55 protein-coding genes and 2 pseudogenes (2 of these 57 running past the window's edge) are annotated in these 55,706 nt (G+C 68.1%); 28 read left to right on the forward strand and 29 right to left on the reverse strand.

Annotated features, from left to right (window positions below; translation table 11 throughout):
• Positions 1–1,076, reverse strand: the 5' portion of a protein-coding gene (locus CSW59_RS19705) for a patatin-like phospholipase family protein (protein WP_099445668.1). Its footprint begins 142 nt before the window's first position; 1,076 of the gene's 1,218 nt are visible here — the first part of the coding sequence; the start codon lies at positions 1,074–1,076; the stop codon falls past the left edge of the window.
• Positions 1,077–1,197: 121 nt separating this feature from the next.
• On the opposite strand from CSW59_RS19705, the gene CSW59_RS21025 reads away from it, so the two are divergent.
• Both CSW59_RS21025 and CSW59_RS19710 read left to right on the forward strand, forming a co-directional pair.
• Entirely contained in the window at positions 1,198–1,368 is a 171-nt protein-coding gene (locus CSW59_RS21025; protein ID WP_201722867.1) for a hypothetical protein, read from the forward strand.
• Positions 1,369–1,520: 152 nt separating this feature from the next.
• Positions 1,521–3,326: a HAMP domain-containing methyl-accepting chemotaxis protein gene (locus CSW59_RS19710; protein ID WP_099445669.1), complete on the forward strand. Its 1,806-nt coding sequence runs from the start codon at positions 1,521–1,523 to the stop codon at positions 3,324–3,326.
• A gap of 149 nt (positions 3,327–3,475) precedes the next feature.
• On the opposite strand, the gene CSW59_RS19715 is transcribed toward CSW59_RS19710, so the two are convergent.
• Positions 3,476–3,685, reverse strand: a complete 210-nt coding sequence (locus tag CSW59_RS19715) for a cold-shock protein (RefSeq protein WP_013078114.1) — start codon at positions 3,683–3,685, stop codon at positions 3,476–3,478.
• A gap of 283 nt (positions 3,686–3,968) precedes the next feature.
• On the opposite strand from CSW59_RS19715, the gene CSW59_RS19720 reads away from it, so the two are divergent.
• Positions 3,969–4,148: a hypothetical protein gene (locus tag CSW59_RS19720; RefSeq protein ID WP_099445670.1), complete on the forward strand. Its 180-nt coding sequence runs from the start codon at positions 3,969–3,971 to the stop codon at positions 4,146–4,148.
• Positions 4,149–4,167: 19 nt separating this feature from the next.
• On the opposite strand, the gene pgsA is transcribed toward CSW59_RS19720, so the two are convergent.
• A complete protein-coding gene (pgsA, locus tag CSW59_RS19725) occupies positions 4,168–4,785 on the reverse strand; it encodes a CDP-diacylglycerol--glycerol-3-phosphate 3-phosphatidyltransferase (RefSeq protein ID WP_099445671.1) in 618 nt (205 codons plus the stop codon).
• A gap of 158 nt (positions 4,786–4,943) precedes the next feature.
• Here pgsA and CSW59_RS19730 point away from each other — a divergent pair, with 158 nt between their 5' ends.
• The 3 genes from CSW59_RS19730 (at position 4,944) to CSW59_RS19740 (ending at position 8,113) form a co-directional block, all read left to right on the forward strand.
• Entirely contained in the window at positions 4,944–6,614 is a 1,671-nt protein-coding gene (locus CSW59_RS19730; RefSeq protein ID WP_099445672.1) for a sensor histidine kinase, read from the forward strand.
• Positions 6,614–7,501: a kinase gene (locus CSW59_RS19735; protein WP_099445673.1), complete on the forward strand. Its 888-nt coding sequence runs from the start codon at positions 6,614–6,616 to the stop codon at positions 7,499–7,501. Before CSW59_RS19730 ends, CSW59_RS19735 begins: the two co-directional genes overlap by 1 nt.
• Positions 7,502–7,669: 168 nt before the next feature.
• On the forward strand, positions 7,670–8,113 hold the full coding sequence (locus CSW59_RS19740; protein WP_099445674.1) for a hypothetical protein: 444 nt from the start codon (positions 7,670–7,672) through the stop codon (positions 8,111–8,113).
• A 107-nt stretch (positions 8,114–8,220) separates the two neighbouring features.
• On the opposite strand, the gene CSW59_RS19745 is transcribed toward CSW59_RS19740, so the two are convergent.
• From CSW59_RS19745 to CSW59_RS19760, 4 genes are all read right to left on the reverse strand, one after another.
• On the reverse strand, positions 8,221–9,330 hold the full coding sequence (locus CSW59_RS19745; protein WP_236632278.1) for a mitochondrial fission ELM1 family protein: 1,110 nt from the start codon (positions 9,328–9,330) through the stop codon (positions 8,221–8,223).
• A gap of 109 nt (positions 9,331–9,439) precedes the next feature.
• A complete protein-coding gene (gene greA, locus CSW59_RS19750; protein WP_099445675.1) occupies positions 9,440–9,913 on the reverse strand; it encodes a transcription elongation factor GreA in 474 nt (157 codons plus the stop codon).
• A 280-nt stretch (positions 9,914–10,193) separates the two neighbouring features.
• A complete protein-coding gene (locus tag CSW59_RS19755; protein WP_143755026.1) occupies positions 10,194–11,807 on the reverse strand; it encodes a methyl-accepting chemotaxis protein in 1,614 nt (537 codons plus the stop codon).
• A gap of 147 nt (positions 11,808–11,954) precedes the next feature.
• Complete coding sequence (locus CSW59_RS19760) at positions 11,955–12,617, reverse strand: glutathione S-transferase family protein (protein WP_099445676.1); 663 nt, start codon at positions 12,615–12,617, stop codon at positions 11,955–11,957.
• A 97-nt stretch (positions 12,618–12,714) separates the two neighbouring features.
• Here CSW59_RS19760 and CSW59_RS19765 point away from each other — a divergent pair, with 97 nt between their 5' ends.
• From CSW59_RS19765 to CSW59_RS19785, 4 genes and pseudogenes are all read left to right on the forward strand, one after another.
• Complete coding sequence (locus CSW59_RS19765) at positions 12,715–14,928, forward strand: methyl-accepting chemotaxis protein (RefSeq protein ID WP_201722876.1); 2,214 nt, start codon at positions 12,715–12,717, stop codon at positions 14,926–14,928.
• Positions 14,929–14,970: 42 nt separating this feature from the next.
• Entirely contained in the window at positions 14,971–15,684 is a 714-nt protein-coding gene (locus tag CSW59_RS19770; RefSeq protein WP_099445678.1) for a cytidylyltransferase domain-containing protein, read from the forward strand.
• Positions 15,681–16,667: a UDP-2,4-diacetamido-2,4,6-trideoxy-beta-L-altropyranose hydrolase gene (gene pseG / locus CSW59_RS19775; RefSeq protein WP_099445679.1), complete on the forward strand. Its 987-nt coding sequence runs from the start codon at positions 15,681–15,683 to the stop codon at positions 16,665–16,667. The genes CSW59_RS19770 and pseG overlap by 4 nt, the downstream gene beginning before the upstream one ends.
• 345 nt (positions 16,668–17,012) lie before the next feature.
• Positions 17,013–17,540: pseudogene (locus tag CSW59_RS19785) on the forward strand (MBL fold metallo-hydrolase); the annotation flags it as partial.
• A 9-nt stretch (positions 17,541–17,549) separates the two neighbouring features.
• Here CSW59_RS19785 and CSW59_RS19790 read toward each other — a convergent pair.
• Positions 17,550–19,934, reverse strand: a complete 2,385-nt coding sequence (locus CSW59_RS19790; protein WP_099445680.1) for a PAS domain-containing sensor histidine kinase — start codon at positions 19,932–19,934, stop codon at positions 17,550–17,552.
• A 73-nt stretch (positions 19,935–20,007) separates the two neighbouring features.
• Between CSW59_RS19790 and CSW59_RS19795 the strand changes: the two genes are divergently transcribed.
• Positions 20,008–20,487, forward strand: coding sequence for a Dps family protein (locus tag CSW59_RS19795; protein ID WP_201722868.1), 480 nt, complete (start codon positions 20,008–20,010; stop codon positions 20,485–20,487).
• Between the two features lie 15 nt (positions 20,488–20,502).
• Positions 20,503–21,729, forward strand: a complete 1,227-nt coding sequence (locus CSW59_RS19800) for a cell wall hydrolase (protein WP_099445681.1) — start codon at positions 20,503–20,505, stop codon at positions 21,727–21,729.
• Between the two features lie 28 nt (positions 21,730–21,757).
• Here the strand turns inward: CSW59_RS19800 and trxB are convergent, their stop codons facing one another.
• On the reverse strand, positions 21,758–22,765 hold the full coding sequence (gene trxB, locus CSW59_RS19805; RefSeq protein ID WP_099445682.1) for a thioredoxin-disulfide reductase: 1,008 nt from the start codon (positions 22,763–22,765) through the stop codon (positions 21,758–21,760).
• Positions 22,766–22,910: 145 nt separating this feature from the next.
• On the opposite strand from trxB, the gene CSW59_RS19810 reads away from it, so the two are divergent.
• From CSW59_RS19810 to pseI, 3 genes are all read left to right on the forward strand, one after another.
• Entirely contained in the window at positions 22,911–23,120 is a 210-nt protein-coding gene (locus CSW59_RS19810; RefSeq protein WP_099445683.1) for a hypothetical protein, read from the forward strand.
• Between the two features lie 61 nt (positions 23,121–23,181).
• Entirely contained in the window at positions 23,182–23,436 is a 255-nt protein-coding gene (locus CSW59_RS19815; RefSeq protein ID WP_099445684.1) for a hypothetical protein, read from the forward strand.
• A gap of 59 nt (positions 23,437–23,495) precedes the next feature.
• Positions 23,496–24,548: a pseudaminic acid synthase gene (gene pseI / locus CSW59_RS19820; protein WP_099445685.1), complete on the forward strand. Its 1,053-nt coding sequence runs from the start codon at positions 23,496–23,498 to the stop codon at positions 24,546–24,548.
• A 93-nt stretch (positions 24,549–24,641) separates the two neighbouring features.
• Here pseI and CSW59_RS19825 read toward each other — a convergent pair whose 3' ends face one another.
• Entirely contained in the window at positions 24,642–26,855 is a 2,214-nt protein-coding gene (locus tag CSW59_RS19825; protein WP_099445686.1) for a bifunctional diguanylate cyclase/phosphodiesterase, read from the reverse strand.
• Positions 26,856–27,075: 220 nt separating this feature from the next.
• Here CSW59_RS19825 and prfA point away from each other — a divergent pair, with 220 nt between their 5' ends.
• Entirely contained in the window at positions 27,076–28,146 is a 1,071-nt protein-coding gene (gene prfA, locus CSW59_RS19830) for a peptide chain release factor 1 (protein ID WP_099445687.1), read from the forward strand.
• A 58-nt stretch (positions 28,147–28,204) separates the two neighbouring features.
• Positions 28,205–28,972: a pseudouridine synthase gene (locus tag CSW59_RS19835; RefSeq protein WP_099445688.1), complete on the forward strand. Its 768-nt coding sequence runs from the start codon at positions 28,205–28,207 to the stop codon at positions 28,970–28,972.
• Here the strand turns inward: CSW59_RS19835 and CSW59_RS21030 are convergent.
• From CSW59_RS21030 to CSW59_RS19880, 8 genes are all read right to left on the reverse strand, one after another.
• Positions 28,969–29,133: a hypothetical protein gene (locus tag CSW59_RS21030; RefSeq protein WP_099445689.1), complete on the reverse strand. Its 165-nt coding sequence runs from the start codon at positions 29,131–29,133 to the stop codon at positions 28,969–28,971. The genes CSW59_RS19835 and CSW59_RS21030 overlap by 4 nt on opposite strands.
• A gap of 735 nt (positions 29,134–29,868) precedes the next feature.
• Complete coding sequence (locus CSW59_RS19850) at positions 29,869–30,387, reverse strand: glycine cleavage system protein R (RefSeq protein WP_099445691.1); 519 nt, start codon at positions 30,385–30,387, stop codon at positions 29,869–29,871.
• Between the two features lie 143 nt (positions 30,388–30,530).
• Positions 30,531–32,711, reverse strand: coding sequence for a catalase/peroxidase HPI (gene katG / locus CSW59_RS19855; protein WP_099445692.1), 2,181 nt, complete (start codon positions 32,709–32,711; stop codon positions 30,531–30,533).
• A 133-nt stretch (positions 32,712–32,844) separates the two neighbouring features.
• Positions 32,845–33,984, reverse strand: coding sequence for a flavodoxin-dependent (E)-4-hydroxy-3-methylbut-2-enyl-diphosphate synthase (gene ispG, locus CSW59_RS19860; protein ID WP_099445693.1), 1,140 nt, complete (start codon positions 33,982–33,984; stop codon positions 32,845–32,847).
• 85 nt (positions 33,985–34,069) lie between these two features.
• Positions 34,070–35,158 (reverse strand): RodZ family helix-turn-helix domain-containing protein, encoded by a 1,089-nt coding sequence (locus CSW59_RS19865; RefSeq protein ID WP_099445694.1) that lies wholly within the window; start codon positions 35,156–35,158, stop codon positions 34,070–34,072.
• Positions 35,159–35,343: 185 nt separating this feature from the next.
• A complete protein-coding gene (ptsP, locus tag CSW59_RS19870; protein ID WP_099445695.1) occupies positions 35,344–37,608 on the reverse strand; it encodes a phosphoenolpyruvate--protein phosphotransferase in 2,265 nt (754 codons plus the stop codon).
• 232 nt (positions 37,609–37,840) lie between these two features.
• A complete protein-coding gene (locus CSW59_RS19875; RefSeq protein ID WP_099445696.1) occupies positions 37,841–38,224 on the reverse strand; it encodes a hypothetical protein in 384 nt (127 codons plus the stop codon).
• A 234-nt stretch (positions 38,225–38,458) separates the two neighbouring features.
• On the reverse strand, positions 38,459–39,406 hold the full coding sequence (locus CSW59_RS19880) for a DMT family transporter (protein WP_099445697.1): 948 nt from the start codon (positions 39,404–39,406) through the stop codon (positions 38,459–38,461).
• 122 nt (positions 39,407–39,528) lie between these two features.
• On the opposite strand from CSW59_RS19880, the gene CSW59_RS19885 reads away from it, so the two are divergent.
• The gene (locus CSW59_RS19885; protein ID WP_099445698.1) at positions 39,529–40,449 is read left to right on the forward strand and encodes a PHB depolymerase family esterase; all 921 of its coding nucleotides are present in this window, start codon (positions 39,529–39,531) and stop codon (positions 40,447–40,449) included.
• A gap of 2 nt (positions 40,450–40,451) precedes the next feature.
• On the opposite strand, the gene CSW59_RS19890 is transcribed toward CSW59_RS19885, so the two are convergent.
• The 3 genes and pseudogenes from CSW59_RS19890 to CSW59_RS19900 form a co-directional block, all read right to left on the reverse strand.
• On the reverse strand, positions 40,452–40,916 hold the full coding sequence (locus tag CSW59_RS19890; RefSeq protein WP_099445699.1) for a hypothetical protein: 465 nt from the start codon (positions 40,914–40,916) through the stop codon (positions 40,452–40,454).
• Between the two features lie 34 nt (positions 40,917–40,950).
• Positions 40,951–41,124 (reverse strand): annotated as a pseudogene (locus CSW59_RS21970) (hypothetical protein); the annotation flags it as partial.
• Positions 41,125–41,147: 23 nt separating this feature from the next.
• Positions 41,148–42,395 (reverse strand): aspartate kinase, encoded by a 1,248-nt coding sequence (locus CSW59_RS19900; protein WP_099445701.1) that lies wholly within the window; start codon positions 42,393–42,395, stop codon positions 41,148–41,150.
• A 204-nt stretch (positions 42,396–42,599) separates the two neighbouring features.
• Between CSW59_RS19900 and CSW59_RS19905 the strand changes: the two genes are divergently transcribed.
• The 8 genes from CSW59_RS19905 to CSW59_RS19940 all read left to right on the forward strand — a co-directional run bounded on the left by CSW59_RS19905 (position 42,600) and on the right by CSW59_RS19940 (position 49,342).
• Positions 42,600–43,118, forward strand: a complete 519-nt coding sequence (locus CSW59_RS19905; protein ID WP_099445802.1) for an AbrB/MazE/SpoVT family DNA-binding domain-containing protein — start codon at positions 42,600–42,602, stop codon at positions 43,116–43,118.
• Positions 43,108–43,494 (forward strand): type II toxin-antitoxin system VapC family toxin, encoded by a 387-nt coding sequence (locus CSW59_RS19910; protein ID WP_099445702.1) that lies wholly within the window; start codon positions 43,108–43,110, stop codon positions 43,492–43,494. The genes CSW59_RS19905 and CSW59_RS19910 overlap by 11 nt, the downstream gene beginning before the upstream one ends.
• A gap of 1 nt (position 43,495) precedes the next feature.
• On the forward strand, positions 43,496–44,257 hold the full coding sequence (gene ubiG / locus CSW59_RS19915) for a bifunctional 2-polyprenyl-6-hydroxyphenol methylase/3-demethylubiquinol 3-O-methyltransferase UbiG (protein ID WP_099445703.1): 762 nt from the start codon (positions 43,496–43,498) through the stop codon (positions 44,255–44,257).
• A gap of 37 nt (positions 44,258–44,294) precedes the next feature.
• Positions 44,295–44,684: a hypothetical protein gene (locus CSW59_RS19920; RefSeq protein WP_099445704.1), complete on the forward strand. Its 390-nt coding sequence runs from the start codon at positions 44,295–44,297 to the stop codon at positions 44,682–44,684.
• A gap of 109 nt (positions 44,685–44,793) precedes the next feature.
• Entirely contained in the window at positions 44,794–45,813 is a 1,020-nt protein-coding gene (locus CSW59_RS19925) for a glycine zipper 2TM domain-containing protein (RefSeq protein WP_099445705.1), read from the forward strand.
• A 115-nt stretch (positions 45,814–45,928) separates the two neighbouring features.
• Positions 45,929–46,246, forward strand: coding sequence for a glycine zipper 2TM domain-containing protein (locus tag CSW59_RS19930; RefSeq protein ID WP_099445706.1), 318 nt, complete (start codon positions 45,929–45,931; stop codon positions 46,244–46,246).
• 126 nt (positions 46,247–46,372) lie between these two features.
• Positions 46,373–46,894, forward strand: a complete 522-nt coding sequence (locus tag CSW59_RS19935; protein ID WP_099445707.1) for a lipocalin family protein — start codon at positions 46,373–46,375, stop codon at positions 46,892–46,894.
• A gap of 132 nt (positions 46,895–47,026) precedes the next feature.
• Positions 47,027–49,342 (forward strand): glycoside hydrolase family 31 protein, encoded by a 2,316-nt coding sequence (locus tag CSW59_RS19940; protein ID WP_099445708.1) that lies wholly within the window; start codon positions 47,027–47,029, stop codon positions 49,340–49,342.
• Positions 49,343–49,420: 78 nt separating this feature from the next.
• Here CSW59_RS19940 and CSW59_RS19945 read toward each other — a convergent pair whose 3' ends face one another.
• The 5 genes from CSW59_RS19945 to CSW59_RS19965 all read right to left on the reverse strand — a co-directional run bounded on the left by CSW59_RS19945 (position 49,421) and on the right by CSW59_RS19965 (position 52,636).
• On the reverse strand, positions 49,421–50,197 hold the full coding sequence (locus CSW59_RS19945) for a DUF4019 domain-containing protein (protein WP_099445709.1): 777 nt from the start codon (positions 50,195–50,197) through the stop codon (positions 49,421–49,423).
• A 75-nt stretch (positions 50,198–50,272) separates the two neighbouring features.
• Positions 50,273–50,707, reverse strand: a complete 435-nt coding sequence (locus tag CSW59_RS19950) for a DUF1178 family protein (protein ID WP_099445710.1) — start codon at positions 50,705–50,707, stop codon at positions 50,273–50,275.
• A 19-nt stretch (positions 50,708–50,726) separates the two neighbouring features.
• Entirely contained in the window at positions 50,727–51,560 is an 834-nt protein-coding gene (locus tag CSW59_RS19955) for a carbon-nitrogen hydrolase family protein (RefSeq protein WP_099445711.1), read from the reverse strand.
• Positions 51,557–51,814, reverse strand: a complete 258-nt coding sequence (gene grxC, locus CSW59_RS19960; RefSeq protein ID WP_099445712.1) for a glutaredoxin 3 — start codon at positions 51,812–51,814, stop codon at positions 51,557–51,559. Before grxC ends, CSW59_RS19955 begins: the two co-directional genes overlap by 4 nt.
• 30 nt (positions 51,815–51,844) lie before the next feature.
• Positions 51,845–52,636 (reverse strand): ComF family protein, encoded by a 792-nt coding sequence (locus tag CSW59_RS19965; protein ID WP_099445713.1) that lies wholly within the window; start codon positions 52,634–52,636, stop codon positions 51,845–51,847.
• On the opposite strand from CSW59_RS19965, the gene CSW59_RS19970 reads away from it, so the two are divergent.
• On the forward strand, positions 52,635–53,537 hold the full coding sequence (locus CSW59_RS19970) for a methyltransferase domain-containing protein (RefSeq protein ID WP_099445714.1): 903 nt from the start codon (positions 52,635–52,637) through the stop codon (positions 53,535–53,537). The genes CSW59_RS19965 and CSW59_RS19970 overlap by 2 nt on opposite strands.
• A 107-nt stretch (positions 53,538–53,644) precedes the next feature.
• Here CSW59_RS19970 and CSW59_RS20685 read toward each other — a convergent pair whose 3' ends face one another.
• The 3 genes from CSW59_RS20685 to mutT form a co-directional block, all read right to left on the reverse strand.
• Positions 53,645–54,163, reverse strand: coding sequence for a hypothetical protein (locus CSW59_RS20685; protein WP_143755024.1), 519 nt, complete (start codon positions 54,161–54,163; stop codon positions 53,645–53,647).
• Positions 54,164–54,496: 333 nt separating this feature from the next.
• On the reverse strand, positions 54,497–54,748 hold the full coding sequence (locus CSW59_RS21555; protein WP_099445715.1) for a Flp family type IVb pilin: 252 nt from the start codon (positions 54,746–54,748) through the stop codon (positions 54,497–54,499).
• Positions 54,664–55,068: an 8-oxo-dGTP diphosphatase MutT gene (gene mutT / locus CSW59_RS19980; RefSeq protein WP_099445716.1), complete on the reverse strand. Its 405-nt coding sequence runs from the start codon at positions 55,066–55,068 to the stop codon at positions 54,664–54,666. Before mutT ends, CSW59_RS21555 begins: the two co-directional genes overlap by 85 nt.
• 292 nt (positions 55,069–55,360) lie before the next feature.
• Between mutT and CSW59_RS19985 the strand changes: the two genes are divergently transcribed.
• Positions 55,361–55,706, forward strand: the 5' portion of a protein-coding gene (locus CSW59_RS19985) for a DEAD/DEAH box helicase (RefSeq protein WP_099445717.1). 1,100 nt of this gene lie beyond the right edge of the window; only the first 346 of its 1,446 coding nucleotides appear in the window; it begins with the start codon at positions 55,361–55,363; its stop codon lies off the right edge, out of view.

Genomic DNA, 55,706 nt, shown 5'->3' on the forward strand with positions numbered 1-55,706 from the left:
AGCGCCCGACGGTTCGGCCCAGCGAAGTCCAGCCCCGAGAAGTCGCCCTGGGCGTCGTCGGGGATGGCGGTGTAGCGGAACAGCCCGCCATTGCGCCGGGTGAAGGCGGCGTTGGCGGTCAGGTGGGTGCGTAGCTGGGCCTTGTTCATGGCGATCCAGGAGCGGCCCACGATCGACAGGGCGTCCCCCTTGGTGAAGCCAAAGCCGCCGCCGATCTGGCCGTTGACGATCACCGACACCTCACCGGGCCCGGTCTGGTCGCGGCCGGGCAGGATCGACAGCAGCAGCGTCTCGGGCGCGACGAAGAACGGCGTGGTGACGCTGCCGTCGACATGCATCTCCGAGAGCTTGCGGTTGGCGCCCTGGACCTCGATCAGGCTGGGCGGGAAGACGCCGGGGATGCTGGCCGAGGCGACCAGCACATCGCGAAACAGCTGCAGGGACGTCGCGTCGCCGCGCGAGGCGATCGCGCCCATGTCCCAGATCATCGTCTGCTCGGTGTCGAGATTGGTGGTGGCGATCATCAGCCGCCGCCCCTTGGCGTGCTCGACCGCCACCGCGTATAGCAACGGCGGATCGACATACTTGGCCACCAGGTCGCGCAGGGCGTGGTTGCGGAAGAGGCTGGGCGCGAAGAACAGATCCAGGCCCCGCTTTTGCAGAATCCGGTCAGCTGCGTTGCTGGTGTAGGCCTCGCTCAGGCGCCGGTCCCAGTCCTTGCCTAGATAGGCGAACGGCGCGGTCAGGGCGCCGGTCGAGACACCGGTGACGATGTCGAAGTCGGGCCGGTCGCCCGCCTCCGTCCAGCCGACCAGCACGCCGGCGCCATAGGCCCCGTTCGAGCCGCCGCCCGAGATGGCCAACACATTGACCTTTCGTCCGGCGGTGTGGGTGTGGACGTCCTCCGCGAACTTCAGGCTGGCGGCGGGATCGGCGGCGCTGAACCGCACGTCGGCCAGCCCCTGCGGCGCGACCGAGCCGAGGTCCGAGGCCGTGAAGGCGTCCCGTGACACGGTCCCGCAGGCGGAAAGGACGAGCGTGAGCGCCAGGGCGGCGAGGACGCGAAGGCCGCGCATCGGAAGCGTCTCCCAAGATCGAGCTGGATGATTAGCGCCGAAGACCCCTTAGGGGAATTGTCCGCCTTGCCATCGCCTAGATTTGCGAGTCATTCTCAATATCAAACGAGAGGAGTCAGCGATGGTCTACAGAACCACGGGCGCGAGCGTGCTGGCCTGGATGATGCGCGCCGAGCGGGCCAAGCGGGCGGCGCTGGAGCAGGATCTTTCGTGGCTGTTGCATGGCCCGACTGATCCGGAGGTCGTCGAGGCCCTTCAAGAAGAGTCCGCGCCCCTCCTCGCGGCAGAGTAGAGTGACAATCCATCAAAATACAAATACGACACTCATTCAGTATCGGATCAGAAAGCTGCCTGAATAGACAGTACCCGAATCGAGCTTTCGGGACGAAATCGTAAGAAGGCCATTAAGCTAAACGCGTCATCGTCCAGAACGCTGGAGGACCCATGACGCTGACTATTCGCCACCGCCTGTTTGCTTGCCTGGTCGCGCTAGGCGTCGCCTTGGCCGTCACGGCGGCCGAGGGGACGCTGGCCCTGCGGAGCGCCAACATCCGGATGAACTCGGTGATCGTCGATCGCGTCCAGCCGCTCCGCCAGCTGAAGATCGTGTCCGATATGTACGCGGTGAACATCGTCGACACCGCCCACAAGGCGCACGCCGGGACGATCACGAACAAGGCTGCCCTGGACAACATTGCGGCGGCCGAGAAGGCGGTGAACGAGAACTGGACCGCCTATATCGGCACGACCCTGACCCCCCACGAAAAAGAACTGGTCACTGAAACCCTTGCGCGGTTTCCCGCCGCCAACGCGACCGTCGCCCGCCTGAAGCAGATCCTTCAGGCCAACGACCAGGCGGCCCTGGCCGCCTTTACGGCCAATGAACTCTATCCGACGATCGACCCGCTGACCGGCCAGATCAACCTGTTGATCGACCTCCAGATCCAGGTCTCGCTTGAGGAGGGCCAGGCTTCGGCCAAGGCCTACGCCACGACGCTGTGGATCATGGCCGGCATCGCGCTGGCCGCCGCGGCGGTGCTGGCCGCCAGCGTCAACATCATCGCCCGCAAGGTCACCACGCCGCTCAGCCGCATGACCGACGTCATGCGCCAGCTGGCCGCCGGCCGCCTGGAAACCGCCGTGCCCGAACTGGGCCGCGCCGACGAGATCGGCGCGATGGCCGGCGCCGTGCAGGTCTTCAAGGAGGCGGGCCTGGAGAAACGGCGACTAGAGGCCGAGGCCGCCGAGGCCCGCGCCACCATCGAAGCCGAAAAAGCCCGCGAGGAAGCCCATCGACGCGAAGAGGCTCGCAAACAGGCGCAGGTCGTGCACGCCCTGGCCGAGGGCCTGGACAAGCTGTCGGCCGGCGATCTCGCCTTCCGGGTCGAAGACAGCTTCGCGCCCGAATACGACAAGCTGCGCGTGGACTTCAACGCGGCCATGGGATCGCTGGAAGACGCTATGCTGGTGGTCAACCAGGCTGCGGCCGGCATCCGGGGCGGCTCGATGGAGCTCAGCAAGGCCGCCGACGACATGGCCCGCCGCACCGAGCAGCAGGCCGCCAGCCTGGAGGAGACCGCCGCAGCCCTCGACCAGATCACCGCCACGATCCAGCGCTCGGTCAGCAGCATCGGCCAAGCCAACAAGGCCGTGGCCGGCGCCAAGTCAGACGCCGAGCGCTCGGAACGGATCGTGTCGCGCGCGGTCGAGGCGATGGGCGGTATAGAAGGCTCGTCGCGGCAAATCAGCCAGATCATTGGGGTGATCGACGAGATCGCCTTCCAGACCAACCTGCTGGCCCTCAACGCCGGGGTCGAGGCCGCCCGGGCCGGCGAAAGCGGCAGGGGCTTTGCCGTGGTCGCTCAGGAGGTCCGAGCCCTGGCCCAGCGCTCGGCCGAGGCCGCCAAGGAGATCAAGGGCCTGATCACCAGCTCGGCCAGCCAAGTCGATCTGGGCGTCGAGTTGGTGCGCGAGACCGGTCAGGCGCTGGAGACGATCATCAGCCGCATCGACGGCATCGCCGCCCAGGTTACGGACGTCGCCGCCTCCGCCCAGGAGCAGTCGACCGGCCTGAACCAGATCAACGCCGCCGTGAACCAGATGGATCAGGCAACCCAGCAAAACGCAGCCATGGTCGAACAATCGGCGACGGCCAGCGGCAGCCTGGCCCGGGAGGCCGACTCCCTTGCGGTGCTGATGGGTCGCTTCCGCTTCGCCGACCCCTCGGGCGCGAGCCGCAAGGCGGCCTAGACGGAAAGAGGCCGACGCAAGCGCCGGCCACAGAACCGCAGAAACAAAACAGGCCGGCGCGAGCGCCGGCCGGAACCCCAAATGCAAACAGGCCGGCGCAAGCGCCGGCCTGTCGGTGCGAACCCGAAGGTCCGCGAAACCTGGGTCGATTAGACCGCTTGCAGCTGACCAGCCGAAGTCTTGCCGCTGCGGCGATCGACTTCAGGCTCGAACGACAGCTTTTGGCCTTCGTTCAGGCCGTTCAGGCCAGCGCGCTCAACGGCCGAGATGTGGACGAAGATGTCCTGGCCGCCGTTGTCCGGCTGGATGAAGCCGAAGCCCTTGGCGGAATTGAACCACTTCACGGTTCCAGTAGCCATGGTGAGTATCCTTGTAGACATGGGTGTTCGTCGTCCGAAAACGTCTCGGGCGACGATCAAATTTCGTTGGAAGTTCGGAAGGCGCGTCCGGCGCTCCGGCACGCGGAGCAAGGAATAGCAGGCCGAGCGGCAGCGAATTCGATGACCTTATCTTGAAGCACTTCTAGGAAATAACAAGAAAAATATTTTCGGACGACTTTAGCCACGCCGCCGGAGCCAAGCTGCGCCTCAAGCGTTTTCATGGAGATGCGTCGATTTCTCCGACGTCGAACAAGAGCTTTCCATGACCCTTCTCGAAAAGATTCCGACGCTTGGCGATGCTGAACTGAAGGTCCTGCTGGCCAACGCCCGTCGCCTGGACGTCACCGGCACGCCCGAGCAACGCCGCGCCGTCGCCGAGGTGATCACGCCCCTGGAACGCGAGGCATCGCGCCGTCGCTCGGTCGCGCGCGGGGGGCGGTAGAAGAAGCGCCAGCCTCCCCTCAGGCCAGCGCTTTACGCGCCGCTTCCCAGTACTGAGCCCCAGTGATCAGGGTGATCAACGTCGCCAGCCACAGCAGGCCGTGGGCCACCACCGTAAAGCCGCCGATCACCGACGGATCCTGCGACAGCCCAAAGGCGCCCCACGAGGCCAGGATCATCTCGGCGCCGATCGACACCAGTTGCAGGGTCGTCTTCCACTTGGCCAGCAGGGTGACCGGCAGTTTGACGCCCTTGCCGGCGCCGACCTCGCGCAAAGCGCTGACCGTGAACTCGCGAAACAGGATCAGGCCAGCCGGCAGCACGACCATCGGGTTCGGCCCCAGAGCCATCAGGCCCAGCAGCGCGCCGCAGACCAGGATCTTGTCGCCGATCGGATCGAGGATCGCGCCCCAAACGCTGACGGCGTCCAGCTTGCGCGCCAGCCAGCCGTCGAAGAAGTCGGTCACCGCCGCGACGACGAAGGCGTAGAACGCCCAGCGCTCCAACCGCAGCTGGCTCTCCGCCGTCAGTTGGTCGCTGACCCACGGGACCGCGCCCGCCGCCGCCGCCAAGGCCACGAACATGAACAGCGCCATCACGAGGCGCGAGCTGGTGAGAATGTTGGGCAGTGATTTCATAGGCGTCTCATACCCACAAACCCGCATCGGCGATACGGTTCCGCTGTACGCCGGTGCCTCTCAAAAACAGTGATTTTTGAGAGGCCGTCGACGACTCGCTCCGATATACAAGTCATGAGGGCGAAGCTGGGCCCTCGTCGAGGCGGGCGCGCCGACGAATGACGGGACAGGATCGCGGCGATTTGAACGGCCGCCGCCGCGTCAGCACGGTGCGCGGGCGGCTGGTTCTGCTGACGGTCAGCCTGCTGATCCCTGCCGTTGTATCCATGGTGCTGCTGCTGGCGAGCGCGGATCGCGAGTCGCGCGGCCAGCTCTATCAGCAGCTGGTCACCACCGCCCGCGCCCTCTCCGGCGCCGTCGACCGCCAGGCCGCCGTTGGTGTGGCCGTGGTCGAGACACTGGCCAGCGACCAGGCGCTGATCAACGGCGACTGGGCCGACTTCCACGCCCGCGCCCAGCGCGTCGTCCAGCGCCGCCCCGGCTGGATCGTGGTTTCCGACATCAACGGCCAGCAGATCGTCAACACGCTCAAGTCCTACGGCTCGCCCCTGCCCCGCTCGCCTCGCGCGAACGAGCTGACCAGCGCCCTGCTGGCCGGGCGCAGCAAGATCTCGGACCTGCGCATGGGCAAGGTCGCGGGCAAGCCAGTGATCACCGTGGCCACGCCGATCCTGGTCAAGGGCCAAGCCTACATCCTGTCCTATGTCGTGGAGTCGGCCTCGTTCACCTCGGTGTTCCGCCAGCAGCGCGTGCCCGACCGCTGGGCGGCCACCCTGCTGGACAATAATCGCCGGGTCATCGCCCGCTCGCGGATGAATGAGCAGTTCACCGGCGCCCTGGCCTCCAAGGACATGGAGGAGAACCTGCGCCACTCCACCGAGGGCGTGAACAAGAGCGTGTCGCTGGAAGGCGTGCCGACCATGGTCGCCTACACCCGGTCTCCCCAGACGGGTTGGACGCTGGTGGTGGCGATCCCAAGGGACGAGCTGGCCAGCACGGTCAACCGCTCGGTCGCGATCGCCGGCGCGGTGTTCCTGCTGCTGCTGATCCTGGGCATTGGCTTGTCGCTGATCTACGCCCGCCGGATCAATGGCGAGATGCGGCGGCTGGTCAGCGACGCCGCCGCCATCGGCCGCGGCGAGACCTTGCCGCCGTCGGGTCCGGATGACCTGGAGGAGATCGCCGCCGTCCACTCGGCCCTGCGCCAGGCCTCCCGCGAGCTGAAGGCCCGCGAGGAGCGGCAGGTCGTGATGATCAACGAGCTGAACCACCGGGTTAAGAACACCCTGGCCACCGTCCAGGCCCTGGCCCGCCAGACCTTCCTGAAGACCGACGGCGCGCCGGTCGACGTGTTCACCGAACGACTGATCGCCCTGTCCGGCGCCCACGACCTTCTGACCAAGACAGGCTGGCGCGAGGCCGATATGGACCAGCTGGTTCAGAAGGCCCTTGGCGCGCACGTGGGCCGGGTGCATCGCGAGGGGCCGACGGTCGCCCTGGCGCCGCATACGGCGGTCGGGCTGTCGATGGTGTTCCACGAACTGGCCACCAACAGCGCCAAGTACGGCGCCTTGTCGGTCCCCGGCGGGACGGTCGAAGTCTCTTGGCGCCTCGATCCGGTGACGGGAAACCTGGCCTTCACCTGGCGCGACGTCGGCGGGCCGCCGGTCTCGCCGCCCCAGACCCGGGGCTTTGGCACCCGGCTGATCGAAAGCTCGATCCGTCGCGAACAGAAGGGCCACGCTCGCTTCGATTTCCGCCCCGGCGGCCTGGTGTTCGAGGCCAGCCTGCCGCTGCCCGAGACGGTGCGCTGGAGCAATCCCTACTGATGGACGCCGAGGCTGGGATCATCGCGGCCTTCGTCCGCGACGAGGGCCTGCCGGAAGATTTCGAGACCCTCGCCGAACGCCTGCACCGGCCGCTGGCGGCGCGGCTCGCGAGCTGGGCGGTCGAGCACCACTCGCCGCTGGTCGTCGGGATTTGCGGGCCCCAGGGCTCGGGCAAGTCGACCCTGGTCGCCCTGGTCGAGCAGCTGCTGGCCGCGCGGGACCTGAAGGTCGCGACGCTGTCGATCGACGACCTCTACCTGATCCGCGCCGAGCGGACGCGGTTGGCGCACGAGGTCCATCCGCTGCTGGCCACGCGCGGGGTCCCTGGCACGCACGATCCGGCCCTGGGCCTCGCTGTCCTCGACGCCTTGGGACGCCAGGGGGCCACCGCTCTGCCCCGCTTCGACAAGGCCGCCGACGACCGCGCGCCGCAAGGCCGCTGGCCGCGCGTCGAGGGGCCCGTCGATGTCGTGCTGCTGGAAGGCTGGTGTGTCGGCGCGCGCCCGCAGCCGACGGCGCTACTGGCCGCGCCGATCAACGCCCTGGAACGCGACGAGGACCCCGACGGCGCCTGGCGCGGCTTCGCCAACGCGGCGCTGACGGGGCCCTACGCGCCGCTGTTCGCGCGACTCGACCACCTGGTGCTGATGACCGCGCCGGACTTCGCGACGGTCCGCGCCTGGCGGGGCCAGCAGGAGGCCCGCCTGCGCCAGCGCCTCGCCGCCGAGGGCCGCGATCCGAGCCTGGCGATGGACGACGCCGCTCTCGACCGCTTCGTCGCCCACTACGAGCGCCTGACCCGCTGGATCGCGGCGGACCTCCCGGGCGTGGCGGACGTGGTGGTGAGGTTGGATGAACGGCGGTGGCCGGGAGAAGCGCTCGCTTAGCGCCCCCCTCCGTCACGAGGCTTCGCCTCGCGCCACCTCCCCCGTTTCACGGGTGAGGTGGAACGGCTCATCCTTCCCCGCGTGCGGGGGAGGTGGATCGTCGCGGATACGCGGCGAGACGGAGGGAGCGCTCTGGCTCCACCCGCCCCCATCGGCTAACACCGTTCCATGAGCTACTCGAGCGAAGACATCGCCGCCCTCGCCGAGGGCCTGGTGAGCCACACGCTGCCCAAGGAACAGTGGACGCACGCCGCGCACCTGGCCGCCACACTGCGCCTGGTCCGCACCCGCGACGCGGGGCTGGAGCGCGACCTGCCGGAGATCATCCGGACCTACAACGTCTCGGTCGGCGGGGTGAACGACGACCAGGGCGGCTATCACGAGACCATCACCCAGGCCTATCTGGCCGCCATCCGCGCCTTCGTCGCGGCCCTGCCGCCAGGGGCCAGCGACGCCCAGGCCGTCACGCGCCTGCTGGCGAGCCCGATGGGCGACAAGGCCTGGCCGCTGACCTACTGGTCGCGCGAGCGGCTGTTTTCGGTCGAGGCGAGACGCGGCTGGGTGGAGCCGGACCTGAAGGCGCTGGAGCATCCCAAAATCCCTCTCTCTTAGAGAGATGGCGGGGCCCGCCGCGAAGCTTGGGAGGGTGAGGGGTTTCACCCTGTCAGAATTGAATGCGGTCTTATTCTAGAGGGGCCTGACGGTGAGGTCGAAACCCCTCACCCTCCCATCCCGCCTGCGTCGGGATGGGCCCCGCCCTCTCCCTCTGGGAGAGGGGTCTTAGAAGCGCGCTTGCGCTTGGGCTTAGGCGCCTCGACCGGAACTTCCACGCCCATCCGCGCCAGCACCTCGCGCGCCGCGCGGTCGGTCTCGTTGACGGGATCGTAGGTCCAGCCGTGGAAAGCGCCGCCATAGGGACGCGCCGCCCCCATGCGCTCCAGCTCCTCGTGGAACAGGCGGAACTTCAGGCTTGAGCCGTCCATCTTCAGGACGAAGACCGGCTTGCCGGTCGAGGCCGCCTCCGTGGCCATGTTGGTGGAATCCTCGGTGACTAGGATGTAGTCGGCGGCCGCCAGGAACGCGAAGTAGGGGTTGGCCCCCTCACCGTTCCAGATCACGCCCGGCAGATGCCGCAGCCGCGCGGTGATCAGGGCTCGTGCCGGCTCGGGCGTACGGCGCGAGAAGGTCATCATCAGCGAGCCGCCCTCCTGCTCCAGCGGGATCTGGATGGAGTGGGCGATCTGGGCGGCGCGCTGGCTGGAAAGGTCGAAGGCCTTGGACTTGCCGCCGATCAGCACCGCCACGCGCGGACGCGGCAGGGGGTCGATCAGGCGCTTGAAGACCTTGGCCTCGCTCGCCAGGCGCTCAGGCGTCACGCGGTGCGGTGAGCCGGTGATCGGCAGAACGTTGTCGCCCGAGAGCCGGTCGTGCTTGGGCGGGATCACCAGGTCGAACATGGAGGCCGGGACACGCGGGTCCTGGATCTGCGCGACATAGGTCCTGCCGCCCGACCAGCGCTTGGCGCGGATCGACAGGGGCAAGGTGGCGCGGCCGGCGGCCAGCCAGACGTCGGGCCAAGCCTCGCCGTCCTTGGGACCAGGGATATCACTCTCGGGCGTCAGCCAGCGGCGGGGAAAGAGGTTCAGCCACCAGGGCAGCCGGCCGGTGCGCCCCTTCCAAGCGACGCGTTTGACCGTGACCTCGCAGGGAACCAGGCGCGACAGAGCATCGGCCAGGCCCACGACCTGGGCCTCGATGCCGGCGCGACCGTCGGACACCGCCCAGACCTTGAGCGGAAGGGCGGGCGGAGATTTGGGCGTTTCGGCCAAGTCATCACCCCGGGGCAAGAAAACGAAACAAGGCCGTCCCCTGGCAGATGCGCCCGGAACGGCCTTGTCTTGTTCAATCAGACTTGTGGCGCGGCTAAGGCGAGACGCCCTACAGCCACTCCACCTTGGTGATCTCGTAGGCCTTCACGCCGCCGGGCGTGTTGACCTCGACCACCTCGCCGACTTCCTTGCCGATCATCGCGCGCGACAGCGGCGAGGACACGGAAATACGGCCCGACTTCACGTCGGCCTCGTGCTCGCCCACGATCTGGTAGCGGGCCTCGTCCTCGGTGTCCTCGTCGACCACGCTGACCGTGGCGCCGAACTTGACCTGCTTGCCAGACAGCTTCGAGACGTCAATGACCTGGGCGCGAGCGATCTTGTCCTCGATCTCGGCGATCTGCCCTTCGATCCAGCCCTGACGCTCCTTGGCGGCGTGGTACTCGGCGTTTTCCGACAGGTCGCCGTGCGAGCGCGCTTCGGCGATCGCGGCGATCACCGACGGACGTTCGATGGTCTTCAAACGCTTCAGTTCTTCGTCGAGGGTCTGATAACCCCCGACGGTCATCGGCACTTTTTCCATTGCGGATTTTAGCTCGGACGCCTTGAGAGGAAAGACTTCCGGTCGCGGGCGCTCGTGACCGGGGGCTGGGAGGATAGGCGCCCCATTCCCGATAAGCAAGGGGGCCGGGTCAAGGTGAAGCTTGGTCCGGCGACTTCAGTCCGGCCTCCCTGGCGAATGCCGAGGCGCGGATTTCATCTGCGGCGCCTAAGGTTGATGCGCCCTAACGCGGCGCCGGCGGCGGCGGTTCCGTGGCGGTCCGATCTGGACGCCCGGCCAGGTCAGGGCGCCGGGCGCTTCCCTAGGCGCGCAGCCGTTCGATGGTCGGCGGGCCATGCGGCAGGTCGAACTGGTCGACGAGATCGGCCAGCAGGGCCGCGTCGGCGTTCAGGGTCTGAGTCGCCTCGGAGGTCTCCTCGACCATGCCGGCGTTCTCTCGCAGCCCCTGGTCCATCTCGGCGACGGCCGTGTTGACCTGCCCCAGGCCCTGGGCCTGGGCCTGGGCCGAGCCGGCGATCTCCGAGACCAGAGCGTCGATCTCCGAGATCTGGGTCACCATGCGCTGCAGCGCCTCGCCCGTGCGGCCGACCAAACCGACGCCCGTCTCGACGTGCTGGGTTGAGGTCGAGATCAGTTGCTTGACCTCCTTGGCGGCCTCGGCCGAGCGCTGGGCCAGGGCCCGGACCTCCATGGCCACGACCGCGAAGCCCTTGCCGCTCTCGCCGGCGCGGGCGGCCTCGATCCCGGCGTTCAGGGCCAGGAGGTTGGTCTGGAAGGCGATCTCGTCGATCACCCCGATGATGTTGGTGATTTCCTGGGACGAGCTTTCGATGGCGGTCATGGCCGCGACGGTCTGCTCGACCACCTCGCCCGAGCGCTCGGCGTCGTCGCGGGTGCGGGCCACCACGTCGGCGGCCTTCTTGGCGCCGGAGGCGGTCTGACTGACCGTCAGGGTGATATCGCCCATAGTCGAGGCGGTCGCCTGCAGGCTGGCGGCCTGACGCTCGGTGCGGCGGGCCAGCGACTGCACGGCCTCGGCGATCTGGTCGGAGCCGGAGCGAACGCCATCAACCCGGCTCTCGATCACGGTCAGGGCGTCGGCCAGGCGGTCGGCGGCGGTGTTGTAGTCGGAGCGCAGGGCCTCATAGGCCTCGGCGAACTGGGTGTGCAGCCGCGCGGTCAGGTCGCCGCGCGCCAGGTGCGACAGCGCCTGGCCCAGGGCGGCGATGGCGGCGTCGCGCTGGACTTCAGCCCGTTCGTACGCCTCGGTGTGACGCTTGCGGTTGTCTTCCTCGGAGCGCCGAGCCTCGATTGCGGAGTCCTGAGCGGCGCGGGCCTCGCCCACCGCCTCCTCTGCCTGGGCGCGAGCCTGCTGGGCCAGGGCGAAGCGGTGATTGACGCTGGCGGCTACGGCGATCAGCGCGCTGGCCTCGACCAGCACCACCACCGCCTGGACGATCTGACGTCCCCAGGCCGCCGCGCCCTCGAACAGCGTCTGGGGCGCGAAGAACGACAAGCCCACCTGCGATACTAGGATCGCTGCGGCAGCGGCGGCGATCACGGCCCAATCGCAGTAGATGACCAGCAGACCCAGGGCCGCGAAATAGGTCACGTGCATCTCGGCCTGCCACGGATGACCGGCGAGCGCGGCGATCAGCAGCGACAGTTGCGCCATCAGCGCTGCGCCGATCAACATCCGGCCGATCGAGCCGTCGCCGGCGCGCAGCAGGATCACGGTCGAGATCAGGGCCAGGGTGATGGTCGCCGCGGCCAAAGCGATGGACGCGCCGTGCGTGGCCAGGCGCGCGATCAGCAGCATCGGCACGATGCTCCAGATCAGGGCGACGACCAGCCGTCCCCCGGCCTGACGCTGGGTCTCCAGGGTCGAAAAGACCAGCCCCAAGGGCGCTCTCATCTTCGCGGCGACGCTCAAGGCGGGCGTGCTCCCTCTCCACGTCGCGGATGGAAGCCGGGACGCTAGGCTCACGATTGCGCGGGCGCCGGTTTGCCAAGTCTTAACTTTAACGCCCCGGCGACGCTTGGTCGCAGGCCGTCGAACCCACTATGCGTAAGCGTATGGCCCGCCGCGTTCCAGCGCCCGCTGGTAGGCAGGCCGGGCGTGGATCTTCTCCAGGAACGCCTTCACGTGCGGACGGCTGGCCGCCCCCGCGCGATCGGCGCCGGCCTCCAGCGGGAAGCTCATGGCGATGTCGGCGGCGGTGAATTCGGCGCCCGCGAACCAGGGCGACTTGGAAAGCTCGGCTTCCCAATAGTCGATGTGGGTCTTCAGCTGCGGATCGACGAAGCCGGCTTGGGCCTTGGCGGCGATCGACTTTACGATCGGCTTCATCAGCCCCGGCGCGCGGTTAGGCAGAGCCGAGAACACCAGCTTCAGGAGCAGCGGCGTCATGGCCGAGCCCTCGGCGTAGTGCAGCCAGTAGGTATAGCGCAGACGCTCGGGCGCACCCGATGCGGGGACAAGCTTTCCGCCGCCGTAAACCCCGATGATGTACTCGATGATCGCACCCGTCTCGGCTATCACCGTGTCGCCGTCGCTGATCACCGGCGACTTGCCTAGCGGGTGGATCGCCTTCAGCTCCGGCGGGGCCAGCATGGTCTGCGGGTCGCGCTGATAGGGCTTGATCTCATAGGGAACCCCCAGCTCCTCAAGCAGCCAAAGGACGCGCTGGCTCCGAGAATTGTTCAGGTGGTGGACGACGATCATGCCGCACTTCTCCCTTGTCTATGCCTAACCAATGACCAGCCGTTCAGCGTTCTGCAAGGTTTACCAAGTCTTGTGCCGCCCCAGTAGAGTTGGGGGAATTGGGATGACCGGAGCGTTCAAGCGGCTTTCGCTCGCCGGAAAGCTGATGGCCGCTGGCGGCGCCGCGCTTGGCGTCTTGCTGATCGTGGCCTCGCTGCTGATCAGCATCAGCAGCGGCCAAGCCGTCCGAGGCCTCGCCGAACGCTACGCCGCCAGCATGACGGCCGAGACGGCGATGGGGGTCAAGAACGATCTGGACGACGCCGACGCCGTGGTGCGCGCCGCCGCCGGCATGTTCTCGGCCTCCTACGTCTCGGGCCAGCGCGACCGGGCCGCCTACATGGCCCAGCTGAAGCCGATCTCGGCGGCGTCCAAGGCGATGCTGGGCGGCTGGCTGATGTTCGAGCCGAACGCCCTGGGCGACGACGCCGCCGTCGCCGGCCGCGCCGAGCTGGGCTCGACCCCGTCGGGCCGCTTCATCGGCTACTGGGTCCGCGACGGCGAAACCCTGAGCGCCGAGCAGGGCGAGGACGATGAGTTCAACCAGGACTTCTACACCACCAGCTTCCTGAGCGGCCGCCCGGCGATCCTGGAGCCCTATTCCGACAACGTGGCCGACGGCGGCCAGCAGAAAATGGTGCTGATGACCTCCATCACCTATCCGGTGATCACGGGCGGCAAGACCGTGGGCGTGATGGGCGCGGATCTGGCGCTGAACGACATCGCCGCGCGCCTGAGCGCCATGAAGCCGTTCGATGACGGCCGCGCCATGCTGGTCTCGCCCGGCGGCCTGTGGGTCTCGCACCCCGATGCTGCCCTGCGCATGAAGGCCTATGCCGATCCGGGCCTGGACGTGGTCAAGCAGGTCATGGCCTCGGGCCAGCCGGCCATGATCGACAATGTGAAGCTGAACGGCCGCAAGGCCCAGCGCCTGGTCGCGCCGGTGCGCCTGGCCTCGGGCGCGACCTGGGCCGTGGTGGCCGACGTCAGCGAGGACGCCCTGCTGGCCCCCGCCCGCCGCCTGTCGCTGGGCCTGGCCATCGGCGGCCTTGTGCTGCTTCTGGCCTCCCTGGCCGTGCTGGCCGTGGCCTCGCGCCGGCTGATCGCCCGGCCGCTGGTGACCCTGCGCGAGACCGTGAAAGGTCTGGCCGAGAACCGCTACGACCTGCCGGTGGCCGAGACCGAACGCGCCGACGAGATCGGCTCGATCGCACGCGCCCTTGAAACCCTGCGCAGCGAGCTGGCCCGCGCCCAGGCCCTGCGCGACGAGCAGGACGCCCTGCGCCGCGCCGCCGACGCCGACCGCGACCGCGCCGTTGCGCTGTCCCTATCCATCGACGAGCAGACCGGCGTCGTCCGCGAGGTGGGCCAGGCCCTGGCCGCCGTGGCCGACGGCGACCTGTCGCGCCGCATCAAAGGCCCGTTCGCCGACGTCTACGAGCCGCTGCGCCAGGACTTCAACAAGGCCGTCGCCAGCCTGGAGCAGGCGATCGGCGAGATCGCCGAGGCCGCCGACGCGATTGGCGCGGCCAGCGACACCCTCTCCAACGCTTCGGGCGAACTCGCTCGGCGCACCGAGCGTCAGGCCCAGGGGCTTGAGCGCGCGGCCGGCTCGCTGAACGCGGTCACCGGCGCCATGGGCGAGGTCGCCGGCGGGGCCGACGAGACCCGCCGCCTGGTCGCCTCTGCCCGAGGCGAGGCCGACGACGGCGGCGCCGTCGTCACCGAGGCCGCCCAGACCATGGGCGAGATCGACGCCTCCTCGCGCCGCATCGGCGACATCGTCGGCCTGATCGACGAGATCGCGTTCCAGACCAACCTTTTGGCCCTGAACGCAGGCGTCGAGGCCGCGCGCGCCGGCGAGGCCGGCAGGGGCTTCGCGGTCGTCGCCCAGGAAGTGCGGGCCCTGGCCCAGCGCTCGGCGGACTCGGCCAAGCAGATCAAGACGCTGATCAGCCAGTCGGACGCTAGCGTCCAGGCCGGCGTGGCCCTGGTCGAAAAGACCGGCGCGGCCCTGCACGGCGTCGCGGGCCAGATGGCTGGCATCGACGCCGCCGCCACCCGCATCGCCTCGTCGGTGCGCGAACAGGCTCAGGACCTGTCGACCGTTAACGCCGAGGTCTCCGAGATCGAGCGCTTCACCCAGCAGAACCTGGCCATGGTCGAGAGCGCCCGCATCGCCGACCAGGCCCTGGCCGGCCAGGGCGCACGGCTGATGGCCCTGGTGGGCCGCTTCAGGCTGGGGCGCTCAAGCCTGCGCCGGGCGGCTTAAGGGCGGCTGGCCTTTCCCGCCGAGACACCCCATCATCCGCCCATGATCGTCGCTATCCTCCAGGCCCGCATGAGCTCCACCCGGCTGCCGGGCAAGGTGCTGATGCCGATCGTGCGCCAGCCGATGATCGTGCGGCAGATCGAGCGCGTCGCCCGCGCCCGCAAGATCGACAAGCTGGTCGTGGCCACCTCGGACGGCCGCGAGGACGACGCCATCGAGAAGGCCGTGCTGCGCGAGGGGATCCCGGTGTTCCGGGGCTCGCTGCGCGACGTGCAGGACCGGTTCATCGGCGCGCTGGACGCCCACCCCGCCGACCATGTGGTGCGCCTGACCGCCGACTGTCCGCTGGCCGATCCCGACCTGATCGACGCCACGATCGACCTCTATCTGTCCAGCGACGCCGACTACGCCAACAACACCGCCCCCGGCCGCGCCTGGCCCAAGGGGACCGACATCGAGGTGATGCGCGCCTCGGCCCTGCGCGAGGCGGCTAAGGTCGCCACCCCCGAGGCGCGCGAGCACGTCACCTGGGACATCCGCATGCAGCCCGAGCGCTGGCGCCAGGTGTTCCTGGCCTGCCATCCCGACCAGGGCGCGGTGCGCTGGACGGTCGACCGCCCAGACGACTACGCGTTTGTCGCGACGGTCTATGACGCGCTCTATCCTAGAAACCACGCCTTCACCTCGGACGACGTGCGGGCCTTCGTGCGCGATCGGCCCGACCTCGAAGAGTACGGGGGCGACCGGCGGGTATGAGCCGGATCCTGCTTGTCTGCGCGGCGGGCCCCAGCGTCGGCGGCGGCCATGTGATGCGGTCCCTGACCCTGGCGCGGGCGCTGGAGCAGGCCGGCGCGACCTGCGCCTTCTTGAACGCCCCCGAGGTCGGCGCGGTGCTGGACGCCTTCGCGCCGGACATGACGCGGGCGGAGAGCAATGCGGGTTTCGACGCTCTAGTGTTCGATCACTACGGCCTGTCAGCCAACGACCACCGCACGCTGGCCAAGGGCCGCCCCGCCCTCGCCCTCGACGATCTGGCCGATCGACCGCTGGCAGCCGACCTGGTGCTTGATTCCGGACCCACCCGGCAAGCGGAAGACTATGCGGGCCTTCTCCCGCCGGACGCGCGCCTGCTGCTGGGCCCCGCCTACGCGCCGGTGCGTCCAGCCTTCGCGGCCCTGCGCGACACCGCCTTGGCGCGGCGAGCCGAACGGCGGCCCGTACAGCGCATCCTGGTCTCGCTGGGCCTAACCGACGTCGGCGGGATCACCGATCGGGTCGTCGGACTGCTGCGCCCGCTGGTCGGCGAGACCGCGCTGGACGTCGTGGTCGGCGGCGCCGCGTCCAGCCTGCCGGCCCTGCGCGCCCTCGCCGCTGAGGACCCGCGCCTGACCCTCCACGTCGACACCCAGGACATGCCGCGACTGACGCTGGAGGCGGACCTCGCGATCGGCGCCGGCGGCTCGACCACCTGGGAGCGTTGCGTTCTGGCCCTGCCGACCCTGGCCCTGATCCTGGCCGACAACCAAGCGCCAGCCGCGCGGGCGCTTGAGGCGGCGGGCGTCGCGCCCTGCCTGGACGTCGTCGCGCCGGACTTCGAGGCGGCCTTCACTCGGGCGGTTGCGGACCTGTTGGCGAGCGCCGACCGCCGCACGGTGCTGTCGGCCGCCAGCGCCCAGGTCTGCGACGGCCTAGGGGCCGAGCGCGCGGCGGCGGCGTTTTTGGAGGTCATAAAGCGCTGAATTTCAGAACCTTCCGTTATTCCCGCCCTTGTGGCGGGAACCCCTGTTTCTGCTGACACGTGAGACACAAGCGGACCGCCAGGCCACATGGCGGCCGTCACCACGATCATCACCGCGAACAGGCGCCGCGCCAGCAGCGGCCGACTGGCCATCAGCGGCGCGAGCTTGGCCCCAACGAGCCCCCCGACGACGCCGCCCGACGACGCCGCCCGACGACGCCGCCCGACGACGCCGCCCGCGACCAGGGCCAGGAACACCGGCCAGTCAACCAGGCCCGAGGCCGCGTAGCTGGCGCTGGTGGCCGCGCCGAACAAGGTCACCGAGACCAGGGACGAGGTCGCCGCCGACGGCGCGGCGTTCGACGTCCTGATGAACGAAGGCGACGCCCTGCCTTTGGGCGAGTTCTCCATCGGCGCGCTACATGCGCCTGGTCATACCCCCGCGTGCCTTACCTATAGGATCGGCGATGCGGCCTTCGTGGGCGACACCCTGTTCATGCCCGACTATGGCACCGCCCGCGCCGACTTTCCCGGCGGCGACGCGACCACCCTCTATCGCTCGATCCGCAAGGTCTTGGCCCTGCCGCCCGAAACCAGGATCTTCGTTGGCCACGACTATCTGCCCGAAGGCCTCGCGGACTATCGCTGGGAAACCACGGTGGCCGAGGAGCGGGCGCGCAACGTCCATGTCCATGACGGCGTCGAGGAAGCCGACTTCGTGGCCCTGTGTCAGGCGCGGGACGCGACCTTGGCCGCGCCCACGCTGATCCTACCCTCGCTGCAGGTGAACATCCGCGCCGGCGCCCTGCCCGCCCCGACGGCGGCTGGGAGCGTGTTCCTGCGGATACCGGTCAGCGGCCCACCGCTGTCTTGAAGCCAGGCCTCAGCGCGGCAGCGCTCGGGCGAGCGCCTGGGCCAGGGTCTCCAGAGAAAAGGGCTTGGAGATGAACGGCCAATCGCCGGCGCGGGCGCGGCTCTGGTCGCCGCCGACATATCCCGAACACAGCACTACCGGCAGGCCAGGGCGCGAGGCGGCCAGCTGTTCGGCCAGATCGACGCCACTCTTGCCGCCGGGCATGATCACGTCGCTGAGCACCAGCTGAATGCCCCCATCCTGTTCAAGGCGAGCGAGGGCCTCGTCGACGCCGCCGGCGCGAACGACCGCGTGGCCCAAGTCGCTGAGCATCGCCTCAACCAGTTCGGCCACCTGCGGATCGTCCTCAACCAACAGCACGCGGGAGGGCGTCTGGGCGCGGATATGATCGACCTTTTGGGCTGGGTCTCCCGCGGTGGCTGCCTCAACCACCGGCAATAGCAGCGAGACGGTCGAGCCCTCGCCCACCACACTCTCGATCTCGACCGAGCCGCCACTCTGGCGGGCGAAGCCATAGACCTGCGACAGGCCAAGGCCAGTGCCTTCGCCGGGCGGCTTGGTGGTGAAGAACGGCTCGACCGCGCGGGCGATCGTGGCCGCGTCCATGCCCGAGCCGGTGTCGCGCACCGAGACCTTCAGATAGGCGCCGGGCTCGAGCTCGCCGCTCCGTTCGGCGATCGTCACCGCGCCAGACTTGATGGTCACCGAGCCGCCGGGCGAGGTGGCGTCGCGGGCGTTGACCACCAAGTTCAGCAGCGCCGCCTCGAACTGGCCGGCGTCTATGCGCGCGGCCCGCACCCCGGCGCCCAGGCGCAGCTTGAAGCCGTAAGCGTCGCCCAGAGCGCGCTTGAGCAGCTCCTCGCTCTCGGCGATCAGGCCATCGACGCGGCGCACCTCGGGCTTAAGCGGTTGGCGGCGGGCGAAGGCCAGCAGATGCTGGGTCAGCTTCTCACCGCGCTTGGCCGCCGCCAGGGCCGCGCCCAGCATCCGCTCACGCCGCTGGACATCGTCGGGATGGCGCGAGACCACGTCCAGGGCGCCGATCACCACCGTCAGCAGGTTGTTGAAGTCGTGGGCCACCCCGCCGGTCAGTTGGCCGATCGCCTCCAGTTTCTGAGCCTGTAGTAGCGCCGCCTGGGCCGCGTCGCGCTCGGCCACCGCCGAGGCGGCGCGTTCGCTGAGCAGCTCGTTGATGTTGGTCAGGTTCTCCTCAGCCCGCTTGGCGTCTGTGATGTCGAAGGCGATGCCGACAAAGCCGGAGAAGGCGCCGGTCGGGTCGAAGCGGGGCTGCGAGAACGACTTCAGCCAGCGCCACTCACCGTCGCCCCGCAGGTAGCGCCCCTCCAGGCTGAAGGGCTTGCGTGAGGTCTCGCCCTCGATCTGGGCCTTCAGCAGGTCAGGCAGGTCGTCTGGATGAAGCCGCGTGCGCCAATCGAGGTTCAGCGCCTCGTCGTAGGAGAGGCCCGCGAACTGGACATAGGCCTGGTTGACGAACTCGCGCACCCCGCCAGGGCGGGTGGTCCACATCAGGGCCGGCGCGCTGTCTGCCAGACTGCGGAAGCGCGCCTCGCTCTCGCGCACCTGCTCCTCGGCGCGGCGGCGGTTGGTGACGTCGAAGTTCAGACCGATCATCCGCTTGGGCTTGCCGGTCTCGTCGCGGATCACCTCGCCCCGGCCATGAACCCACCGCTCGCCCTGGCTGGTGTCGGCCAGGCGATACTCGACCTCGTACTCCTCAGCGCCCGCGAGGGCCGCCTGGACGCGGGCCTGAGCCAGGGGGCGGTCGTTCGGGTGCACATACTGGGCCATCTCGGCCAGGCTGAGGGGCCCTTCGACAGGCGCGCCCAGGTTCCGCCGCGCGGCGGGCGAAAAATAGAGCTCGCCCGTTTCGATATTGAACTCCCAAGGCCCCACGCCCGCAGCGGTCTGGGTCACCCGAAGGCGTTCCTCAGCGTCATTCAAATCTCTCTTGATCTTGGCTAGGCCCCGCATGGCGTCGCGCAGCCCCTCGGCGACGGCGACCACCATCGCCGCGCACAACAAGTAGATGACCATGGTGGCCAGCTCGTCATCGGACAGCGGCGTCCCTTCGCGCCCTCCCCAAAGCCACCAGCCAAAGACTCCGCCCGCCAGGGTGGGGACAAGGCCCCAGCGCCAGCCGGCATAGAGCGTCACCATCATCACTGCGGGGAAGAAGGGCTGTGTCGCCCCCACGCCGCCATTCAGGCCCAGCAAGGTGACCCGAATGAGGATGGCCATCGCCACGCCGATCAGCGCCGCCAGCGCGCACAGGGGCGCCGGTGGTGGAACCGGAGGGATCAGCCACGCGCTAATCAAGCCGTGAATGCGTCCTTGCTCCTCGGAGGCAAGGGACGGGGCGTCTTTGTTCTCCATCTTCGTCCCGGCAAAGATGTCTTGCACGGAAGATGGGCACGCTTACCTAAGACAAGCAACACGGGAGATCACGATGGCCGACGCGCTGAACACCGGACTGAGCGCCAAACAACGCTCCGACATCGCCGCGGCGCTGAACAAGGTGCTGGCCGATAGCTATGCGCTGTATCTGAAGACGCACGGCTATCACTGGAATGTTCGGGGCCCGAATTTCCAATCGCTGCACGTTCTTCTGGAAGGCCAGTACACCGAGGAATGGACGGCGCTGGACGCCATTGCCGAGCGCATCCGCGCCCTGGGCGAGCTGGCGCCGCAAGGCTACGCCGCCTTCGGCAACCTTTCGAGCATCAAGGACGGCAATCCCGATAATGATTGGGAGGCCATGCTCAAGGAGCTGCTGGCAGACAACGAGACGGTGATCCGCACCCTGCGCGACAGCTTCCCGGTCCCAGACGAGGCGGGCGACGAGGCCACGGCCGACCTCTTCACCCAGCGTCTGCAAGCGCACGAGAAGCACGCCTGGATGCTTCGCTCCACGCTCGGCGGCAAGTAGCCGCCAGAGGGCGGGGTGGGGTCTCTGAACGCATCGCCAGTTCGCAAGGCCGCCGCGACCCTGCTGGTCGTCGGCGGCCTTTGCGCGTGCTCGACCACGACCTACTATGTCGCCGCCGGCGAGGGGCGTGAGGCGGGCCTCTTCCGGGTGACCGGCAGTTTCAGCGACAAGGGTTTAGCCCGCTACGTCGCCGACTATGACCCCGCCATGCTGGCCCTGGCTCAGCGCCACGATCCCCGCCCCCACAAGGACTACTGGGGCCGCGTCGAGGGCTGGGAGGTCATCGACCTCAAGGCCATTCCGCGTCTGGGCGACCGCGAGCCAGACTTTGAGGCGGCGCGGATCATCAACGCCCAGCGTCCGATGTCTCCGGACGGATTGGAGCCGGCCAAGCCGTTCGTGCTGACCGGCTCGACCGACGCCAAGGCCAAGGCGCTGAAGTGCCTGACCCAGGCGGTCTATTACGAGGCCGGCTTCGAGCCGAGCGAGGGCCAGATGGCCGTGGCCCAGACGGTGATCAACCGGATGCGGCATCCGGGCTATCCCAAGTCGATCTGCGGCGTGATCTACGAAGGCGCAGCCCGGGCGACCGGCTGCCAGTTCAGCTTCGCCTGCGACGGCTCCCTGGCGCGCGAGCCTGCGCCAGCGATGTGGGTCAACGCGGAGGCCGTGGCCAAGCGGGCTCTGAACGGCTTTGTCTTCAAGCCAATCGGCACGGCGACGCACTACCACGCCGACTATGTCGCCCCTTACTGGGCCCCGACCCTGGTCAAGCTGAAGCAGTTTGGCCAGCACATCTTCTATCGCTGGACCGGTCCCTCAGGGATGCTAGCTGCGTTCAAGGGGCGCTATTCGGGGAACGAAACGGTCTCGGCCGACATCCTGATGGCCGCCGACCCGCGCATCCTCGAAGGAGCGCCGCCCGAAACGCTGGCCGCCGAAGCCGCGCCGGCGACGCCCGTGATAACAGGGGCCATGGCCCAGATGCTGGGAGTTTCGACTCTCGTCCTGCCCACCGCCCGGCTGGTGACCGTTCCCGACCCCAATGCGCCGAGCGGAGAGCGCGTGGTGGCCCAGGGCGTGGTCGCCGGCCGCCGCATCCCGACCGCCGAGGAGATCGCCAAGATCAACAAGGCGCTGGAGGCGGTGAGCGAGCCCACACCGGCTCCCGTCGCCGCGCCGCCCGCGCCGCCGCCGAAACCCAAGCCTCGGCCGCCGAGTTTGCTGAATCCGCTGAATTAAATCCTCCCCCCAGTGGGGGAGGATTTGACTACCAAACCCCGATCTTGTTCGCCTCGGCGTGGCTGATCGGGTGGTGGGCCTTCTTGTGGTCTTCCTCGGCCAGGAAGCGGACGGCTTCCAGGGCGGCCATACAGCCCATGCCGGCGGCGGTGACGGCCTGGCGGTAGACGTCGTCGGTGACGTCGCCGGCGGCGTAGACGCCCTTGATCGCGGTCGAGGCCGTGCCGGCCTTGACCTTCAGATAGCCGCCCGGACCGGTGTCCAGCTGGCCGGCGAACAGCTCCGACGACGGCGCGTGGCCGATGGCGATGAAGACGCCGTCGCAGGAAAGCTCGGTGGTCGCGCCGGTCTTGATGTTCTTCAGGCGCACGCCCGTGACGCCCATGGGATCGGTGTCGCCGGTGACCTCGTCGATGACGCTGTCCCAGACCACCTCGATCTTCGGGTGGGCCAAGAGGCGCTCCTGCAGGATCTTCTCGGCGCGCAGTTCGTCCTTGCGGTGGACCAGGGTCACCTTGCTGGCGAAGCTGGTCAGGAACAGCGCTTCCTCGACGGCCGTGTTGCCGCCGCCGACCACGACCACTTCCTTGTTGCGATAGAAGAAGCCGTCGCAGGTGGCGCAGGCGCTGACGCCAAAGCCCTGGAACTTAGCTTCACTTTCCAGGCCCAGCCACTTGGCCTGGGCGCCGGTGGCGATGATGATCGTCTCGGCGATCCAGTCCTGGCCGCTGTCGGTCTTGACCGTGAACGGACGCTTGGACAGGTCGACCGAGGTGACGATGTCGTTGACCAGCTCGGTGCCGACATGCTCGGCCTGGGCGCGCATCTGGTCCATCAGCCAGGGGCCTTGGATGACGTCGGCGAAGCCCGGATAGTTCTCGACGTCTGTCGTGATGGTCAGCTGGCCGCCCGGCTGGATGCCGGCGATCAGCACGGGCTTGAGCAGCGCGCGGGCGGCGTAGATGGCGGCGGTGTAGCCGGCGGGACCCGATCCGATGATCAGGCAGCGGGTTTGGCGGGGAGCGGTCGTGGACATGGCGGATATCTAGGCGCGATTCCGCCGTCGCGCCAGATTTCAGGCGTTTGGCGAGGACATGTCGCGGCCTCGCCTCATGGACATAACACCGGTTTTGGTGTGGACTTCGACTTCAGTGGCGACAAAAGCCACCGGAGGAAAACTCATGAAGCTCGGAATCATGCTGGGCGTGGGTCTGGTCATCCTGTTCGCGGGCGTGGCCAATTTCTGGATCGGCGACGTCAAGCTGGGCTTGGTCCTGATCGCCGTTTTCTGCGCCTTGGCCGGGGTTTCGGCCCTTGTCGGCAAGCGCGAATACGAAGAACGGCGCAGCCGCCGGCCGCCACTGCACGACTACGAACCGCATCCGGAGTAGATGACTGGACCTCGCTTGGCCAAAGCCTGTAATTGGCGCTTCGGTTGTTTAGGAGCGAGCCGTGAAGGCGGGACTTGGATTGGGATTGGGCGCGGGCATCGCGATCGGCGTCGGACTTGGTCTGGCGCTGGATAGCTTGGCGCTAGGCCTCGGCGTCGGCGTCGCCATGGGCGGGGGTATCGGACTTAGCATGGGCGCGGCGATGCAGGCGAAGTCGGCTAAGCCTACGTCCAAAGATGGCGGGGTCGCCGGTGTCGACACGACGTCCGCGACGTCCTCGGGCGACTGCAGCTCCGACGGCGGCGGATGCGATTGACGGCTCGTCCACCTTTGGCGGGTTAAGCTGTGGGCAACCACGTTTCCGGATGATCCGTCATGTCCGCCCCCTTCATAGAAATCGCTGGCCGCCGCATCGGCGCTGACTATCCGCCCTATGTGATCTGTGAGCTGTCGGGAAACCACAACGGCAGCCTGGACCGCTGCCTCGAGATGGTCGACGCGGCCGCCGACACCGGCTGCGACGCGATCAAGATCCAGACCTACACCGCCGACACCATCACACTCGACGTCGACCGGCCCGAGTTCAGGATTCACGGCGGCCTGTGGGACGGACGCACCCTGTATGAGCTCTACCAGGAAGCCCAGACACCCTTCGAATGGCACGCGGCCATCTTCGAGCGCGCCCACAAGCGCGGCGTGACGATCTTCTCCAGCCCGTTCGACGAGACCGCCGTTGACTTGCTGGACGACCTGGGCGCGCCGGCCTTCAAGATCGCCTCGTTCGAGGCTGTCGACCTGCCACTGATCAAGTACGCTGCGTCCAAGAGCAAGCCGCTGATCATCTCGACGGGCATGGCCAACCTGGAAGAGATGAAGACCGCCCGCGACACGGCCCTGGCCGCCGGCGCGGCGGGCGTGCTGCTGCTGCATTGCGTGTCGAGCTATCCGGCGACCTTCGCCGACGCCAATGTCCGCACGATCCCCGACATGGCGGCCCGCTTCGGCTGCCCGATCGGCCTGTCGGATCACACGCCGGGCACGGCCGCCTCGGTGGCGGCGGTCACCCTGGGCGCCTGCTGTGTCGAGAAGCACTTCACCCTGGCCCGCGCCGACGGCGGTCCGGACGCGGCCTTCAGCCTGGAGCCCGCCGAGTTCAAGGCCCTGGTCGATGACACCAAGAACGCCTGGGCAGCTCTCGGTGTCGCCCACTACGACGTGCTGGGCGCCGAGCGCGCCAACCTGCAGTTCCGCCGCTCGCTCTATGTGACCGCCGATGTGAAGGCCGGTCAGGCCCTCAGCCGCGCCAACATCCGCTCGGTCCGCCCCGGCGCGGGCCTGCCGCCCGGCGAGCTCGACAAGGTGCTGGGCCGCCCGGCGACGCGCGACCTGGCGCGCGGCGAACCGCTGGACTGGTCGATGGTGGGCTAAGGCCTACAAGCAGCCCTCGCTTGAACCTACGCCAGGGCTTTCAATGCCCTTATCCCCGCCACGATAGCGGCGGGAACAAGCGCTAGCCTTGGCTCACGCCGCGTCGGGTTGGGCCGGCAAGCGGATGCGGCCGCCGTGAGCCATCAGGGCGTCGATAGCCTCGGCCGGGACCGGCGGGCTGAACAGGAAGCCCTGAGCCTGGGCGCAGCCGATCATCTTGAGAATCTCGCGCTGGGCCAGGGTCTCGACGCCCTTGGCCATGACCGACAGGCTCAGCGCCTTGGCCAGGCGCACGATGGCGGCGACCACCGCCTCGGAGTCGGCGTCATGGCCCAGCGGCGCGACGAAGCTGCGGTCGATCTTGATCCGGTCGATCGGGTAGCGGCGGATGTAGGACAGGCTGGAGCAGCCGACGCCAAAATCGTCCAGCACCAGGGAAAAGCCCATCTGCCGCAGGCGGTCGACCGTTTCGTGAGCGCCCTCGCCGTCGCCCAGCAGCGCGCCTTCGGTGATCTCCAGGGCCAGCTGGCGCGGATTGGCGCCCGTCTTCCGGATCAGTTCGGCCAGCTCGTCGACGAAGCCGGCGCGCTTCATCTGCCGGGCCGAGACGTTGATCCCCACCTGCAAGCCGCGCCAACGGACGCTGTCCTCCAGAGCCCGCTTCAGAACGTAGCGGCCCATCTCTTCGCTGAGACCGCAATCCTCGGCCAAGGGGATGAAAGCGTCGGGTGGGATCTCGCCCCGCGTAGGATGCGACCAGCGCGCCAGGGCCTCGACCCCGACGACACGGTCGTTGGCGTCCACCTGCGGCTGGTAGTCGAGACGCACCGCCCCCTCGCGCAAGGCAGCGCGCAGGTCCTCCTCCAGCGCCCGGCGCGCCTTCAGGGCCGCGTCCATGGCGTCCTCGAAGAAGCAGTAGCGCCCTCGGCCCTCGCCCTTGGCGCGGTACAGGGCCACGTCGGCGCGCCGGGCGGCCTCGGCGGCGCCGATATGAGCCTCCTCCGGTCCGACCAGTACGACGCCCACCGACCCGCTGACGAAGTGGACGCCGAACGACATCTCCATGGGCCCGCACAAGGCCTTCAGCAGGCGTTCTGCGATGATCGCCGCGCCGTTGGCGTCGAGGTCCGTGGCCACCACGCCGAACTCGTCGCCGCCCAGGCGCGCCACTGTCTCGCCGCCTCGACAGACGCTGGCCAGGCGCTCGCCAACCTTGCGGATCAGCTCGTCGCCAGCGCCGTGGCCGTGGGTGTCGTTGACGGCTTTGAAGCGATCCAGGTCGATCGCCAGGACCGCCATGGGCCGCCGCTTGCGCTCCAGCCCTTCGATCGCCTGGCGCAGGCGCTCCTCGAACAGCAGGCGGTTGGCCAGGCCGGTCAGGCCGTCGTGCAGGGCCAGATGCTTGGCGCGCGCCTCGCTGGCGATAAGGCCCTCGGCGATCGTCCGCCCGCGCCGGGCCAAGAGGATGGTCGCCAGGGCCAGGGCGCAGACCACGCCCATCACAGGCCAGATCATCCGGCCCAGCAGACGCTGACCAGGGTGCTGCGGGCTCCAGTCCAGCGTCGCCACGGCGTTGCCGGCCGCGTCGCGCAGCGGCAGCTGGCCATAGTTCGGCTCGGCGGCGCCACCGCGGTGCAGGTGGGCGCCGGCCAGCAGGAAGCGGCTGGCGAAAGCCTCAAGGAAGGGTCCGTCCAGCTTCAGGGCCGTCACGACCATAGGCGCTCGCGCGTGGCGGATCACCGCTCGGCCGAAGTCCGAGCCCACCATACTGGCCGTGACCAGATAGATTTCGTCGTCGATGTTGGCGAAAGCGCTGACCTGCACCGGCTGCGAGACGACGCCGCCCGTCAGGGCAGGACCCAAGGCCGCTGGCGAGGCGCGCTCGGCGGCGCGGAGCTTGGCGACCAGGGGCGCTAGCGCGGCTGCGCGCCGCTGGGCCTCTGCCGGAGACAGCACCTTCTGGCCCTGTTGGGCCAGCCGGGGTTGATCCGCGCCATCCAACACCAGCACCAGCTCAAAGCCGCTCTGTCCGGTCAGATAGGTCGCGATGTTCTCCCGCGCCCAGGCGTCGTCGTAGTCATTGTCGAGGCGACGCACCGCCTCGTCCCAAGCCACCTCGCCAACGAGACTGCGCTCGATTTCGCGTGTCTGAAACTGCAGGCCGCGCTCGACCAAATGACGGTCGTGCCGCTCGGCTTCCTGGTCGATTTGCTCCGCCAGGATGATCATGACCGACAGAAGCAGTCCCACCGCGGACAGGGCGATCATCGCCAGCGGCGCCGACAGCTTCTTCGAGAGGGCCGTCATCGCGCGGCTTTCCCTTCCGTAAAACTTCGCGATCACCGTTCGTCGAGAATGGCTAAGGTCGCCGTAAGCGGCACCCTTAACCAAATCTAACGGGCCGCGACCCGCCGTCGCACCCCTGCTGGGGGGCGCCTTCAGCCTTCTTGGGGCCAACCGTTCACTTTGGAGCGGAAAGGTTCTAGAGAGACCGACCCGTCCTCTTCAGAGCTGCGCGAAACCTCCCTTGCGACTTCCCCAGGCCCGTCTCGATCAGGTTCTCGACCGTTTCCGCGAAGTGGAGGCCCGCATGGGCGCGGCCACCGACGGATCCGAGATCGTCAAGCTCTCCAAGGAGCATGCCGAGCTGAAGCCGGTGGCCGAGGCCGTCGAGCGCCTGGCCAAGCTGAGCGCCGAGCGCGCCGAGCTGGACGTCATGGCCGCCGATCCCGAGATGGCCGACATGGTCCGCGACGAGATCCAGGCCCTGGACGAGAAGCTGCCCGCGCTCGAACACGACCTGGCCCTGATGCTGGCCCCCAAGGACAAGGACGAGAACGCCTCGGCCATCCTGGAAGTGCGCGCGGGCACCGGTGGCGACGAGGCGGCGCTGTTCGCCGGCGACCTCTTCCGCATGTATCAGCGCTACGCCCAGCTGCAGGGCTGGCGCGTCGAGATCGACAGCATCTCGGAAGGCGAAATGGGCGGCTACAAGGAAATCGTCGCCTCGATCACTGGCGACGGCGTGTTCGGCCGGCTGAAGTTCGAAAGCGGCGTCCACCGCGTGCAGCGCGTGCCGGCCACCGAGGCGCAAGGCCGCATCCACACCTCGGCCGCCACGGTCGCGGTGCTGCCCGAGGCCGAAGACGTCGAGATCGAGATCAAGGAAAGCGACCTGCGGATCGACACTTACCGGTCCTCCGGGGCGGGCGGTCAGCACGTCAACAAGACCGACTCGGCCGTGCGCATCACCCACTTGCCGACCGGCGTGGTGGTGACCTCCTCGGAAAAGTCGCAGCACCAGAACCGCGCCCGGGCCATGAAGAACCTGAAGGCGCGTCTCTACGACATGCAGCGCGAGGCGCTGGATAGCGCCCGCTCGGAGGCCCGCAAGAGCCAGGTCGGCAGCGGCGATCGCTCGGAGCGCATCCGCACCTACAACTTCCCGCAGGGCCGGGTGACCGACCACCGGATCAACCTGACCCTCTACAACCTGTCGCGGATCATCGAGGGCGACGCCCTCGACGACGTGATCAACCCGCTGATCGCCGAGGACCAGGCCGAGCGCCTGGCCAGCCTGGAAGAGAGCTTCAGCTGATGGCTTGGAGCATGATCTCGTCCGAAAACCGGTTCCCACTTTTCGGGATCACGCTCTGATGGCCTTCACCCGCACCTATGACGAGGCCGAGCCCCAGCGGGTCAACAAGTGGCTGGCCCAAAGCGGCGTCTGCTCGCGCCGCGAGGCCGAACAGCTGATCAGCGACGGCCTGGTGTCGATCGACGGCGAGGTCGTGGAAGACGTCGGCCGCAAGATCCAGCCGGGCCAGACCCTGGTGCTGGCCGATCGCGCGACCGCCAAGCTGGACGGCACGCCCACCTACCTGATCCACAAGCCGCGCGGCGTGGTCTCGTCCCAGCCCGATCCTGGCCAGGTCCCGGCCGCGCGCCTGCTGACCCGCGCCAACCTGTGGGGCGACGCGCGCGGCGTGGCCATCCCGCAGTCGGGCGATCTGATCCCGCCGGTTGGGCGCCTCGACAAGGACTCGCGCGGCCTGCTCCTGCTGTCGCAGGACGGCGTGGTGGCCAAGGCCGTGATCGGGCCGCAGTCGGACCTGGAAAAGGAATACCGCGTCGCCGTCATGGGCGAGCTGACCGAGGAGAAGCTGGAGCTGCTGCGCTTTGGCCTGGAACTCGACGGCCGCGAGCTGCGCCCGGCGGAGGTGGAGGTGATCTCCGACCAGCGCCTGAGCTTTATCCTGCGCGAAGGCCGCAACCGGCAGATCCGCCGGATGTGCGACCTCGTGGATCTGAAGGTGGTGGACCTGTTCCGCGTGCGGATCGGTCCGCTGGACCTGGGCGACATGCCCGAAGGCCGCTGGCGGCCGCTGACGGCGGCCGAGCGGACGGCGTTGATCGCCGGCTAGCCGATCTGGTCGATGATGTCGGCGCGTAGCTCGGCGCGGGTCATGCCGGGCCAGGCCCATTCGCTTTGAGCCGGACGCGCCGGCGACAGCGCGACGCGCTGCTGGGTTTGAGTGCGGGGCGCGCGCCGAACGGCGGCCTCGCGGATAGAAACGATTTTCATGAAGTTCCAAAACAGGAGCCAGCGGGATTGCGGGCCCCAAACGCTAGATGGGTGGGAAATCGCTCGAAGCCATCGGTGACGGCGCGGAGCGTGCGAAGCATCGCCCTGAGCTCCAGCCTCTGTAACAGGCGCGGAAACGTAAGCGGGCGATCGCTTATGGATAACAGATGGTGCGCCGCGCGTCCGGTTCAAGAGGCGCGGCTGAAGGACGCGGGGGAACAGGGTCACCCTGAGCGGCGGACAGCCCCTGGCGCACAGATTGGGAGACGCAAGGGATCAATCCCATGGGCTCAACTCCTGTTTGCATAATTATACAATCTATGGCGCCATTCCAGTCGGGCACTCCCGCCCGTTGTGGAGACTACGCATGAAGCGCTTTGTTCGAGCCTCGCTGATAGTCGCTCTGGCCATTTCCTCGATCCCCGCCTTGTCAAACGCGGGTCCACGTTTCTACCGGGAGAGGATCTACTACGACATGGCCTATAGTCCGGGAACGTCGCCGTTTCCCGGCCCGGGCCCAACGCCCGGTGGGTCGAGCACCAGAGTAGAAGTGGGCTGGGATCGCTACTACTGCGACGGGACCGTGCGGTCGTTCGGACAACAGACCGGCGATTTCGAGGACTATGAAATCGGCACTTGCCCCTGAATTCGTCCGCTAGGCCCGTCGTCGGAGACGGCGGGCCTTCACCGTATCGGGCGGCTCAGGCTGATGGCCCGCGCGCCCTCGGACGCCCCCTACCGCGCCGGCGTGAGCGCGATATCCACCATGATCTCGCCGGAGATAGCCTCCAGGGCGTCCTGCACGGCCCCAGCACCCACGCCCGGCGGCAGGCGCAGGCGGGCGTCCAGGTGGAACAGCGCAGCGCCCTGGTGGGGCTCGATGCTGAGGCGCGAGCCAAAGCTCTCAATATTGGCGCCCAGGTCGCTGAGCACGCCAGTGACCTGATGGACGATGCCCGGGCGGTCCTGGCCGACGACGCCCAGTTGCAGAACCTCACCCGTCGCGACGGGCGCCTCGATGGTCGGCGCGATACGCACCTCGAGCCCGTGGGCGTCCACCGCCGAAACCGCCGCGCGCAGAGTCTCTTCCTTGCCGGCGCCCAACTCGACCAGCACCGAGCCGACATAAAGCCCGCCCAGTTGGCTCAGATGGCTCTCCAGCCAGTTGCCGCCGGCCGACAGCACGGCGCTGGCCAGGGCTTGGGTCAGGCCGGGCCGGTCGCTGCCGACGACGCTGAGGATCAGGGTGGTCATGGGACGCTCTCGCTGGAACTTGCTAGGACTTGGGAGGCCAGAGCCCGCCACGGCCGCCCCGCCCTGTCAATGCACCGAGATAAACGCGAAAAGCGGCCGCCTTTCGGCGACCGCTTCCCGATGCTTCGGAGGACTGAAGTCTTTTAGTTCAGGTCGAGCCGGTCGGCGTTCATGACCTTGGTCCAGGCGCTGGCGAAGTCCTTGACGAACTTCTCCTTGGCGTCGGCGCTGGCATAGACCTCGGCCTGGGCCCGCAGCTCGGCATGGGAGCCGAAGATCAGGTCCACGCGGGTGGCGGTCCAGCGGGGCTCCTTGGTCTTGCGGTCGTGACCGACGAAGGCGTTGGCGGCCACCGGCGACCACTCGGTGTTCATGTCCAGCAGGTTGACGAAGAAGTCGTTGGTCAGCTGACCAACCCGCGAGGTGAACACCCCGTCCTTGGAGCCGTCGGCGTTGGCGCCCAGGACCCGCAGGCCGCCGACCAGCACCGTCATCTCCGGCGCCGACAGGCGCAGCAGCTGGGCGCGATCGACCAGGGCTTCCTCCGGTGCCATGAACTGGGCGCCTTCGCGGTAGTTGCGGAAGCCGTCCGAACGGGGCTCCAGCGGCGCGAACGAGTCGGCGTCGGTCTGTTCGGCGCTAGCGTCCGCCCGGCCGGGGGCGAAGGCGACCGAGACCGGAGTCCCGGCGTCCTGCGCGGCCTTTTCGACCGCCGCCGTGCCGGCCAGCACGATCAGGTCGGCCAGCGAGACCTTCTTGCCGCCGCCGGCCGAGGCGTTGAAGTCCGTCTGGATCGCTTCCAGCGTCGACAGCACCTTGGCCAGGACCGGCGGGTTGTTGACCTTCCAGTCCTTCTGCGGGGCCAGACGGACGCGCGCGCCATTGGCGCCGCCGCGCTTGTCCGAGCCGCGATAGGTCGAGGCCGAGGCCCAGGCCGCGCCGACCAACTCCGAAACCGACAGGCCCGAGGCCAGGATCTTGGCCTTCAGCGTCGCGATATCCTGGGCGTCGACCAGCGGGTGGTCCACGGCCGGGATCGGGTCCTGCCAGATCAGCGTTTCCTGCGGCACCAGCGGGCCCAGGTAACGCGGCTTGGGGCCCATGTCGCGGTGGGTCAGCTTGAACCAGGCGCGGGCGAAGGCGTCGGCGAACTGGTCGGGGTTCTCCAGGAACCGGCGCGAGATCTTCCCGTATTCGGGGTCGAAGCGCAGGGCCAGATCCGTTGTCAGCATCCGCGGCACGTGCGTCTTGGACGGGTCGAAGGCGTCCGGAATGTCGGCCGGAGCGTCCTTGGCCCGCCATTGCTTGGCGCCGGCGGGGCTTTCGTGCAGCTCCCACTCGAACTGGAACAGGTTCTGGAAGAAGTGGTTGCTCCACCGCGTCGGGGTCTGGGTCCAGATGACCTCGGGACCGCCGGTGATCGCGTCGGCGCCGATGCCCGTGCCGTGCTTGCTGCGCCAGCCCAGGCCCTGATCCTCGATCGCCGAGCCTTCCGGCTCGGGGCCGACCAGCGAGGCGTCGCCCGCGCCGTGGGTCTTGCCGAAGGTGTGGCCACCAGCGATCAGGGCGACGGTTTCCTCGTCGTTCATGGCCATGCGGGCGAAGGTGTCGCGAATGTCGCGCGCGGCGGCCAGCGGGTCGGGGTTGCCGTTGGGCCCCTCGGGATTGACGTAGATCAGGCCCATCTGAACCGCGCCCAGCGTCGGGTGCAGCTCGCGCTCGCCGCTGTAGCGCTCATCGCCCAGCCACGAGCCTTCCGGACCCCAGTATAGCTCCTCGGGCTCCCACTGGTCGGCGCGGCCGCCGCCGAACCCGAAGGTCTTGAAGCCCATCGACTCCAGGGCGACGTTGCCGACCAGCACATAGAGGTCGGCCCACGAGAGCTTCTGGCCGTACTTCTGCTTGATCGGCCACAACAGGCGACGGGCCTTGTCCAGGTTGGCGTTGTCTGGCCAGCTGTTCAGGGGGGCGAAGCGCTGCTGGCCGCCGCCCGCGCCGCCGCGGCCGTCGCTGGTGCGGTAGGTGCCGGCGCTGTGCCAGGCCAAGCGAATGAACAGGCCGCCGTAGTGGCCGAAATCGGCCGGCCACCAGTCTTGGCTGTCGGTCATCAGGGCGTGCAGGTCGGCGACCACCGCGTTCAGGTCCAGCGACTTGAACGCCTCGGCGTAGTCGAACGTCTCGCCCAGGGGGTTTGAGCGCGGCGCGTGCTGGTTCAGCGCCTCGAGCCGCAGATTGTCAGGCCACCAGTCGCGGTTGGTACGTCCGCCGCCACCGTGCGCCACCGGGCATTTGCCCTGAATGTTGTCCTCGACCTTCGCGTCCATCTCGCGTCCTCCGCTGCATTGGCGGCGCTTTTCGAAGCGCTGCTGCACGCCATAGAGCGCTCGCGGAGGCTATAGGTACAATTGATTGTTCTTATCAGTTCGATAGAAAGGATCATTCCTTTCGTAGCGAGGCCTACTCCGCCGCCAGAGCGCCAGCGGCCTGAGCGGCTTGAATCTCGGCGGCCTTCTTCTCGACCAGCTCGACGATGTGGTCGATCATGCCCTCGTTCGACTGCTTGTGGTCGGGCTTGCCGGCCAGATAGACCATGCCCGCGCCCGCGCCGCCGCCGGTGAAGCCAATGTCGGTCATCAGCGCCTCGCCCGGACCGTTGACCACGCAGCCGATGATCGACAGCGACATAGGCGTGGCGATGTGAGCTAGGCGCTCTTCCAGGGTCTCGACGGTCTTGATGACGTTGAAGCCCTGCCGCGCGCACGACGGGCAGGCGATGATGTTGACGCCACGATGACGCAGACCAAGCGACTTCAGGATATCGAAGCCGACCTTGATCTCTTCGACAGGGTCGGCGGCCAGCGACACGCGGATGGTGTCGCCGATGCCGGCCCACAGCATCGAGCCGATGCCGATCGAGGACTTCACCGTGCCCGTGCGCGTGGCCCCGGCCTCGGTGACGCCAAGGTGCAGCGGGCAGTCGATGGCCTCGGCCAGCTGGTAGTAGGCCGCCACGGTCATGAACGGGTCGGACGCCTTCACCGAGATCTTGAACTCGTGGAAGTCGTGATCCTGCAGGATGCGGGCGTGGTTCAGGGCGCTCTCGACCATCGCGTCGGGGCACGGCTCGCCGTACTTTTCCAGCAGTTCGCGCTCCAGCGAGCCGGCGTTGACGCCGATGCGCATCGAGCAGCCGTGGTCGCGGGCGGCCTGGATCACGTCGCGCACGCGGTCGGGGCTGCCGATATTGCCCGGATTGATCCGCAGGCAGGCCGCGCCGGCCTGCGCCGCCTCGATGCCGCGCTTGTAGTGAAAGTGGATGTCCGCCACGAGCGGGACCTTGGCCTCGCGGGCGATGGTCTTGAACGCGGCCGTGCTCTCAACGTCCGGGCAGCTGACGCGGACGATGTCGGCGCCGGCCTCCTCCAGCTGGCGGATCTGCTCCAGCGTCGCGGCGGCGTCGCTGGTCAGGGTGTTGGTCATCGACTGCACCGAGATCGGCGCGTCGCCGCCCACCTCCACGGCGCCCACGCGGATCTTGCGCGATTGGCGACGCGTGATCTGGCGCCAGGGGCGGACGGAGGTGTGGTCTGCGGACATGGGGGTAATTTAGAGGGTCTCGGGGCGGGATAGAAGGGGGCTTACCCGCGCCTCCCAAATTCAGACCGTCATCCCGATTTTGAGCTTACTGCGGAGGTGTCGCCGCCGGCGCCGCTTGCGCCACGGCCGGAGGCGTGGGCGCGACCTTCGGCGCCGGAACCAGTTTGCCGAGCGCGGTCGAGGCGGACGGCAGGTGGCTGACCAGAGCGCCGCCGTAGTAGACCTCGAACACCATCGGGTCCGAGACGTCTGCGATCAGGCCGGGCGTGCGGGGCGCGCGATAGGCGTCGCCCGCCGCCAGAGCGCGGGCGAAATAGACTTGGCCGTCGACGCCACGCACCACCAGGGTCGCGGCCTTGCGGGTCTGCAGGACAACGCCCGAGCCCTCGCCCGGAGCGGCGCCCAGCATGGCGCCCTTGGGCTTGAACGGCGCGCCAACCTTGATCTGGCGGGCTGGATCAACGATGCCGGCCCTGGCGGCGGCTTCCTCGCGCGCCTTGGCGGCGAGCTTGGCGGCGTCCACCGAACCGCCATTGGCGGCGGCGTCGTCCAGGCCTGGGGTCTTGTAGGGCTCAGGCGTGGTCGACTCGACCGGGGCTGGCAGCGGCGCGCCCAAAGCGACCGAGCTGTTATTGGCGGGGGCCTGAACTTGGGTCGAGGCGGCCTGCGGAGCGATCTGCTGCTGCGGCGTGTCCTTGTCGATGGCGCGCTGAGCGACGTTCCACAAGAGGATCGCGCCAACCACCAGAAGGCCGCCGACAAAGAAAAGGCCAAGACGCGGGTCGCGTTCGTGGCGCACGCCGACCGGGGCGCGCAGCTCCGCGCCCTCGTCTGGCGCATCGGTCTTAAAGCGGGCGACAGCGGCGTCGACGTCCATGCCCAGCAGCGCCGCGTAGGCGCGGACATAGCCGATGGTGAAGGGCCGCGAGGGCAGCTCCTCGAGGCGCATAGCCTCAAGCGCCTCGACATAGGCCTGGCGGATGCGGGTCGCCTCGGCGACCTCCCGCAGGCTTAGACCCTTGGCCTCGCGGGCGGCCCTCAAGGCCGCGCCGATGTCGGCGGGTTCATCCTGGACAGGCGCGTCCGCCACGGGTTCGGCGACCGCGAACGGCGCTTGGTCCGTCTCGACGTCGTCGAGATGCAAACGCTCCACGTTGCCCATATCTCGCGGCATACTGACTAAGCGCCCCCGAAACCCGCCTGGAACTGAAAACCGCCTGGCGCCGATCGCCGGTGAAGCCAGACGACTTCCCGACTCCATCATGCACGAAATTCTTAACGAGTGTTTGTGGGTAGCAAACTAAGTATCCGGATTCAATGTACTTACCGGCCGCGCTTGCCTAACCGCATAACAGCGTTCTACACCGCCACATACAGCTTCCGCGCCAGGGTCTCGATCTCGCCGCGCAGCGATCCGCCCGAGCCCTTCAGCAGGGCCTCGACATTGCGCCGAGCGGCCTCGCGGTCCAGAGACAGGACCATCTGCTTGACCGGACCGATGCCGGCCGGGGGCATCGAAAGACGGTCGAAACCCAGCGCCACAAGGGCGAAGGCCTCCAAGGGACGCCCCGCCATCTCACCGCAGACCGACACTTGCGTGCCCGTGTCGGCGCACGCCTGCTGGATCGTCTTCAGCGCCCGCAGCGCCGCCGGCGACAGCGGATCATATCGGTCCGAGACCTTCGGATTGCCCCGGTCGGCGGCGAACATGTACTGCATCAAGTCGTTGGTGCCGACCGAAACGAAGTCGGTCATCGGCAACAGCGCGTCCAAATGCCACAGCAGCGACGGGGCCTCGATCATCGCCCCGACATCCAGGCGCGACGGCGCGGGCCGGCCGCGCTTCAAGGCCCAGGCGACCTCCTGGTCGACGAACGAGCGGGCGGCGCGGAACTCGTCGACATTGGCCACCAGCGGGAACATCACCCGCAGCGGCCGGCCGTTGGCGGCCTTGATCAGCGCCCGGATCTGCATGCGCAGCAGGGCCGGACGATCCAGGCCCATGCGCACGGCGCGCCAGCCCAGGGCCGGATTGTCCTCGCGCTCCAGCTCCATGTACGGCAGCAGCTTGTCGCCGCCCAGATCCAGCGTGCGGAAGGTCACGGGCATGCCGTCGGCCGCGTCCAGCACCTTTTCGTAGAGCGCCGTCTGGGCCTCCAGGCGCGGCAGCTCCTCGGCCACCATGAACTGGAACTCGGTGCGGAACAGGCCGATGCCCTCGGCGCCCGTCTCGGCCAGGATGTCGAGATCGACGGCCAGCCCCGCGTTCATCAGCAGCGTGACCTTGGAGCCGTCCTTGGTGATCGGCGGCGTGTCGCGCAGACGGGCGAACTCGGCCTTGCGCTGGGCGCGGACCTCCATCCGGACCTTCAGCGCCTTGACCACGTCCGGACGCGGCCGCAGCCAGGCTTCCTGCGTTTCGGCGTCGACCACGACGGGGTCGCCCTCACTGACCCGGTCACGCAGGCCCGCCAAGCGTCCCACGCACGGGATATCCAGCGCCCGGGCCACGATACCCGCGTGGCTGGCGGCGCTGCCCTCCTCCAGCAGGATGCCCTTCAGCTTGGTGCGGTCGTATTCCAGCAGGTCGGCGGGCCCCAGGTTCCGGGCGATCAGGATCGCGTCCTCGGGCAGCTGGCGCACGTGGTGCACGTCGCCCGACAGGTGGCGCAGCAGCCGGTCGTTCAGGTCTTCCAGGTCGTGCAGCCGCTCGCGCAGATAGGGATCGCGGGCCTGGCCCAGACGCGCCCGGTGCTCCGACCGCACACGTTCGACGGCGGCCTCGGCGGTCAGGCCCGAGCGCACGGCCTCCTCCAAGCTGCGGTTCCAGCCTCGGTCGTGGGCGAACAGGCGATAGGTCTCCAACACCTCGTACGAGGCGCCGACTAGGCCGTGCTGCCCCTCCAGCATCTGGTCGATCTGGGTCTGCAGGGCCTCGATCGCGTATTTGAGCCTAGCCTCCTCGGCCAGGGCGTCGTCGGACAAGAGCTGCTCGGGCGCCACCGGCTGCTCGTGCAGCACCGCCACGCCGTAGGCCAGGCCCTCGGCGAAGCGCGCGCCCTTCAGCCGCTCGGGCTTGTGGGGCGCCAGCTCGACGTCCTTCAGCTCGTCGGCGCCCAAGAGCTCGCTGGAGCTGACCATCTCGGCCAGCACCATGGCGATGATCTGCAGGTCTTCGACCTCTTCCTCGTCATAGACCCGCTCGGTGCGGTTCTGGACGACCAGCACGCCGATGGCCCGACCGCCGCGCAGCAGGGGCACAGCGAGGAAGGCGTGGTAAGGGTCTTCGCCCGTTTCCGGGCGGTACGAGAACTGCGGGTGGCTGGCGGCGTCGGACAGGTTCAGCGGCCGGCCCAGGCGCATCGTCTCGCCGACTAGGCCCTCGCCCGGTTTCAGGCGGGTGACGTGGACGGCCTCGCGGGCCAGGCCCTCGGTGGCGAACAGTTCGAGGTCGCCCGAGGCGCGGCGCAGATAGATCGAGCAGACTTCCGCCACCATCGAGATGGCGATGGTGCGCACCACCATGTCGAGCTTGGCCTGGGCGGGGCCGCCCCCAGCCATGGCCTCGCGAATCTGCCGAAGCAGGCTTCGTGGTCCTCGAACGGCGATGCCGGATGCCGCCATGAGCCTTAAGCGCGCTCCCTAACCCAGGAACAGCCGGTCCCGCTTGGCGCTGGCCCCGGACCGCTCCGTCCTCAAGAGGGGGCTATAGCAGATTTCGCCGCCGCGATAGCCGCTGCTGTCAACCGAACGACGTTTAGGTGTGGCGGCACGAAAAAGCGCCGCCCCGGTCAGGGACGGCGCAGTTTGCTCGTGGGAGGAGGGATCGGAACTCCCGCGAGGAAGGCGTCAGGCCTTAGCGGCGATAGCCGTAGGCGTAGCGGTTGTCGTAGCGATCATGGCGACGGTCGTAGCGGTCATAGGCGTAGCGGTCGCCGCGATAGCCGGTGTTGTAGGAACGGTTGTCGTAGCGCGGCGCGGTGCGATAGCCGTGGTTGTAGCGACGGTCATACTTGTCCTTGGCGGTGGTCGCGCCGAGGGCCGCGCCGGCGACCGCGCCGATGGCGACCGCCTCGCCCCTGCCGTCGCCCAGGGCCGCGCCCGCGACGCCGCCGATCACCGCGCCCAGGATGGCGCGCTCAGTCTTCTCGCCGGCGAAGGCGGCGGTGGCCGGGGCGACCAGCGCGCCGGCGAAGGTGACGGCGATGGCGGTCTTGGTGAACTTGCCGATGGGGGTCATGGCGGGTCTCCTATCTCTGTTGATAAGAGTTGTAGGCCCCCGACCCTGAACCCGATCGGGACTGGTCGTTCAGGTGGGGTTTAGGTTGGGCAAGGCCATCAAAACCCGTGTCATCCCGGCCGAACCCCGGCGAAAGCCGGGGGTAGAGCCGGGACCCAGGGGCGGCTCGCACGGCGCTCTCGCCCCCCTGGGTCCCGGATAGCCTCTGCGAGGCTTCCGGGATGACATGAGAATTTAGGCTTGGTGCAACCCTTGCCCGCCGGGAGCATGCCGCCGCGCCGACCACAGCACGCCGGCCAGCATCAGCACGATGGCGACGCTCTCCAGCGGCCTTGGCCAACGCTCCTCATGTAGGAAGCCGTAGAGCAGGGCGAACACCGTCTCGAACACGATCAGCTGGCCCGACAGCGACAGCGGCAACAAGCGGCTGGCGGCGTTCCACAGGCCGTTGCCGATCACCGAGGCGCCGATCGCGACCGCGAAGCTGACGCCCCAGAACAGCCCCCAGGCGCTCGCCGCGTGCCCCTTGCCCCCGAGGGCGAAGGCCGGGACCACGATGACCAGGGACAGCAAGCCCGTCGCGACGCCGGTCAGCAGCGACCACTCGTGGCTGTTGAACTTTGGCGTGGCGGCCAGGCGCCGGGCGTTCCAGACGGCGTAGGCGGTCCACACCGCCAGGGCCAGCAGCGCGCCGGCGAGCCCGACCATCGTCCGCCCCGCCCCCGCGGCCCCGGCGGCGGCGAAGGCGTCCAGGTTGATGCAGACCCCGCCGGCGACGATCAGTGCCAGGGGCGCGATCAGCTGGCGCAGCGGCGTTCCCTCCCCTGGGCGCGCGCCGACCAGGGTGATAGTCACCGGCAGCAGGCCGATGACCAGCGAGGCCAGGGCCACGCCCGCGCTCTGCACGGCGACGGCGAGGCCGACATAGTAGATCAGGTTGCCCAGCAGGCTCAGCAGGAAGAGGTCGCGCCAGTCGCGCCCGTCCATCCGGGCCATCACGGCCTTCCAGCTCGGAACCAGCAGCACCGCGGCCGCCAGGCCATAGGCCAGGTACCGACCGGCCGTCGCCTGCAGCGGCGTGAAGTCCGCCAGCAGCTTCGGCGCTAGGAACACGCCGCCCCAGAACGCGCCGGCGATCACGCCGCACGTCAGGCCGAGCAGTAGGTTGCGGGAGGGAGTCATGCCGTCTTGTTAGCAGCCCAACGGACGTTTTGGCTCAAGTGGATACCGGCGCGCGGCCGGGTTTCATGCGCTTCGGCTAACCTCTAGGCTCCCTGACGGCGATATGGAGCAGGAGTCTTCCAATGGCGGATGTGGCGTTGAAGCGCGGGCTGCTGGCCCTTCTTGCGCCGATGGCGGTGTTGTGGAGCGCCGCGACCGTCCACGCGGCCTGCGCCGTCGGCGCGCCGGGCGCGACCCTGCGCGTGGACGCCGGCGGGACCGGCCGCCCCTTCCTTCTGCGCCGCCCGGCCTCCCTGGACCCAGCTACGCGAGCGCCCCTGCTGATCCTGCTGCACGGCAGCGGCGGCGACGGAGCTAAGATGCTCGCCGACTCCGGCCTTGAGGCCACCGCCGAGCGCCACGGCTTCCTGCTGGCGGCGCCGAACGCCGCCATTCCCGCCCGGACAGGCTTCGCCTGGAACATTCCGGGCGTGCCTACCGTTACCGGCAAGATCCCCGACGCCTCGGACGCCGACGACGTGGCCTATCTGGCGGCGTTGGTCGAAGGCCTGGTCGCCGAGGGCTGCGCCGACCCGGCTCGCGTCTATGTCACCGGCCTGTCGGGCGGCGGGCGCATGGCCTCGTGGCTGGGCTGCGTGGCGTCGCGACGCTATGCGGCCATCGCGCCGGTGGTGGGGCTGCGCGCGGGCAATCCCCGCCCCGACAAGCCGGACGAGCCCGACCCGGCGTCCTGCCAGCCCGAACGCCCCGTGCCGGTGATCGCCTTCGCCGGCGACAACGACACGGTCAATCCGATCCAAGGCGGCGGGGCGGGCTACTGGCGCTACACCTTGCACGCGGCCGAGCAGCGCTGGGCGGCGCTGAACGGCTGCCAGGCCGCGCCGACCACCCGCTGGGTCACGCCCGGCGTCTACGAAGAGCGCTATGCGGGGTGTCGCGGCGACGCCGATGTCGCCGCCCGGGTCAAGGTTGGCGGAACCCACGTGTGGCTAGCCGACAACGACGCCCTGTGGGCCTTCGTCTCGCGCTACAGGCGCGATTGATCCTAGCCGTGCCCTGGCAGGGCCAGCGGCTCGTCGGCGTCGGCAACCAGCTTGCGGGCCTGTTCCAGCGCCGCGTCGATGTCGTTCTCGATGAACTCGACCTGCAGATCCGTCAGCGGGTGGGGCGCGGCGACGACGTCGCGCAGGTAGGCGCGGCGCTCGGCCTCGGTCATGGACCACCAGCCGACGGTGTGGCCTTCCTCGATCACCGCGTCGCCCATGGCCAGCAGGTCGTCGGTGTCGAAGATCGGCTGGCCGGGCTTTTCCGGGAACCACTGGCCGTCGTCCGGCAGGGCCTTGTCCAGCTTGTTCAGCAGGGCCGCCAGCCACGGGCTGATCAGCAGCGGCTTCTCATAACCGTCGCCGAACTTGGCGCGCAGCAGCAGGTCGTAGAGCAGCTCCAGCCCTGCATCGCCGTGGAAGGTGACGGTCTTGGCGTCGGGATCGAACTTGAACACGTCGGACATGGGGGCTTCTTGTGCTTTCGAGGGCTTGCGCCCCTCATAACGTCCGAAGGCGACGTTTTCTTGCAAGGACCGGAGGAGCGCCCCCTCCGTCACGATGCGTATCCGCATCGCGCCACCTCCCCCGCGTCGCGAGGGAGGAAGAAGCTGCGCCCTCCTGCCCCGCTTGCGGGGGAGGTGGATCGGCGCCGATAGGCGACGAGACGGAGGGGACGCTCCCCCTCCGCGCCAAAACTACAGCTGGTCCAACCCGTACACCGCGTGCAGCGCGCGCACCGCCAGTTCGGTGTAGGCCGCGTCGATCAGGACCGAGATCTTGATCTCCGAGGTCGAGATGACCTGGATGTTGATGTTCTTCTCTGCCAGGGCCGCGAACATCGACTGGGCGACGCCAGCGTGGCTGCGCATGCCGACCCCGATCACCGAGACCTTGGCGACGTCCTCGTTGACGGCCACGTCCTCGAAACCGATCTCGGTCTTGGCGGCCTGGACGATCTCAACGGCGCGAGCAGCGTCACGCTTGCCGACCGTGAACTCCATGTTGGCCGTCGCGGCGCTGCGGGCGCGCGACTGCACGATCATGTCGACGTTCACATTGGCGTCGGCGAGACGGCCGAAGATCTGCGAGGACACGCCCGGGTGGTCGGGCAGGCCCAGCAGGGTGATCTTGGCTTCGTCGCGGCTGTAGGCGACGCCCGAGACGATGCGCTTTTCCATGATTTCTTCCTCGTCGCAGACGATCGTACCTTGGCCCGGAGCTTCACCCGGTTCGACGAAACTGGACAGCACCCGCACCGGCACGCGATGGGCCATGGCCATCTCGACCGAGCGGGTCTGCAGAACCTTGGCCCCCAGCGAGGCCATTTCGAGCATCTCCTCGTAGGAGATCTTGGCCAGGCGCTTGGCCTTGCTCTCGATGCGCGGATCGGTGGTGTAGACCCCGTCCACGTCGGTGTAGATGTCGCAGGCGCCCTTGACGGCGGCGGCGATCGCCACGGCCGAGGTGTCCGAGCCGCCCCGGCCCAGGGTGGTGATGCGGCGCTTGGGCGTCACGCCCTGGAAGCCGGCGATCACGGCGATTTCGCCGTTGGCGAAGCATTCCTCGAGGTTCTCGGGCGGGATCTCCTCGATCCGCGCACGGCCGTGGGCCTCGTCGGTGAGGATCGGCACCTGCCACCCCAGGAACGAGCGAGCCTTGTGGCCCATGTTGCGCAGGGTCATGGCCAGCAAGCCGGCGGTCACCTGCTCGCCCGAGGCCACGACGGCGTCGTACTCGTCGTCCGACTCCGGCAGGCCCGCAGCCGCGCGGCCCGCGCCATCGGTCCAGGCGACCAGCTCGTTGGTCTTGCCCGACATGGCCGAGACGACCACCGCGACCTGCTTACCCGTGGCGACCTCGGCGGCGACCAGGCGCGCCACACGGCGGATGCGCTCCAGGTCGGCCACCGACGTGCCGCCGAACTTCATCACCAGACGTGACACGTCCTTGGTACCTCGACACTTGGTTATTTCTTGCGCCCGCGCGGCCGGATCACTCCCCCACGCGCAAGCGAAGCGCCTTCTAACGGCGCGACGGCGCAACGGCAATGTCGCGGAGCTGTCTTTTTTGACGGCGCGAGACTCCCCGTTGACTCGTCGCGCAACCTACCTAACTATCTAATATCTTCATCCATGCTGGACGACGTCATGTCACCCGAGCTTGAGAGAAACCTCGCCGGCTGCAAGACGGTCGCCGCGAAGATCCGGGCCTTGGACGCGGCGGGCTATCCGCGCGCCGAGATCGCCCGCCTGCTAGGCAAGCGCTACCAGCATGTCAGGAACGTTCTGGAGGAACCGGGGCCACCCAAGCTGGACGCTATGGCGGCCCAGGGCATGGCCGAGGCGGACGCCACCTTCTTTCACCACACGCCCCCACACACCTATTTCCTAAGCGTCGGCGCCAACGGATCGGTGGTCTTGCCCCCCGAGGTGCTAAAGGCGCTGGGCGCGCGCCCCGGCGGCATTGTCATCGCCGATCTGGAGGACGAGCGCTTCACGCTGGTCAGCGGCATGACCGGCATCCAGCTCATGAAGGCGCGGCTGGCCCAGCCGCCGCGCCCGGGGGCCTTGGCGTCGGAGGAGCTGATCGAGGAGCGTCGACGCGAAGCCGCGATCGAGGAGCTTGAAGCCCAGATCGACGGGCCCGGCCCGAGCCGTGACGATTGACATCGTCGCCGACGCTTCGGCGATCCTGGCGCTCGTCTTTATGGAAACAGGCCGGGATCATGTCGCGATCGCATTGCCCGGCGCCGCGATCAGCGCGGTCAATCTCGCCGAGGTTATGTCCAAGATGCTGGACAAGGGCCTGTCGCCCGAGCAGGTCCGCAGCCAACTGAACGACCTTGCGCTGATCGTTGTCGATTTCGACCAAGACCTCGCCCTGCGGACCGCGCTTCTCCGCAAAGCCACCCGCCACAAAGGCCTTTCGCTGGGTGATCGCGCCTGCCTGGCCTTGGCCATACGCGAGAAGCTGCCCGTGATGACCGCCGATACGGCATGGTCCGATCTGGACCTGCCGGTGGAAGTCGTGCTGATACGCTGACATGACCGACGCAGCGCCCTCCCCCGCCCCCTCCTGGAGCATCGACCCGGCCGACGTAGCCCGGTTCTCGGCCATCGCCGCCGAGTGGTGGGATCCCAAGGGCAAGTTCGCGCCGCTGCACGTCTTCAACCCTTGCCGGCTGGCTTTCATCCGCGAACAGGCCCTGGCGCGGTTCGGCCGCGACGGCGACCTGCGCGCTCCGTTCGACGGCCTGACCCTGCTCGACATCGGCTGCGGCGGCGGGCTGCTGTCTGAGCCGATGGCGCGGCTGGGTTTCGCCGTCACCGCGATCGACGCCTCTGAGCGGAACATCAAGACCGCCGCCACCCACGCGGCCGAGCAGGAATTGGAAATCGGCTATCGCCCCGCCACCGCCGAACAGCTGCTGGCCGAGGGCGCGGAGCCGTTCGACGTCGTTTTGACCATGGAGGTCATCGAGCACGTCGCCGATCCGGGCGAGTTCCTGCGCACCTGCGCCAAGCTCCTGAAGCCCGGAGGCATCATGTTCGTGGCGACGTTGAACCGCACGCTGAAGGCCCTGGCCCTGGCCAAGATCGGCGCCGAGTACGTGCTGCGCTGGGTCCCGCCCGGCACCCACGACTGGAAGCAGTTCCTGAAGCCCGAAGAACTGCGCGCCTTCCTGGCCGGCGAGCCGGTGGCGATGCAGGGACCGTTCGGCGTCAGCTACAATCCGCTGACCGGCCGCTGGAGCCGCTCGGCCGACACCGACATCAACTACATGATGACCGTGACCAAAGATTGAGTCACAGTTCCTCACGCGTTTTGAGTGAGGTGTACCGATGCTTACCCCTTGGCTTCTACTTGTAGCCGCCAGCCTTCCGGCGCCGCTCGCGGGCGACTTCGACCACGACGGCAAGCCCGACGCGGCCGCCGTCGTGCGCGAGGGCGACACGGCCTATGTCCTGACCATCAAACGCGGCGCCGCCCCTGACGCCCCGGCCAGAATCCCTCTGCGAAAAGGCTACCCCAACATTTTTCTGACCACGGCGGAGGCTAGAAGCGTCGAGGCCACGGCTTGCGCCAAAGGCGCCGGACCACACGACGAGCCGTGCCCAGACAAGGTCGTCACGGTCGAAAAGGGTGATCTCTTGTTCGGGTCCCCCGAGGCTTCCCTCGCCGTCGCCAAGTGGGACGGTCGCGCCTTTCGCGTGACATGGATCTCCGACTGAGCGGAACCTCCACAGCGCCGAGGGCTTTCGCTTCCACAGGGACAAGACCTCGGACCGGGCGCCCCATTCGGGGCTGACGCCGATCCGTTCCTTGGAACGGAGACCTTTCATGACTTCCAAGACTTTCGCCATCCTGATGGCGACGGCCGTGGCCTGTGGCTCAGTCGGCCCGGCCCTGGCCCAATCCGCCGACGCGGCCTATCGCCAGCGCGTGGAGACCTATAACGACCAGCGCGCGTCCTATTACGACCAAGTGGCCGACTATCGCGACCGCCATGCGGCCTACGAGCGCGAGCGCGAAGCCTATATCCAGGCGCGCCGCGACTATGACCGCCGCTACGGCACGGGCGCCTATGACCGCCGCTACCCGACCTATGGCACGCGCTATAGCGCCACGACCTATCGGGAGAGCACCGCCTACAATACCGAACGGGCTCGCTTCGAGCGGGAACGCCTGACCTATGAGCGGGCGCGCGACACCTATGATCGTCGTCGCGGAACCGGCGCCTACGACCGCCGCTATCCGACCCAGGCCGCCCGCTTCCGCATCGACAGCCGCTACGCCAGCAGCAACGGCTATGACGGCCAGCGGGCTCAGTGGGAACGCGACCGGGCCGACTATGATCGCGCCCGGGCCGACTATGACCGTCGCTACGGCGGCGGCGCCTATGATCGGCGCTATCCCGACAACGCCAACCGCTTCAGCACGCCGTACGCCGGCGGCGCCTACAGCCTCGACAGCAGCGCCAATATCGCCAGTCGCGAGGACTGCCGACAGGACGCCAAGCGCAACGCCACGGTCGGCGGCGTGATCGGCGCCCTGGCCGGCGCGGCGCTCGGCTCAAACGTCGCGGCCCGCAACGCCAAGACCGAAGGCACCGTGCTGGGAGGCCTGGTCGGTGCGGGCGTCGGCGCGGCAGTGGGCAACGCCTCGGCCAAGTGCGACACGCGCGGCAACTACTGGACCTATGAAGAGACGCAGCCCTATCGCTACACCGACGGCCGCTACGCCCAGGCCAACGAGCGCTGCCGTCTGGCCCCGGCCCCGACCGAGTACAACGGCCGCGTCGAGGCCCGTTACATCCGCGTCTGCCCGGACTCCGAAGGCCGCTACCGCGTCGAGGGCTGATCCTCCCCCCGCCCAGGCTGGATCGTCGGCTCCCCGACTTTAGGGGGAAACCCGCCGCCAGCTTGGGCGTTTAGGTCCCGAGGGATCATAACAAGACACTAGTGGAGAGCTCGCCATGCGCGCCCGCCTGAACGCACTCGTCCTGGCCACCGTCGTCGGCTTCGCCGCCAGCAGCGTGGTCGTCACCGCCGCCGAAGCCCAGTCGCGCGAACGCTATCGCGTGCTGGTCTGCGAAAAGTCCAAGTCCAAGGCCAAGAACGGCGCGATCATCGGCGGCGTGTCGGGCGCCCTGCTGGGCAACGCCGTCGCCGGCAACGGGGCCCGCACCGAAGGCACGCTTCTGGGCGGCGCGGTCGGCGCCGTCGCCGGCCACGAGATCGCCAAGAGCAAGAGCAAGAAGAAGTGCCACTACGAGTACCGCTATCGCCGGTAACCGACTGGCGTAGGTCGAGTGGACAAGGGCGCCAGGCCAGCGGGTTTGGCGCCCTTCCACATTTCGGAATGTCCCTCGGGCGTCCAGACACACGTCTGGTCCGTAACGGTGGGCAAGGAGATCGCCATGCCCCACGCGCCGTTCGCCCTTGTCGCCTTCACGCTGGCCCTCGCGGCCGGAAGTCCGGCGGAGGCTCAGTCACGCCCGCTGGACGCGGCCAGCCACTATTCCGGCGTCTGGCTGGAGGTAGGCCGCACGCCGATGTGGATCACCGACGGCTGCGTCGCGGGCACGACGACCTACACGCGCGTCGACGCGCGACGGGTCGACGTCGAGGACGATTGCCGAAAGGGCGGCGTCGACGGCAAGCGTAAGGCCATCCGCGGTAAGGGCGTGATCGAGGACCCCGGCGAGAACCGTCGCCTGAAGGTGTCGTATGCGCCCTTCATCACCTGGCGCTACGAGGTGCTGGAGACCGATCCGGCCGGGGCCTGGTTCATCTCGGCCTCGCCGGAAAAGAAGAAGGTGTTCCTCTATACGCGCCAGCCCGCCTCGCCGGCGCTGCTGGAGGACCTCACCGCCCGCGCTCGCCGCGCGGGCTATGCGGGCGAGATCGAGTTCCCGGCGGCGCGGCCTGTCGCGCCCTAGCGGCGACGCAGACGGATCCAGCCGACGCAAAAGAGGGCTTTACCGATCGCTCCAGACAGGGCAATTGCCTAGGTAATTGTCGGAGTAATCATGGACGCACGTCCGCCATCCGACATCCAGGGAGGTGACGGCATGCGACGGTCCAAGCAGGGCGCATTCGGGGTCATGGCGCTGATCGCGGCGGCTCTGGCCGTGGGCGAGGTCCATCCCGCGCAGGCGCGGCAACCTGCGGCCGCCGCCGTCCAGAAGACCGCGACCGGCGTCGAGATCCGCCTGACGGACGGCGTCCTGCGTCTGGACCCGTTGTCGGACAATATCGTGCGGGTCCGCTTCTCGAAGACCGCCAACTGGACCGGAAACTACAATCCGGCCGTGATCGCCCAGCCCGGCCCCGTCAACTGGACGCTGGAGAACAGCGCCGACAAAATCGTCCTGAGAACCCCCGCTCTCCAGGTCAGCGTCGACCGGGCGTCCGGCGAGCTGCTGGTGCTCGACGCCAAGGGCCAGCGGGTGACACGCGCCCGGCCCGCCGACACCGACCCCAGCGCTGGCGGCCCCGTCCAGCGTTTCGAGCTGGACTCGCAGGAGGCCGTCTATGGCCTGGGCCAGCACCAGGGCGGCCAGCTGGACTATCGCGGATCCAGCGTCCTGCTGCAGCAGATCAACACCGACGTCGCCGTGCCGATGCTGGTGTCCTCGCGCGGCTATGGCGTCCTGTGGAACAACCCGGCGACCACCCGAGTGGACGTGGCCACGCCGCAATACGCCCACAGCCTGCGCTTCGCCTCGGGCGCCGGCGGCGGTGTGGACTATCACCTGATCGTGGGCCCCGAGATCGACCAGGTGATCGCAGGCTATCGTGGCCTGACCGGCCAGGCGCCGCTGATGGCGCGCTGGACCTGGGGCCTGTGGCAATCCAAGGAGCGCTACGCGACGCAGGACGAGACCCTGTCGATCGTCCAGCGCTACCGCCAGATGGGCGTCCCATTCGACGCGGTCGTGCAGGACTGGCAGTACTGGGCGCCCGGCGGCTGGGGCAGCCACCAGTTCGACGCCAAGCGCTTCCCCGATCCCGCCGGCCTGGTGAAGGCCGTTCATGACCTGAACGCTCACATCATCATCTCGGTCTGGCCGCGCTTCGACCTGACCACCGCCAACCATGACGAACTGCGCAAGGCCGGCGCCCTGTTCGAGCCGGTCTACCCCAACGTCTATCCGGCCGGTGAAGGCCGCTGGTACGACGCCTGGTCGCCCAAGGGCCGCGAGATCTACTGGAACCAGATCATGCGGAACCTGGGCCGTTACGACTTCGACGGCTGGTGGCTGGACGGCTCTGAAGCCGAGCTGGGCGGCAAGCCTGGTCAGATGGCGGCCCTGCCCACCGCCGCCGGTCCGGGCGCGGAGACCTTCAACAGCTATCCCCTGATGCACACGGGCGCGGTCCATGACGGCATGCGCCGCGACATGCCGGGCAAGCGAGTCTTCATCCTGACCCGCTCGGCCTATGCCGGCCAGCAGCGCAACGCCGCCATCACCTGGTCGGGCGACGTCAACGGCGACTGGCACACCTTCGCCAAGCAGATCCCGGCGGCCCTGAACTTCTCGGTCAGCGGCATTCCCTACTGGTCGGCCGACATCGGCGGCTTCTTCGGCGGCGATCCCCAGGACCCCGGCTATGCCGAGCTCTTCACCCGCTGGTATCAGTTCGGGGTCTTCAACCCGATGTTCCGCGTCCACGGCACGGGCAAGGGCAAGGCACTGTGGGACTTCAAGCCCGACACCCAGGCGCGCCTGATCGCCTACGACAAGCTGCGCTACCGCCTCTTGCCCTACATCTATTCCACCGCCTGGGAGGTGACCCAGCGGTCGGGCACGATGATGCGCCCCCTGGTCATGGACTTCCGGAGCGATCCGAACGCGTTGCGGCTGACCGACCAGTACATGTTCGGCCGCGCCCTGATGGTCAGCCCCGTGATCCAGCAAGGCGCCGACGTCCGCACGGTCTATCTGCCCAAGGGCGACTGGTACGACTTCTGGACGGGGGCCAAGGTCGCCGGCGGCAAGACCCTGGCGGTCAAGGCCGACATCGACACGATCCCGGTCCACGTCCCGGCGGGAACCATCCTGCCGCTGGGACCGGTGCTGAGCTATGCAGACCAACCCAGCCAGGAGCCGCTGGAAATCCGGATCTATCCGGGCCGCGACGGCCGCTTCGAGCTCTATGACGACGCCGGCGACGGCTACGCTTACGAGAAGGGCGAGCGGGCCACGACCCTGCTCACCTGGACCGACGCGGCCAAGATCCTGCGCGTCGGCGCGCGCGAGGGGCGCTATCCGGGCATGAAGCCGGTCCAGCCCCTGAAGGTGGTCTGCGTCCCGACCGGCAAGAGCCACGACGTTCGCTACGCCGGCGAAGCGATCAGCGTCGCCATGGCTGACTGTCGGTGAAAATCCCTCGTCATCCCGGGTGGCGCAGCCGACCCGGGATGACGAAAGAAGAGGATTTCAACGGATTGAGCCCAGCCGCTAACGGATGAAGTAGCCGTCGACCTTCCAGTCCGCGCCTTCCTTCGCCAGCACTATCGTCTCGATGGCGTCGGGCTTGCCGGCAAAGCCCGTGGCGAACTGGATGATCTTGTACTCGCCGTCCGGCGCGCCGGGCAGCGTCGTAGCGCTGGACACGCTCTTGACCGAGCGCGAGGACACCGCGCCCAGCCGTTGACGTAGCGGCTGCACGGTGGCGGTCCAGCCCGCCTCGTTGATCTTGAATCGGAAGAGGCTTCCCGACACCTTCCAGCTGTCGCCCCAGCGCTGCTGGTCCAGTAGCTTGGCCCAGGCCTCGGCGGCGTCTGCGCCGGCCTTGTCCGAGGCGGCGTCGGGCGCCGCATAGGCCACCGGCGTCTTGGCCGGGCTCGTCTTGCCGTCCCCGTGCGGGGCCATCGTCATCACCACTGCGGCGACTATCGTAAGCATCATCACCATGCCTCCAGAGAGCCAGACGAGGGGCGAACCCAAGCGTCGGCGTTGCTCGAACGGCGGGTGTTCTGGGCCTGGGGCGGCGGCCCCGGCGACCCCAAATTGCTTGTCCCCCAAGAAATTTGGGCCTTCGGCGCGGGCCAGCGCCCGGGCCGCTTCGCGGCTGCTGCCGACGCCAAGCTTGCGGCGCGCCTCGCGCAGGCGCTCGTTGACGGTGTGGACCGACAGCCCCAGCGCCGTGGCCGCCGACTTGGCGTCGTGGCCAGCCAGGAGCAGCCGCAGCGTCTCCTTCTCGCGCTCGGTGAGCGCCTGGGACGGATCATTCATCGCGGAACGCCTTTCAACGACCGGTGGTAGTCTAGCGGGGCGACCCAGAGTCGGCCAAGGCGTCGCGGGCGCGCCTCAGTTGACCTCGTTCTTCTTCGGCGGCCCCGGTGGCAGCGGCGCCACCTTTACGCCGTCCTCGACCAGCGCCTTGACCTCGGTGGGCGAGGCCTCGCCGTAGATGCCGCGCTCCTCGGACTTGCCCTCGTGGATGGCGCGGGCCTCCTTGGCGAAGGCGTCGCCGACATAGTCGAAATTGTCCTCCACGTGCCGGCGGACCTCGCCCATGGCCGCCATCATCATCTCGCGCATCTTCGGGTCGGGCGCCGGCGCGGTGCTCTGGGCCTTCGTGCCGGCGACGGCGGGGGCCATGATCTGCTTAGAGACGCCGTGCGAGCCGCAGACCGGACATTCGACCAGCCCTCGCGCCGACTGGTCGTCATAGTCCGTCGACGAGCCGAACCAGCCCTCGAACTCATGAGCCTGATCGCACTGCAACGCGTACTTGATCATGGAACCTAGATGGCGGGTTTTACGGACCGACGAAAGGCCGGGCGTTCTTGAGCACGGGGATCGCGGCGCGCGCCGTGTCGGCGGCGGCCAGATCAAGGTCCGCCATCAGCACGCCGGGCTCGTCGTGGTCAAGCTTTCCCAGCACCTGGCCCCACGGCCCGATGGCGATCGAGCGGCCCCAGGTGCCGCGACCGTCCTCGTGGAAACCGCCTTGGGCGGCGGCGATCACGAACGAGCCGGTCTCGATGGCGCGGGCCCGCAGCAAGACGTCCCAGTGCGCCTCGCCGGTCGGACGGGTGAAGGCGGCCGGCGCGGTGATCACCGTGGCGCCGGCAAGCGCCAGGGCCCGGTGCAGCGCCGGAAAGCGCATGTCGTAGCAGATGGTCAGGCCGATCTTTGCCAGCGAGGTGTCGATCACCACCGCCCGCTCGCCCGGTGTATAGGTCGCCGACTCCCGCGCGGTCTCACCGGTCGGGAGGTCGACGTCGAACATGTGCAGCTTGTCGTAGGTCGCCACGATCGCGCCCGTCGGGTCGATCACCGCCTGACGGTTGGCCGCCTTTCCATCCTCGCGCCGGACCAGGGCCGAGCCGACGTCGATCCAGGTTCCGGTCTCGGCGGCGATCTCGCGCAGGCCGTTGACCACCGGATCGTCCTCGAGCGCGGTCAGGGTGGGCAGCAGCTTGGCGCGGTCCTTCTGCAGAACGTTCGTGCATTCCGGCGTCAGGACAAACTGCGCGCCCTCACTGATCGCCTGGCGCACCAGCGGCGCGACATGCTCCAGCGCGGCCGCGTGCGTGGCCGGCGTGCGCGTCTGGATCAGGCCGACACGAAGAGGCGCGGACGGGCTCATGCGTTGAGGAGCGCGTCCAGCTTGCCCTGCGCTTCCAGGGCCATCATGTCGTCGCAGCCGCCGATGTGCTGCTCGCCGACGACGAAGATCTGCGGGAAGGTGTTGCGGCCCGAGCGCTGCATCATTTCCTGACGCAGGGCCGGGTCCATGCCCGCCTCGATCTCGGTGAAGGCCGCGCCCTTCTCGCTCAGCAGCGCCAGGGCGCGCGAGCAGTAGGGGCAAAACGGGCGGGTGTAGATGGTGACGTGGGCCATGCTGTGTGACTCGTAGGGGCTTCGACGTCCTCATATAGGACGGGCTTGGCCTTCTGTAACGCGGGCGACGACGGAGAGGCTTACATGGGTCGCGCCCGCCGCCAACAGGGCCCGCGCGCAGCCCTCGGCCGTGGCGCCGGTGGTCAGAACGTCATCGACCAGCACGATCCGCTTGCCCTCGACCAGACGGCGCTTGCCGGGCGGGACAACGAAGGCGGCGGCGACGTTGCGGCGGCGACCCGAGGCCGACTTGCCGCCCTGGCTGGCGGTGTCGCGCTTACGAACCAGCGCGTCGGGCAGATAAGCAAGGCCCGCCGTCCGGGCCAGCGGCCGGGCGATCTCGGCGGCCTGGTTGTAGCGGCGGCGCAGCAGTCGGCTCCGATGGATCGGCACCGGGACCACCACGTCGGCCTCGACCAGCAAATCCGCGCAGGCCCGCGACAGCCAACGGGCGAAAAGGCCCGACAGGTCCGTGCGGTCGGCGTGCTTCAGCTTCAAGATCAGCTCGCGCGAGTGCTCGTCATAGACACAGGCCGCCCGCGCCCGCTGGAACGCCCGAGGCTTGGCCTGGCAGGCCGGGCAACGCGTCTCGGCTTCGTAGGTTTGCGCCAGCCCGCAGCCGTCGCAGACCGGATCGTCCAGGAAGGTCACCTTGGAAAAGGCGCTGGCCGACAGGCCGCCGGTCAGGGCCGTCTCGCCGTCCAGGCTGGCCGGCGGCAGCAGGAAGTCCAGCACCCCGCGCCCCAACTCGGCGAAAAACGGACGCGCTAAGGCCGGCGCGGCTTTCCATGTCGATCGCAAATCGCCATGTTCCGCGCCCATGACCGCCTCGCCTCTCCTGTTCGACCGCGCCCTGCACCGGGCTCGCCTGGACCGCGCCGCGCCCGACTACGCCGTCGCCGATTTCCTGAAAGAACGGGCAGCGGGCGACGTGGTCATGCGCCTGGAGACGATCCTGCGACGCTTTCCGGTCGCCGTCGACCTCGGCGCGAGAAACGGTCATTTTTTCAAGATCTTGAGCGAAAGCGACGCTCGCGCCAACATCGACACGCTGATCGAGGCGGACCTGTCTGGGCGCATGCTGGGCGGTCGGAACACCTTGCGCGTCGTGGCCGACGAGGAGCGCCTGCCGTTCGGCGACGCGACCCTTGATTTAATCGTCTCGACCCTGTCGCTGCACTGGACCAATGACCTGGTCGGCGCCCTGATCCAGATCCGCCGGGCGCTGAAGCCCGACGGCCTGTTCGTCGGCGCGATCTTCGGCGGGGCCACCCTGACCGAGCTGCGCCAATGCCTGCTGGCCGCCGAGTCCGAGCTGACGGACGGCGCCTCGATGCGCGTCTCGCCGTTCGCCGACGCTATCGACGCGGCGGGTCTGCTGCAACGCGCGGGCTTTGCCTTGCCCGTCGCCGACGTCGACCGGGTCAAGGTCCGCTATTCCCACCCGCTGAAGCTGCTGCAGGACCTGCGCGCCATGGGCGAGACCAGCGTGCTGCTGGACCGCTCACGCAAACCCTTGTCCCGCAAGGTGCTGTTCCGCGCGATGGAACTCTATGTCGAGCGCTTCGCCGAGCCCGACGGCAAGGTCCCGGCGACCTTCGAGATCGTCTCGGTCACCGGCTGGGCGCCGCACGACAGCCAGCAGAAGCCGCTGCGGCCAGGCTCGGCCAAGATGCGGCTGGCCGACGCGCTGGGGGTGAAGGAACAGCCGGCGGGGGACTAGGCGGGACAGGCCCAGGGACCATTGCTCCGAGAATGTCATACACTATCAAGGCTTCTCAACAGCCTTAATAAGCCCCCCCTCGGATCAATGCCCCTGAGATAGTCTATTTAGAATGACGGATATGATGATGACACCGCCCAGGTTTGGCTCACATTGGAATTGAATCCCCAAACAATTACATCAGGATACTGACCCGCATCCAGAGACACTGCACTATTCGTGGGCGATGCACAAATTCCATACCCACTAAGTATCCGAGTATCGTACGGCATCATCCAGCCATCGAAATATCCCGAAGGCGTATTGCCGCTATATGCTGTTACCAATGTTCCATTTGGCATTGGCTTTACAGCCCCATTCATGGCCTGACCATTGGGAACGGGGGTAAGGCCAACAGAAACAGCCAGCACGTACGTTTCGCCGCCTACCGCCATTTCAATGCGATAGAGCCCTCCTGGACTATCCTGCACAATATTCCAAAGACTATTAGTCGGAGCAGATGGAGTCCACACATGCAAACCCGGGCTAACCACCCCATTACTATTATTCATAACGAGAATATTTGAATGTTGACCATCCGTTCTCGTATTGAAAATGTAAACATTGCCCTGAACAGTTATACTCATTTCATCCTCCATATATAAAATTTATAAATTACGCGAAATTCTGGATTTAACTTAAGTTGAATACATATTGATTCGAGAAGGAATTATAAAATTACATTCAACCAACCCCAATACTGGGCCTCCCCCCTCGACCCCACTCCCGCTAACCCACGGCGAGCGAACGAAGATAACCTCTATAAGTTATAAATTGCAATATAACAATTTATAAGTGCGTTTCTTCAGATCAGCCCGGGCCCGGCCACAAGGCGCAAGACCGGCACGAAGAAGCTCCGGCCCCTCCCTTCGCAGGGACGTGCGAAATTAGCTGACTGGAACCGGGGCTGGCGAACCGCCCTAGGACCCGACGGTCGTCGAGACCTTGTCGAGGATCTGGCTGAGGCCGCCGGTCACGGCCGACATCGCCGCGACGACGACCAGCACGATCAGGGCGATGATCAGGCCCAGCTCGACTGCGGTGGCGCCGCTGTCGTCGCGCCAGAACGCCTTCAGAGAGGGGGCCTTCAGAGCAGGTCGCGCAGCCAGGCGACCAGGGGCTCGTCCGCGGGCGGCATCGGATAGTCTCCGAGCTTGTCCGGTTTCACCCATGCCAGCGCCTCGTGCTCCTTGCGCGTCACCTGCCCTTCCCAGCGGCGCAGCAGGTAGAGCGGCATCAGAAGGTGGAAGGTCTCGTAGGTATGCGAGGCGAAGACGAACGGCGCCAGGCACGCCTGGGCAACCTTGATCCCCAGCTCCTCGTCCAACTCGCGGATCAGGCACTGTTCGGGCGTCTCGCCGACCTCGACCTTGCCGCCGGGAAACTCCCAAAGGCCGGCCAACTGCTTGCCCTCGGGGCGCTGGCAGATCAGCACCCGCCCGTCGACATCAATCAAGGCGGCGGCGGCGACAAGGACGATGGGCTTGCTCATGGCGGCGGTGTCGCGCGGAGAAGCTTGTGGGTCAATCCTCCCCCGCTGGAGAGAGGATTTCCCAAAACTTGACTTTCCCGCTGGGATAACGGATACGGACCTCGCGCCACTTCGGCGCTATTGGCGCTCCAGCCGCGTGAGGGTCCGTTTTCGGGCCAGCCTGTCGAGCGCCTTGAGAGTTTTCTCACCAGATCGCCCGTGCACGCGGGGCGCTCCCCGAACGATTAGCCGCTAAGGCCAGCCGTGCGAGGACGCATGCGCTGTCTTTCGGCGCACGAAAGAACCAACACCCGTGACTCAATTTTCCGACCTTGGCCTGGCCAAGCCGCTTCTGAAGGCCCTTGCCGAAAAGGGCTACAAGGAGCCGACGCCGATCCAGGCCCAGGCCATTCCGGTGGTGCTGCAAGGCCGCGACCTGCTGGGCATCGCCCAGACGGGCACCGGCAAGACCGCCGCCTTCGCCCTGCCCATCCTTCAGCGCCTGGCTGAAGACCGCAAACCCGCGCCGCGCCGCGGGTTCCGCTGCCTGGTGCTGTCGCCGACCCGCGAGCTGGCCACCCAGATCGCCGAGAACTTCAAGGCCTACGCCGTCCACATGGGCCTGTCGGTCCACACCATCTATGGCGGCGTCAAGTACG

Origin of the sequence: Caulobacter sp. BP25, assembly GCF_002737755.1 — a bacterium.
Taxonomy (GTDB): domain Bacteria; phylum Pseudomonadota; class Alphaproteobacteria; order Caulobacterales; family Caulobacteraceae; genus Caulobacter.

Coding starts and splice junctions, on each gene's coding strand:
- CSW59_RS19920 (WP_099445704.1), top strand. CDS start 44,295: ATGCTTACCCCTTGGCTTCTACTTGTAGCCGCCAGCCTTCCGGCGCCG.
- CSW59_RS19970 (WP_099445714.1), top strand. CDS start 52,635: ATGACCGCCTCGCCTCTCCTGTTCGACCGCGCCCTGCACCGGGCTCGC.
- CSW59_RS19825 (WP_099445686.1), bottom strand. CDS start 26,855: ATGACGGCCCTCTCGAAGAAGCTGTCGGCGCCGCTGGCGATGATCGCC.
- CSW59_RS19810 (WP_099445683.1), top strand. CDS start 22,911: ATGAAGCTCGGAATCATGCTGGGCGTGGGTCTGGTCATCCTGTTCGCG.
- CSW59_RS19795 (WP_201722868.1), top strand. CDS start 20,008: ATGGCCGACGCGCTGAACACCGGACTGAGCGCCAAACAACGCTCCGAC.
- mutT (WP_099445716.1), bottom strand. CDS start 55,068: ATGAGCAAGCCCATCGTCCTTGTCGCCGCCGCCGCCTTGATTGATGTC.
- greA (WP_099445675.1), bottom strand. CDS start 9,913: ATGGAAAAAGTGCCGATGACCGTCGGGGGTTATCAGACCCTCGACGAA.
- CSW59_RS19835 (WP_099445688.1), top strand. CDS start 28,205: ATGGCCTTCACCCGCACCTATGACGAGGCCGAGCCCCAGCGGGTCAAC.
- CSW59_RS19965 (WP_099445713.1), bottom strand. CDS start 52,636: ATGGGCGCGGAACATGGCGATTTGCGATCGACATGGAAAGCCGCGCCG.
- grxC (WP_099445712.1), bottom strand. CDS start 51,814: ATGGCCCACGTCACCATCTACACCCGCCCGTTTTGCCCCTACTGCTCG.
- pseG (WP_099445679.1), top strand. CDS start 15,681: ATGAGCCGGATCCTGCTTGTCTGCGCGGCGGGCCCCAGCGTCGGCGGC.
- CSW59_RS19740 (WP_099445674.1), top strand. CDS start 7,670: ATGAGCTACTCGAGCGAAGACATCGCCGCCCTCGCCGAGGGCCTGGTG.
- ubiG (WP_099445703.1), top strand. CDS start 43,496: ATGACCGACGCAGCGCCCTCCCCCGCCCCCTCCTGGAGCATCGACCCG.
- CSW59_RS19730 (WP_099445672.1), top strand. CDS start 4,944: ATGACGGGACAGGATCGCGGCGATTTGAACGGCCGCCGCCGCGTCAGC.
- pseI (WP_099445685.1), top strand. CDS start 23,496: ATGTCCGCCCCCTTCATAGAAATCGCTGGCCGCCGCATCGGCGCTGAC.
- CSW59_RS19955 (WP_099445711.1), bottom strand. CDS start 51,560: ATGAGCCCGTCCGCGCCTCTTCGTGTCGGCCTGATCCAGACGCGCACG.
- CSW59_RS19925 (WP_099445705.1), top strand. CDS start 44,794: ATGACTTCCAAGACTTTCGCCATCCTGATGGCGACGGCCGTGGCCTGT.
- CSW59_RS21030 (WP_099445689.1), bottom strand. CDS start 29,133: ATGAAAATCGTTTCTATCCGCGAGGCCGCCGTTCGGCGCGCGCCCCGC.
- CSW59_RS20685 (WP_143755024.1), bottom strand. CDS start 54,163: ATGAGTATAACTGTTCAGGGCAATGTTTACATTTTCAATACGAGAACG.
- CSW59_RS19760 (WP_099445676.1), bottom strand. CDS start 12,617: ATGATCGTCGTCCACCACCTGAACAATTCTCGGAGCCAGCGCGTCCTT.
- CSW59_RS19890 (WP_099445699.1), bottom strand. CDS start 40,916: ATGTCCGACGTGTTCAAGTTCGATCCCGACGCCAAGACCGTCACCTTC.
- ispG (WP_099445693.1), bottom strand. CDS start 33,984: ATGTCCGCAGACCACACCTCCGTCCGCCCCTGGCGCCAGATCACGCGT.
- pgsA (WP_099445671.1), bottom strand. CDS start 4,785: ATGAAATCACTGCCCAACATTCTCACCAGCTCGCGCCTCGTGATGGCG.
- CSW59_RS19885 (WP_099445698.1), top strand. CDS start 39,529: ATGGCGGATGTGGCGTTGAAGCGCGGGCTGCTGGCCCTTCTTGCGCCG.
- CSW59_RS19715 (WP_013078114.1), bottom strand. CDS start 3,685: ATGGCTACTGGAACCGTGAAGTGGTTCAATTCCGCCAAGGGCTTCGGC.
- ptsP (WP_099445695.1), bottom strand. CDS start 37,608: ATGGCGGCATCCGGCATCGCCGTTCGAGGACCACGAAGCCTGCTTCGG.
- CSW59_RS19790 (WP_099445680.1), bottom strand. CDS start 19,934: ATGGAGAACAAAGACGCCCCGTCCCTTGCCTCCGAGGAGCAAGGACGC.
- CSW59_RS19905 (WP_099445802.1), top strand. CDS start 42,600: ATGTCACCCGAGCTTGAGAGAAACCTCGCCGGCTGCAAGACGGTCGCC.
- CSW59_RS19850 (WP_099445691.1), bottom strand. CDS start 30,387: ATGACCACCCTGATCCTCAGCGTCGTCGGCAGCGACCGGCCCGGCCTG.
- CSW59_RS19940 (WP_099445708.1), top strand. CDS start 47,027: ATGCGACGGTCCAAGCAGGGCGCATTCGGGGTCATGGCGCTGATCGCG.
- trxB (WP_099445682.1), bottom strand. CDS start 22,765: ATGTCCACGACCGCTCCCCGCCAAACCCGCTGCCTGATCATCGGATCG.
- CSW59_RS19865 (WP_099445694.1), bottom strand. CDS start 35,158: ATGCCGCGAGATATGGGCAACGTGGAGCGTTTGCATCTCGACGACGTC.
- CSW59_RS19875 (WP_099445696.1), bottom strand. CDS start 38,224: ATGACCCCCATCGGCAAGTTCACCAAGACCGCCATCGCCGTCACCTTC.
- CSW59_RS19935 (WP_099445707.1), top strand. CDS start 46,373: ATGCCCCACGCGCCGTTCGCCCTTGTCGCCTTCACGCTGGCCCTCGCG.
- CSW59_RS19770 (WP_099445678.1), top strand. CDS start 14,971: ATGATCGTCGCTATCCTCCAGGCCCGCATGAGCTCCACCCGGCTGCCG.
- CSW59_RS19950 (WP_099445710.1), bottom strand. CDS start 50,707: ATGATCAAGTACGCGTTGCAGTGCGATCAGGCTCATGAGTTCGAGGGC.
- CSW59_RS19945 (WP_099445709.1), bottom strand. CDS start 50,197: ATGAATGATCCGTCCCAGGCGCTCACCGAGCGCGAGAAGGAGACGCTG.
- CSW59_RS19930 (WP_099445706.1), top strand. CDS start 45,929: ATGCGCGCCCGCCTGAACGCACTCGTCCTGGCCACCGTCGTCGGCTTC.
- CSW59_RS19880 (WP_099445697.1), bottom strand. CDS start 39,406: ATGACTCCCTCCCGCAACCTACTGCTCGGCCTGACGTGCGGCGTGATC.
- CSW59_RS21025 (WP_201722867.1), top strand. CDS start 1,198: ATGGTCTACAGAACCACGGGCGCGAGCGTGCTGGCCTGGATGATGCGC.
- CSW59_RS19735 (WP_099445673.1), top strand. CDS start 6,614: ATGGACGCCGAGGCTGGGATCATCGCGGCCTTCGTCCGCGACGAGGGC.
- CSW59_RS19710 (WP_099445669.1), top strand. CDS start 1,521: ATGACGCTGACTATTCGCCACCGCCTGTTTGCTTGCCTGGTCGCGCTA.
- CSW59_RS19720 (WP_099445670.1), top strand. CDS start 3,969: ATGACCCTTCTCGAAAAGATTCCGACGCTTGGCGATGCTGAACTGAAG.
- CSW59_RS21555 (WP_099445715.1), bottom strand. CDS start 54,748: ATGGGTGAAACCGGACAAGCTCGGAGACTATCCGATGCCGCCCGCGGA.
- CSW59_RS19755 (WP_143755026.1), bottom strand. CDS start 11,807: ATGAGAGCGCCCTTGGGGCTGGTCTTTTCGACCCTGGAGACCCAGCGT.
- katG (WP_099445692.1), bottom strand. CDS start 32,711: ATGGACGCGAAGGTCGAGGACAACATTCAGGGCAAATGCCCGGTGGCG.